At 60.3% G+C, this 40,593-nt stretch carries 34 protein-coding genes, 1 tRNA gene and 1 pseudogene; 16 read left to right on the top strand and 20 right to left on the bottom strand.

All coding sequences use genetic code 11. The features are described from left to right. Window positions 1–262: pseudogene (locus LG30_RS22675) on the top strand (hypothetical protein); the annotation flags it as partial. Between the two features lie 109 nt (window positions 263–371). Here the strand turns inward: LG30_RS22675 and LG30_RS21925 are convergent. The 11 genes from LG30_RS21925 to LG30_RS0106440 form a co-directional block, all read right to left on the bottom strand. After that, window positions 372–881 carry a hypothetical protein gene (locus tag LG30_RS21925; RefSeq protein ID WP_152599079.1) on the bottom strand — a complete coding sequence of 170 codons (510 nt, stop codon included), beginning with the start codon at window positions 879–881 and terminating at the stop codon, window positions 372–374. Window positions 882–1,046: 165 nt separating this feature from the next. Further along, complete coding sequence (locus tag LG30_RS0106480) at window positions 1,047–1,595, bottom strand: hypothetical protein (RefSeq protein WP_152599077.1); 549 nt, start codon at window positions 1,593–1,595, stop codon at window positions 1,047–1,049. 181 nt (window positions 1,596–1,776) lie between these two features. Further along, window positions 1,777–2,079, bottom strand: coding sequence for a ribonuclease E inhibitor RraB (locus LG30_RS21375; RefSeq protein WP_161785819.1), 303 nt, complete (start codon window positions 2,077–2,079; stop codon window positions 1,777–1,779). A gap of 94 nt (window positions 2,080–2,173) precedes the next feature. Then, window positions 2,174–2,773: an HNH endonuclease gene (locus LG30_RS0106475; protein ID WP_033129905.1), complete on the bottom strand. Its 600-nt coding sequence runs from the start codon at window positions 2,771–2,773 to the stop codon at window positions 2,174–2,176. Between the two features lie 44 nt (window positions 2,774–2,817). Continuing rightward, on the bottom strand, window positions 2,818–3,156 hold the full coding sequence (locus LG30_RS0106470; protein ID WP_033129904.1) for a hypothetical protein: 339 nt from the start codon (window positions 3,154–3,156) through the stop codon (window positions 2,818–2,820). Window positions 3,157–4,416: 1,260 nt separating this feature from the next. Then, on the bottom strand, window positions 4,417–5,223 hold the full coding sequence (gene trpA / locus LG30_RS0106465) for a tryptophan synthase subunit alpha (protein ID WP_033129903.1): 807 nt from the start codon (window positions 5,221–5,223) through the stop codon (window positions 4,417–4,419). Next, window positions 5,220–6,413: a tryptophan synthase subunit beta gene (trpB, locus tag LG30_RS0106460; RefSeq protein WP_033129902.1), complete on the bottom strand. Its 1,194-nt coding sequence runs from the start codon at window positions 6,411–6,413 to the stop codon at window positions 5,220–5,222. Before trpB ends, trpA begins: the two co-directional genes overlap by 4 nt. Window positions 6,414–6,489: 76 nt before the next feature. Beyond that, entirely contained in the window at window positions 6,490–7,986 is a 1,497-nt protein-coding gene (trpCF, locus tag LG30_RS0106455) for a bifunctional indole-3-glycerol-phosphate synthase TrpC/phosphoribosylanthranilate isomerase TrpF (protein ID WP_033129901.1), read from the bottom strand. After that, window positions 7,986–8,999 carry an anthranilate phosphoribosyltransferase gene (gene trpD, locus LG30_RS0106450; RefSeq protein ID WP_033129900.1) on the bottom strand — a complete coding sequence of 338 codons (1,014 nt, stop codon included), beginning with the start codon at window positions 8,997–8,999 and terminating at the stop codon, window positions 7,986–7,988. Before trpD ends, trpCF begins: the two co-directional genes overlap by 1 nt. Window positions 9,000–9,008: 9 nt before the next feature. Beyond that, complete coding sequence (locus tag LG30_RS0106445) at window positions 9,009–9,608, bottom strand: aminodeoxychorismate/anthranilate synthase component II (protein ID WP_033129899.1); 600 nt, start codon at window positions 9,606–9,608, stop codon at window positions 9,009–9,011. Next, window positions 9,601–11,268, bottom strand: coding sequence for an anthranilate synthase component 1 (locus LG30_RS0106440; RefSeq protein ID WP_033129898.1), 1,668 nt, complete (start codon window positions 11,266–11,268; stop codon window positions 9,601–9,603). Before LG30_RS0106440 ends, LG30_RS0106445 begins: the two co-directional genes overlap by 8 nt. Window positions 11,269–11,709: 441 nt before the next feature. Between LG30_RS0106440 and rnm the strand changes: the two genes are divergently transcribed. The 6 genes from rnm to tesB all read left to right on the top strand — a co-directional run bounded on the left by rnm (window position 11,710) and on the right by tesB (window position 17,070). After that, a complete protein-coding gene (gene rnm, locus LG30_RS0106435; RefSeq protein ID WP_033129897.1) occupies window positions 11,710–12,591 on the top strand; it encodes an RNase RNM in 882 nt (293 codons plus the stop codon). Window positions 12,592–12,742: 151 nt separating this feature from the next. Next, window positions 12,743–13,363: an L-threonylcarbamoyladenylate synthase gene (locus tag LG30_RS0106430; RefSeq protein WP_033129896.1), complete on the top strand. Its 621-nt coding sequence runs from the start codon at window positions 12,743–12,745 to the stop codon at window positions 13,361–13,363. Beyond that, window positions 13,356–14,240 (top strand): segregation and condensation protein A, encoded by an 885-nt coding sequence (locus tag LG30_RS0106425; protein WP_420796340.1) that lies wholly within the window; start codon window positions 13,356–13,358, stop codon window positions 14,238–14,240. Before LG30_RS0106430 ends, LG30_RS0106425 begins: the two co-directional genes overlap by 8 nt. A 68-nt stretch (window positions 14,241–14,308) precedes the next feature. After that, on the top strand, window positions 14,309–14,878 hold the full coding sequence (scpB, locus tag LG30_RS0106420) for an SMC-Scp complex subunit ScpB (RefSeq protein WP_033129895.1): 570 nt from the start codon (window positions 14,309–14,311) through the stop codon (window positions 14,876–14,878). A gap of 151 nt (window positions 14,879–15,029) precedes the next feature. Continuing rightward, window positions 15,030–15,953: a 23S rRNA pseudouridine(2605) synthase RluB gene (gene rluB / locus LG30_RS0106415; RefSeq protein WP_033129894.1), complete on the top strand. Its 924-nt coding sequence runs from the start codon at window positions 15,030–15,032 to the stop codon at window positions 15,951–15,953. A gap of 253 nt (window positions 15,954–16,206) precedes the next feature. Continuing rightward, on the top strand, window positions 16,207–17,070 hold the full coding sequence (tesB, locus tag LG30_RS0106410) for an acyl-CoA thioesterase II (RefSeq protein WP_033129893.1): 864 nt from the start codon (window positions 16,207–16,209) through the stop codon (window positions 17,068–17,070). A gap of 68 nt (window positions 17,071–17,138) precedes the next feature. Here the strand turns inward: tesB and LG30_RS0106405 are convergent, their stop codons facing one another. From LG30_RS0106405 to LG30_RS0106395, 3 genes are all read right to left on the bottom strand, one after another. Further along, window positions 17,139–18,317: a dicarboxylate/amino acid:cation symporter gene (locus LG30_RS0106405; RefSeq protein ID WP_033129892.1), complete on the bottom strand. Its 1,179-nt coding sequence runs from the start codon at window positions 18,315–18,317 to the stop codon at window positions 17,139–17,141. A 195-nt stretch (window positions 18,318–18,512) separates the two neighbouring features. Beyond that, window positions 18,513–19,091 (bottom strand): class I SAM-dependent methyltransferase, encoded by a 579-nt coding sequence (locus LG30_RS0106400; protein ID WP_081966021.1) that lies wholly within the window; start codon window positions 19,089–19,091, stop codon window positions 18,513–18,515. 160 nt (window positions 19,092–19,251) lie between these two features. Then, a complete protein-coding gene (locus tag LG30_RS0106395) occupies window positions 19,252–19,893 on the bottom strand; it encodes a TetR family transcriptional regulator (RefSeq protein WP_033129891.1) in 642 nt (213 codons plus the stop codon). Between the two features lie 162 nt (window positions 19,894–20,055). Here LG30_RS0106395 and LG30_RS0106390 point away from each other — a divergent pair, with 162 nt between their 5' ends. The 4 genes from LG30_RS0106390 (at window position 20,056) to LG30_RS0106375 (ending at window position 27,156) form a co-directional block, all read left to right on the top strand. Further along, window positions 20,056–21,246: an efflux RND transporter periplasmic adaptor subunit gene (locus tag LG30_RS0106390; protein WP_033129890.1), complete on the top strand. Its 1,191-nt coding sequence runs from the start codon at window positions 20,056–20,058 to the stop codon at window positions 21,244–21,246. An 18-nt stretch (window positions 21,247–21,264) separates the two neighbouring features. Further along, on the top strand, window positions 21,265–24,414 hold the full coding sequence (locus tag LG30_RS0106385) for an efflux RND transporter permease subunit (RefSeq protein WP_033129889.1): 3,150 nt from the start codon (window positions 21,265–21,267) through the stop codon (window positions 24,412–24,414). Further along, window positions 24,407–25,822, top strand: coding sequence for an efflux transporter outer membrane subunit (locus LG30_RS0106380; RefSeq protein ID WP_033129888.1), 1,416 nt, complete (start codon window positions 24,407–24,409; stop codon window positions 25,820–25,822). The genes LG30_RS0106385 and LG30_RS0106380 overlap by 8 nt, the downstream gene beginning before the upstream one ends. Before the next feature lie 338 nt (window positions 25,823–26,160). Next, entirely contained in the window at window positions 26,161–27,156 is a 996-nt protein-coding gene (locus tag LG30_RS0106375; RefSeq protein WP_033129887.1) for a sulfate ABC transporter substrate-binding protein, read from the top strand. Window positions 27,157–27,408: 252 nt separating this feature from the next. Here the strand turns inward: LG30_RS0106375 and LG30_RS0106370 are convergent. Both LG30_RS0106370 and LG30_RS0106365 read right to left on the bottom strand, forming a co-directional pair. Continuing rightward, a tRNA-Thr gene (locus LG30_RS0106370) sits at window positions 27,409–27,484 on the bottom strand. 86 nt (window positions 27,485–27,570) lie between these two features. Next, entirely contained in the window at window positions 27,571–28,311 is a 741-nt protein-coding gene (locus LG30_RS0106365; RefSeq protein WP_033129886.1) for a phosphatase, read from the bottom strand. 477 nt (window positions 28,312–28,788) lie between these two features. On the opposite strand from LG30_RS0106365, the gene psrA reads away from it, so the two are divergent. Further along, window positions 28,789–29,442: a TetR family transcriptional repressor PsrA gene (gene psrA / locus LG30_RS0106360; protein ID WP_033129885.1), complete on the top strand. Its 654-nt coding sequence runs from the start codon at window positions 28,789–28,791 to the stop codon at window positions 29,440–29,442. A 48-nt stretch (window positions 29,443–29,490) separates the two neighbouring features. Further along, window positions 29,491–31,815, top strand: a complete 2,325-nt coding sequence (locus LG30_RS0106355; RefSeq protein WP_033129884.1) for an acyl-CoA dehydrogenase — start codon at window positions 29,491–29,493, stop codon at window positions 31,813–31,815. Window positions 31,816–32,015: 200 nt separating this feature from the next. Here the strand turns inward: LG30_RS0106355 and pyk are convergent, their stop codons facing one another. Together pyk and LG30_RS0106345 are read right to left on the bottom strand one after the other, a co-directional pair. Beyond that, window positions 32,016–33,455 carry a pyruvate kinase gene (gene pyk, locus LG30_RS0106350; protein WP_033129883.1) on the bottom strand — a complete coding sequence of 480 codons (1,440 nt, stop codon included), beginning with the start codon at window positions 33,453–33,455 and terminating at the stop codon, window positions 32,016–32,018. 163 nt (window positions 33,456–33,618) lie between these two features. Continuing rightward, complete coding sequence (locus LG30_RS0106345) at window positions 33,619–34,473, bottom strand: MurR/RpiR family transcriptional regulator (RefSeq protein ID WP_193354252.1); 855 nt, start codon at window positions 34,471–34,473, stop codon at window positions 33,619–33,621. A 348-nt stretch (window positions 34,474–34,821) separates the two neighbouring features. Here LG30_RS0106345 and glk point away from each other — a divergent pair, with 348 nt between their 5' ends. Continuing rightward, entirely contained in the window at window positions 34,822–35,790 is a 969-nt protein-coding gene (gene glk / locus LG30_RS0106340; protein WP_033129881.1) for a glucokinase, read from the top strand. A 543-nt stretch (window positions 35,791–36,333) separates the two neighbouring features. On the opposite strand, the gene LG30_RS0106335 is transcribed toward glk, so the two are convergent. Both LG30_RS0106335 and LG30_RS0106330 read right to left on the bottom strand, forming a co-directional pair. Further along, the gene (locus tag LG30_RS0106335; RefSeq protein ID WP_152599071.1) at window positions 36,334–37,692 is read right to left on the bottom strand and encodes an ATP-binding protein; all 1,359 of its coding nucleotides are present in this window, start codon (window positions 37,690–37,692) and stop codon (window positions 36,334–36,336) included. A gap of 34 nt (window positions 37,693–37,726) precedes the next feature. Then, the gene (locus LG30_RS0106330) at window positions 37,727–38,401 is read right to left on the bottom strand and encodes a response regulator transcription factor (RefSeq protein ID WP_033129908.1); all 675 of its coding nucleotides are present in this window, start codon (window positions 38,399–38,401) and stop codon (window positions 37,727–37,729) included. A gap of 797 nt (window positions 38,402–39,198) precedes the next feature. Between LG30_RS0106330 and rfbB the strand changes: the two genes are divergently transcribed. Both rfbB and LG30_RS0106320 read left to right on the top strand, forming a co-directional pair. Continuing rightward, a complete protein-coding gene (rfbB, locus tag LG30_RS0106325) occupies window positions 39,199–40,284 on the top strand; it encodes a dTDP-glucose 4,6-dehydratase (RefSeq protein WP_033129879.1) in 1,086 nt (361 codons plus the stop codon). Then, a partial coding sequence (locus LG30_RS0106320; RefSeq protein ID WP_033129878.1) for a sugar nucleotide-binding protein occupies window positions 40,284–40,593 on the top strand: 310 nt, incomplete at its 3' end. The genes rfbB and LG30_RS0106320, both read left to right, overlap by 1 nt.

The following is a 40,593-nucleotide window of genomic DNA, read 5'->3' as shown; positions in this document are numbered from 1 at the left end:
ATTTTCGGGGGGATTACCCTTCAAGCTGGAGGCCTACCTCACCGCCCGAGGTGAGGCAGTGATCCTCTCCGAGGTCTACTGGGTCTGGCTGCCAGGGGATGGTATTGATGTTGATGTTGATGGAGTGGCGGGTGTGGGGAAGGGGGCGGTTGGCGTGGGATTGGTAAGGGTGGTTGGATGCATTGTGGCGGAGCAAAAAAATCAAAACTTGGACGCCCATCTCTTGTGTTCTGGCGATGCAACGCCTTGCTCAGAAAAATAGGGGGACTGATTTTTTGTTTCTAACGAATGAAGTGAGGGGCCGCCGGAGCGAAGCGTAGAGAACCACAAGCGCAGTTTGTGGCTGTCCCTCTCGACTCCAGTGTTAGATGTTAGCGACCCCGGTCGTGCATTGAGCCATCATTACTTAACCAAACGCCATCGCTGAGATAAACGTCACCTCCGCTATCATCGATGGCCAGGGCATCGTAGAGATCACGCATTTCATATGTACCTCTTGTCTCGGCGGATTGGTAGCTATCGTATAGTTCGAAGAATCGAGATAGCAGGGCGTCTATTTCTTTCCGGTCTGTGTCGACATTAGTTGAATTTTTCGTGTTTATAACGCAAATGCTTACATACTCTCTATCTTTCCAATCGGATCTAACCTCTGGTTTTGTATCGATTTCAACGCCCAGTCGCCATGCAGCTTGAACCAGACGTGGCCTGTTGTTGCAAACTTTAATTCGACCATTGTCCTCACTTGCTGTTGCCGTCATAAGCTCCCACTGTGGATTTGCACCCAAAATCCGAAGAAAGCTCACTCTGTTGCGTACGACGATGTAGCTCTCTCGGCTGTTCAGTCCGGCCTTGTTTGATGGATGTATCTCGAACGAAGTCATCAGTCCTGTCCTTCAGGGGCATCTAACACCAAGTTCACCGGCAGAATGGAGCCGGCTTGCCGGCGGAGTGATTTGCGGCGGGGCGTACAATTTTGCGCAGCAAAATGCCCCGCTGCAAACTGTCCCTGTTGAACGTCTGGTTAGGCATACACATCCCTGCTTCGCTTACCCCACAAAATGTTCGTCGCTGTCGCCAAGAACTGCATTTACGACAGCCCTTAGGTCCACAAGTCTTCTAGATACGGACCACATTTGCACACCTATAACACCCAACATAATAAGCATTCCTATAGCCGGAACGAATTCGTCACGTAATGCGGAATAAACCGAAAATGCCAAGAAAACATACATGACCAAAAGATAAAGAACTTGACGGAGCTTTTGGTAGATAATATTTGTTTGGTATAACGATAGCAGAATTGGATTCTCGCTTAGCTTGATGACCTTTTCATCAAAGTTGGATCTTCTCAATCTAGCCTCTTCATCTTTCTTCGCTGTACGCTTGATGAAATATTTGTCGGTCCAATCTTTTGCATAACTTGCAAAGAAACTCATCAAAAATGCAATTATTACGCTTGAAACCCAGAATGCCGGAGATTTAATTAGATTGCCTATCTCTTCCATCGCATTGCCTCTGATTAAATGCCTAACGCTAAGCTCAGCCGCAGTTTGTAAGTTGATTTTTTGTGGAATATTTTTGCGTAGCAAAACCACAAAAAGGCGACTTACAAACTGTCGAGCGCACGGAGTGCGTGCTGCAGCGCCTTGTTAAAGTATTGGACTATTGGCGTTCACCAACCGCCGTATTCTGCTTTAAATTCCGAAGCAAGACTCAACATTACGGAATTTCCCTTGTTAATTAAATTTAAGTCTGGGTTTTGTTTCTTTAATTAGGTCAACGTACCAGATACTTTGTATCTTCGCTATTACCTTCGCCAAAATTCTCCGGTCTATAGCCAAGACTTTCCCCTTTTTTCATTAATGCTTCCAGGGACTCTTGCGAGCCACTATAAAAATGATGTTCTAAAGGATGTAACTTGCTTGAATTGGCTCCGTATTTAAGTAGCGCTTGAATCACTTGACGATTCCCTTCAACATTTTGAGGGAAATCAGATGCTAGTGCATTGCTACTAAAACCAAAACTCTTAGAAGAGATAAAATATAATTTTGCATGACGCTCCTTTTGACTTAACGCCAAGCTCAGCGACCGGCCCGCGGGACGCCACGATTGCAACCGCGACGCTCATACCGGGTTCGCTGCAGTGCATGGTTAGGCGACGGTTCTTGGAAATTCAATCGAACCATACTGTCAAATGGCCTTGTTGGATGAAGCCCGGCGGAAGTGCAAATCCGTTAGCGGCAAGCACTGCGTCGAGCATTCCGCGAGGAGTCTGCCGCCAGATAAGATACGCCTGCTCTAATCGCCCTCCGGGAAACGGAGTATGAGGGGCGAAGCCTTGAGTAATCTTGAAGGCTCCAAGGGCGTGATCGCTAAGGAAGTAGAAATCGTCGCGAAGTAGATTGCGCTCTTTGGCATCGGTTAGAAGGCGCCAGAAAAACTCGGTAAGTAACTCGATGTCCTCACCACCTTCGGCGTCCATTGGCAGGTTGAGATTCGGACGGCGGTTGAAAACTTCGTGAGGTTGCTTATGGCACGAGCGGCAAAGGCTGATGCCGTTGCCGGTCTGGAGGTGTGCCTCAGCAAAAAGGCTTTTGCGTATGATGTGATGCGCAGCCACGCTACTGTCGTCGTGGCAAACAACGCAGCGCTCGCCGTCACGGAGGCGAACGAACTGGCTCCAAAGGCTGCGGCAGTATGGGACTGTTCGCCCGCGTGCGATAGCGTCATGGAGGCGTTGAAGTGCTCTCTCAAGCTTTGCTTCAGTCGTCATTTGAAGAGTGCGCACGTGAGTCGCCTAACGCCTGAATTATGCCATTATCTTTGTTCAAGTGTTCCATCAGGATGAAGCCACATACCGTCACTTAAATATGTGGCCTCTCCGTCTTCGTGTGTGATGCCCTGATAGATGGATTGCATTTCTTGCCTGGCCATCTCGTTAGAATAATCTTTATAACTGTGGTAGTTATTTAGGTCATATCCAAGATCTTCCAAGTCGGAATGCAGACTGATACCAAAATATCGCATTAGAGCTTCAATGTCATGAATCCACTTCTTTCCATCTTTAATGAAGTATCGACCTTTGAATGCTTGCGGGTCATGAACCTCTTCGTAGCCAAGGTGCAAGGCAAGTTCAACACTCGTCTGGTAATCCATATCGCGATTCCTGATGCATAACAGTGATTAAATGGAAGCCAATATAAGTCCGATAGCAGAGCCTTCAATATAACTCCGCCACACCCTCACTCACCACCGTGAAAAACGTATTTTAAATCTTTACATTACCAGCCTATCTCTGTAGCTGAACGTGATCGCTTGACTTCCTTGTTTAACGCTTCCATTACCACTGTATAAAGAAATAGTGACGGAGTCGGCGATGGCAAGCGTCGGCCACGCTACCGCCCCTGAGTTACAGCCCCCAGTACACTGCTTTTAACCTGCGAGATAGCAACAATCGCCTCCATGGCGCTCTCCCGAGAGATGGATTGTCGTTTGGCTATCTTAAGGGCTCTGATCGAGGCATGGGAAGGGGTGGTTGATAGAAATCTGAGCTGGTTCAATCAATTAGTGAGCAACTGCCGTTTTAAGTGGGCTGTTGGGTGAGCAGAAGTGCGAAAACTCCCCTCACCCCAGCCCTCTCCCAGGGGGAGAGGGTGCATATCTGCGGTTTAGGCGGAAGCTGAGGTCTGGCACGGTTTTGATCCACCTCCAAGCCGCCGAGTCGAACTCTGTGGGTCAGGAGCGCCGTCAGGGATGACGGCGCAGCCGCAGTTGGTACAGGGATGTACCATCTGCGGCGTTCCGTCCGATCCAGAGAGTGAGGCGAGGGAAACCGCCGTAGGCGGGCGGCTTGGCGGGGGAGAAGACCTTTGGTGACTTTGGGTCTTTCCAAAGTCACTCGCCCAGGCCCGAAGGGCGGGCGAAACCCCGTCGAGGGCGGAGCCCTCGCGTCCCATGGGGCGCAGCCGCATCAAGGGGCTAACGCTGGTTCGGGAATCCGGCGAGAGTCTGTCGTCGTGGAACAGACGATTTCCTGCGGTGCAATGCGCTGCGCTTATTGCACCCTACGGTGTTCCACTGCGTGGCAAAGCCACGCCATCAGGGGCATCCGCAGGATCGGAAGTTCGGATTAACTCCGCCCGGATCGCGAATGTCCGAATAAGCTGCGCTATTCGAACCTACGGATCTTCATCACATCGATAACCTTGGGGGAACCCTGACCCCCTCACCCTGGCCCTCTCCCGGAGGGAGAGGGGACACAGTTAGAGGAAGCAAAAGAGATAAATAGAAAAGGGAGCCCAAGTGGGCTCCCATTATGCTGGCTGGCTGGCTGGCTGGCTGGCTGGCTGGCTGGCTGGCTGGCTGGCTGGCTGGCTGGTGGGTCAAGGTCAACGGCATATGACCCTATACCTGCCCTTACTTATTGGTCGCGGCCTTCATCCCTTCCACAAACTCCTTCAGACGAGTGAGCATATGCTCCGGGTTCTTGTGGTGGGTCTCGATGATCTTCACCACGGCGGAGCCGGAGATGGCACCGGCGGCGCCGGCCTTGATGGCTTCACGTACCTGGGCCGGTTCGCTGATGCCAAAGCCGAGCAGGGCGGGGGGAGCATTGAACTCGCGCAAGGTGTTGATGAGGCCATCCACCGGCATGCCGGCCTTGGTCTCGGCGCCGGTCACGCCGGCGCGGCTCACCAGGTAGGTGTAACCGCTGCCAAGCTCGGCAACTGCCTTGAGAGTCTCGGTGTCACCGTTGGGCGGGGCGATAAAGATGCTGTCGATGCCGAACTTGTCGGCCGCCGCCTTGTAGGGGGCGCACATCTGCACCGGCACGTCGGCGACCAGCACAGAGTCCACCCCTGCCTGCTGGCACTTCTCATAGAAGCCGTCGATATGGCGCACATAGACCAGGTTGGCGTAGACCAGCAGGCCGATGGGGATCTGCGGGTATTTAGCGCGCACCCTGGTGAGCAGCTCGAAGCAGCCATCCGGGGTGGTGTGGCTGGCAAAGGCGCGCAGGGCCGCGCCCTGGATGGTGGGGCCGTCCGCTACCGGATCGGAGAAGGGGATGCCCAATTCGAGCGCATCGGCGCCCCCCTCGACCAGCGCATCTATGATGGCCAGCGACAATTCGGGAGTGGGATCCCCCAGCATCACGAACGGCACGAAGGCGCCCTGATTGGCTGCGTCTAAACGGGAAAAGAGTTGTGCGTAGCGATTCATGACAGGGTTCCTTCTTTTTCGAAGATATCGGCGACGGTGAAGATGTCCTTGTCGCCACGGCCGGAGAGGTTGACGATCAGCACCTGCTCTTTCTCGGGTTCGCTGCGCGCCATCTTGAGGGCATGGGCCAGGGCGTGGGAGGACTCCAGCGCCGGGATTATCCCCTCGGATTTGGCCAGTTCCTGGAACGCATCCAGTGCTTCTTTGTCCGTGATGGAGACATATTCTGCCCGGCCGATGGCGGCCAGGTGGGCATGCTGGGGGCCGACGGAGGGGAAGTCCAGCCCCGCCGAGACGGAGTAGGACTCCTGGATCTGACCCTGGTTGTCCTGCATCAGGTAGGAGTGCATGCCGAAGAAGACCCCCTTGCTGCCGTGACCGAGTGGCGCACCGTGCTCACCGCTCTCGATGCCGTGGCCACCGGGCTCGACCCCGATCAGGCGCACCGATTCATTCTCGATGAAGTCCGCGAAGATGCCGATGGCATTGGAGCCGCCGCCGACGCAGGCGATCACCGCATCGGGCAGCCGTTCTTCTTTTACGAAGCACTGGGCCTTGGCCTCCTCGCCGATCATCTTCTGGAACTCCCGCACTATGGTGGGGAAGGGGTGCGGACCCGCGGCGGTGCCGAGCAGGTAGTGGGCGCTGTCGTAGTTCGCGGCCCAGTCCCGCAGCGCCTCGTTGCAGGCATCCTTCAGGGTGGATGAGCCCGAATGCACCGGTATGACGGTGGCGCCCATCAACTTCATGCGAAACACGTTCGGCTTCTGCCGCTCGCAATCCTTGGCACCCATGTAGACCCGGCACTTGAGGCCGAGCAGGGCGCAGGCCAGGGCCGTGGCGACCCCGTGCTGACCGGCGCCGGTCTCGGCGATGATCTCTTTCTTGCCCATGCGTTTGGCGAGCAGGGCCTGGCCCAGCACCTGGTTGGTCTTGTGGGCGCCGCCGTGCAGCAGGTCTTCCCGCTTCAGATAGAGCCGGGTCTTGGTGCCCTTGGTCAGGTTGCGGGTCAGGGTGAGCGGGGTCGGGCGCCCGGCGTACTCGGTCAAGAGCTCTTCAAACTCGGCGACGAAGGCCGGATCTTCCTTGGCATCGACGAAGGCCTTCTCCAGCTGGAGCAGAGCGGGGATGAGGATCTGGGGCACATACATGCCACCAAATTCACCAAAAAACGGGTTAAGCAGGGTCATGATCTATTCCTTGTTCAGATTCATTAAAAACTTAAATATCAAAAATTCAGCATCAAATTCGGATGCGGCAGGTGCGTCACAGCTTGCGCAGGGCGCCAAAGGCCGCGGCGAGCTTTTGGGGATCCTTCTGGCCCGGGGCCGTCTCCACCCCGGAGTTGAAATCGAGGCCGAGACAACCCACCTGGGCGGCGCGCAGGGCGTTGTCCGGGTTGAGGCCCCCCGCCAGCATCAGGCGAGATTTGTCGAGGCTTGCCAGCATGGCCCAGTCGAACGCCTGGCCGGTGCCGCCGCTCTGGCTGCCGACTTTCGTATCGAGCAGCAGGCGATCCGCCGGATAGTCGAGGGCGGGCAGCGGCTCGCCGCTCGTGACACCGACCGCCTTCCAGATCTCGCAGCCCTCGGGCAGCAGAGTACGCAGCGCCTCGATATAGGCGGCGTCTTCGTCCCCATGCAGCTGCACCGCGGCGAGCCCGAGGGCCTCGACCGTCAGGGCTATGGTCTGGGGCTGGGCATTGCGAAACACCCCCACATAGTTGAGCGGGGCGCCGGCCATCACGGCACGGGCGCCGGGGATGTCCACGTAGCGCGGGCTCTTGGCCACGAAGATAAGGCCGCCAAATACCGCACCTGCCTGATGGGCGGCGGCGGCATCTTCGGCGCGGGTCAGGCCACATACCTTGTTCTGGCCGAGGGTGAGCTTGCGCACCGCGGCCTCCAGATCCGCCTCCTCCATCAGGGAGGAGCCGACCAGGAAGCCCTTGGCGTGTTGGCGCAGGCGGGCGACCTGGCTGCGATCCCGGATGCCGGATTCGCTGATGACCACGCGATCGGCGGGAATGTCGGCGGCCAGCTGGCCGGTGCGGGCGAGATCCACGCTGAGATCCCGCAGGTCTCGGTTATTGATGCCGATCACCGGCGCCCCCAGGGCGATGGCGCGGGTCAGCTCCTCTTCGTTGCTCACCTCGGTCAGCACCCCGAGGCCCAGCTCCTTGGCAACCTTGAACAGGGCGCGGTAGCCCTCGTCGGTGAGCACCGAGAGCATCAGCAGGATGGCGTCCGCCTGATAGTGGCGAGCCAGATAGACCTGATAGGGGTCGATCATGAAGTCCTTGCACAGCACCGGTTGGCTGACCCTGGCCCGCACCCTTGGCAGGAAGGCGAAATCCCCCTGGAAGAACTTCTCGTCGGTCAGCACCGAGATGGCGGTGGCGTATTTGCCATAGACATCGGCGATGGCCTCCAGATCGAAGTCATTGCGGATCAACCCCTTGGAGGGGGAGGCCTTCTTGCACTCCAGAATAAAGCGGGTGCCGCCGGCGCGAAGTTGCCCCTCGAAGTCCCGATCGCTTTGAGTGAGCGCGGCCTGGAAGCTCTCCAGCGGCTGTGCCTGCTTGCGGGCCGCCACCCACGCCTGTTTGGCGGCCACTATCTTGCCGAGTATGGTCTGGTTGATGGAGGCCATGTTCAGGAAGCCATGGGGGGCAATAAGGTCTGACATCTCGTTATCCTTGCGAAGCTGGCTACTGCCTTGTGGGCTCTCTTGTTGGGTGCTGTGCTGAGCGGTGACTGACATCATGCCTCCTGATGGCTCAGGGTGGCGAGTGCCTGGGCGAGCGCGCTGGTCTCACCGCTGGCCAGCTTGGCCAGCACCAGGGCGGCGGCCTGCCTGAAGTCCGGGGCCTTGCCCGCCATCACCAGCAGCGGCGCCACATTGGCGGCGATGGCGGCGTTGTGGGCCGGGCTGCCTTCGCCGGCCAGGATGGCGGCGGTGATGGCGCGATTCTCTTCCGGCTCCCCCCCTTGAATGGCGCTGACCGGGTAGGTCTCGAGGCCAAAGTCGGCCGGGGTGAGCAGGTACTCACGGATCTCACCGTCACGGATCTCGGCCACCTGGGTCGGGCCGTGGATGGCCACCTCGTCCAGCCCGGCGCCGTGTACCACCATACCGGTTTTCAGTCCCAGTGCCAGCAGGGTTTCGGCGATGGGGCGCACCAGCTCGGGGGCATAGACTCCCATCAGTTGGTAGCTGGGGCGGGCGGGGTTGATAAGCGGCCCCAAGACGTTAAACAGCGTCCTGGTTTTCAAGGCCTGGCGCACCGGCATGGCGTGGCGCACCCCGGCGTGATACTGGGGGGCAAACAGGAAGCAGATGCCGAGCTCGTCCAGGCAGCGGCGGGCCAGCTCAGGGCTCATGTCGAGCCTGATGCCCATCTTGTCCAGCAGATCGCTGGAGCCAGACTTGCTCGAGACCGAGCGGTTGCCGTGCTTGGCCACTTTCAGGCCGCAGGCGGCGGCGACCAGCGCCGAGGTGGTGGAGACGTTGATGGTGTTGAGGCCATCACCGCCGGTGCCGACGATGTCGCAGAAGGCGTAGTCAGGGCGCGGGAAGGGACGGGCCTCGGCCAGCAGGGCGTCGGCGGCACCGGCGATCTCCTCCGGGGTCTCCCCCTTGAGCTTGAGGGCGGTGAGCAGGCTGGCGAGCACGATGGGATCCACTTCGCCGCGTACCACCTGACCGAAGGCGTCACGGGCTTCGTCGCGGGAGAGAGACTGCCCCTGATAGAGGGTGTTGAGATGATGATGCATGGGGTCTCCTTACCGCACGTGGCTTTCTGGGCGGGTGATATGGGCGAGCGCCTGGGTGAGCAGGCGGGCCCCTTCGCTGGTCATGATGGATTCCGGATGGAACTGGAAGCCCAGCACCCGCTCGTCCCGTTGCTCGATGGCCATGGGCATGCCCTGGTAGTGGGCAATCACCTGCAGCTCTTCCGGCACATAGGTGGCGACCAGGGAGTGGTAACGGGCCACCGGCAGCGGGCTCGGCAGGCCGGCGAAAGCGCCGTGGCCATGGTGCTCGATGAGGGAGCGCTTGCCGTGGACTATCTCCTCCGCCGCGCCGACGGTGCCGCCATAGGCTTCGCACAGCGCCTGATGACCGAGGCAGATGCCGAGGATGGGCACCCGGCCGCGGGCCAGCTTGATGAGATCGATGAGGCAGCCGGCCTCGTGGGGGGCGCCCGGTCCCGGCGAGAGCACCAGCACCGCATCCCCGTCACAGGCTTCGATCTCCTGCATGATGCGGGTTGCCGGCAGGCTGTTGCGGTAGATGCGCACCGGATAGCCGAGGGTGCGGAACTGATCGACCAGGTTATAAGTGAACGAATCGAAGTTATCGAGCAGGAAGATGTTAGTCATGGCGCGCCGCCTTGGTTTTCTCGGACTGCTGGTGTTCTTGCAGGCTGAGGGCCTGCAGGGAGGTGCCATGGCTGGCGGCGATGGCGGCCAGCACGGCGGCGGCCTTGGCACGGGTTTCGTCCGCTTCCATCTGGGGCTTGGAGTCATAGACCACGCCGGCACCGGCCTGGACATGGGCCACGCCCTCCTTGACGAAGGCGGAGCGGATCACGATGCAGGTGTCCATCTCGCCTACGCCGTTGAGATAGCCGACGGCGCCGCCGTAGCTGCCCCGTCTGCGACCCTCCACGGCGCGAATGAGCTCGCTGGCGCGCAGCTTGGGAGCGCCGGTGAGGGTGCCCATGTTCATGCAGGCCTGATAGGCGTGCAGGGCGTCGAGATCGGATCTCAGGGTGCCGACCACCCGGGAGACCAGGTGCATCACGTGGCTGTAGCGATCCACCTTGAGCAGATCCTTCACGTAGCGGGTGCCCGGCTCGGAGATGCGGGCGATGTCGTTGCGGCCGAGATCCACCAGCATCAGGTGTTCGGCCACCTCCTTCTCGTCCTGGCGCAGCTCCAGCTCGATGCGGCCGTCCAGATCCAGGTTGATGCTGCCATCCGGGTTGAGGCCACGGCGGCGGGTGCCGGCGATGGGGTACATCTCCACCTGGCGGCTGGCGGCTTCAAACTTGACCGCGCTCTCCGGCGAGGCGCCAAACAGGGTGAAGCCCTCATCCTGCACGTAGAACATGTAGGGGCTGGGGTTGGTCTGCTTGAGGCGGCGGTAGGCGGCGATGGGCTCGGGGCAGGGCAGGGAGAAACTGCGTGAGGGCACCACCTGGAAGATGTCGCCCCGGCGGATAAAGCCCTTGAGCTTCTCTACCTCGGCGCAGAACTGCTTGTCGCTCTTGTCGACGCAGAGCGCGCCGGTCAGCGGCTGGGTCGTCTGCGGTCGGGGTTGTGGCTGCTGACAGGCCTGCTTGAAGCTCTCGAGCCGGCTGAGCAGGCGAGCGTAGCGCGCCTCCTGCTGGCTCTCCTCCTGCTCGTCGTCGTTGCCACTGTTACCACCAAACAGGCAGGCCACCAGCTGGGTGCTCTGTTTGATGTGATCTATGGTGATCAGGGTCTCGGCCACATAGAAGCAGTAGTCGGGGCAGTCGTTGCTGCCTTCCGGTACTTCTGGCAGATCCTCGAACGAGGCGATGAGGTCGTAGGCGAAGCTGCCGGCCATGAACAGCGCTTCTTTACCTACTGGGCATTGCAGTTGCTGTTGCAGGGTGCGCAGCACGTCCAGCACGCTGATGCCCTTGAGACGGCTGTCTTCGTCAAGCTCCCGATCGGAGGCCGGGAACTCGAGGTGCAGCTCCCCCTTCACCAGGCTGCGGCGGATCAGGGCCGGCAGCTGCTCGCCGAGCAGGATCTGCAACTGGGCGCCGTTGTCGTTGAGGGCGCGTACCTGCACGGTGCGGCCACGGCACTCGATGCGCAGGCAGGCGTCCACCAGCAGCAGGCTCTGGGTGCCGGCCTTGGAGTCGATCTCTACCGATTCCAGCAACAGGTTGTTGGGGCGGCCCTGGCACAGCTGGCTGTAGAGCGCCAGGGGGTCGGTGACATAGGGGGCATTGAGCCTGAGGGTATCGAACTCGCCCAGGGATAACCGGGTCTTGCTGGCTGTCATAATGCGTTCCCTTGCGTGTGATGGTGATGACCAATGTTCATGACGTTGCATACCTTGAAAGAATGCCTTGAAAATTAAGGTGGTTCAGGCGGTTTCAGTAGGGTCGCCATCGCCAGGTCTGTGTGCTGGTCTGAATTCTCGGTTTCATCACATGTCCATTTGCCGGATAATAAAAAAGCCCGCTGGGGTCAGCGGGCTTTTTCTCTGGGTTCTTAATTTGCTGTCAGATCACAGGTACAGCAACGACCACACGCCCGCATGTTAGGGAATGTGCCACCACCAGTTCTGGTTCAGGGTGATTGTCGTTTGCATGATAGAATCCTGTAACGTTCTGTTTGCAGTTGAAGTGTCTACAGAAAACGATAAAGCCGCGGCCAAGTCAAGTCGCTTTTTTGCCTTCTTTTTTCCAAAGTGGCCTGTTCATGAGAGCGAAATAAGCCGATGAGATTCGATCTTCACTGTCATACCACCGCCTCCGACGGGGTGCTGGCACCCCGTGACCTGGTGCGGCGCGCCGCCGAGAAAGGGGTCGAGGTGTTAGCGGTCACTGACCACGATACCCTCGCCGGGCTTGATGAGATCCGCGCAACGATCAACGCCGAGCAACTGCCGCTGCGGCTGGTGAGCGGGGTCGAGATCTCCACCGGTTGGGAGCATCACGAGATCCATGTAGTGGCGCTGGGAGTGGATGAAAAAAATCCGCAGCTGGTGGCCTTTCTGGCCGCCCAGCTGGCCCGCCGCGAGGCGCGCGCCGAGGAGATAGGGCGCCGTCTGGAGAAGTGCCAGCTGCCTGGCACCTACGAAGAGGCCAAGGCCCTGGCCGGTGACGCCGCCGTGACCCGGGCCCATTTTGCCCGGGTGCTGATGGCGCGCGGGGTGGCCGATACCATGCAGAAGGTATTCAAGAAGTACCTGAGCCGGGGCAACAAGGGCTATGTGCCCGCCGAGTGGCTCGAGATGGCGGTTGCCATCGAGGCCATTCATGGCGCCGGCGGCCTGGCGGTGCTGGCGCACCCCAGCCGTTATGGTCTCACCGCCAAGTGGATCAAGCGGTTGCTGGTGGCCTTCAAGGCCGCCGGGGGGGATGCCATGGAGGTCTCCTTGCCCCAGCAGAGTCCACAGGAGCGGGCCAACCTGGGCCAGTGGGCCAAGGAGCACGATCTTTACATTTCGGTGGGATCGGATTTTCATTTCCCCTCCAACTGGACCGAACTGGGCCGCCATCTCTGGCTGCCCAAAGAGGGCATGCCACTCTGGCTGGGGTATCCCGGCCATTTCGGTCTCACCACCGAGGAGCATGCCAGCCTGCTGGCCAGCCGCTGACGGCGGCGCGGATCCGGCGGGTTCGACCTTCGGCGCGAGCGAGTCTGCGTCAAAGGGGTTAAGGTAGTGTCATGGGCCAAGGGGCCCGTGACCATGCTCTAGTTTGGGAATTACAGGCAGGCCTGCCCTGTCGCTATCGCGAGAACAGTTTATGAGTCAGCATTTTTACGTACATCCGGATAATCCCCAGGTCCGCCTCATCGGCCAGGCGGTTCAGATCCTGCAAAACGGGGGCGTCATCGCCTATCCCACCGACTCCGGCTATGCCCTGGGTTGTCAGATGGGTAACAAGGACGCGCTGGAGCGCATCTGCCGCATCCGCCGCATCGATCCGACCCACGACTTCACCCTGGTGTGCCGGGATCTCTCCGAGATCTCCACCTATGCCAAGGTGGACAACACGGCGTTTCGGCTGGTCAAGAACAACACCCCCGGCGCCTATACCTTCATCTTCAAGGCCACCAAGGAAGTGCCGCGCCGGCTGATGAACGAGAAGAAGAAGACCATCGGCATCCGGGTGCCGGCCAACAATATCGCGCTGGCCCTGCTGGAGGGGCTCGGCGAGCCGCTGCTCTCCACCACCCTGATCCTGCCGGGCTCCGAGATGGCCGAGTTCGACCCGGAAGAGATCTTCGACAAGCTCGGCAAGCAGCTGGATCTGGTGGTCAACGGTGGCTATCTGGGCGAGCAGCCCACCACCGTAGTGGACTTCTCCGACGACGAGCCCGTGCTGCGCCGTCGCGGTGCCGGGGATCCCACGCCGTTTGAGTGATACCGCCGAGCCCGCACCCGAGCTGCTGACGCCGGCACCGGGTGTGAGCGGGGAGGCAAGCCTTCCCCTGCCCATCGCCAAAGTCCTGGGGCAGCCCTATCATGAGCTGCCCCAGGATTTGTTTATTCCGCCCGATGCGCTGGAGGTGTTTCTCGACACCTTCGAGGGGCCGCTCGATCTGCTGCTGTACCTCATCCGGCGCCAGCAGCTGGACATCCTGAACCTGCCGATCCTGCAGATCACCGCCCAGTACATGGAGTACGTGGAGCTGATGCAGGGGCTCAACCTGGAGCTGGCGGCCGAATACCTGCTGATGGCGGCCTGGCTGGCGGAGATAAAATCCCGCCTGCTGCTGCCCAGGGCCCCGGAGCTGGAAGAGGAGGACGAGGGGGAAGATCCCCGCGTCACCCTCATTCGCCGGTTGCAGGAGTACGAGCGTTTCAAGGTCGGCGCCGAGCGGGTGAACGAGTTGCCGAGGGTGGAGCGGGAGATCTATCTCGCCGCCGCCCTGCCGCCGGATTTTGGTGCCCTCAAGCCGCTGGCACCCGATGTTTCACTGGTTGAGCTCGCCCTTTACATGCAAAGTGTGGTAAAACGCGCGACTCATTTCGAACATCACCAGATCCGCCGCGAGCAGATCCCGACCCGGGTGCGGATGGCGGAGATCCTCGCCATGCTCTCCCTCGGGCAGACCCTGCGCCTGGAGCAGGTGCTCAGGGCCGAGGAGGGGCGGATGGGGGTGCTGGTGACCTTTCTGGCCCTGCTGGAGCTGTGCAAGGAGTCCCTGATCTGGATCCTGCAGGCGGAACCCCTTGGCCCTATCCATTTCGCCCTGGCCAGTGCAGAGGAGGAGGGGAAGCGTGAACATGTGCATTGAGTCAGCCTCCTGGTCGCCAGCGCACCAGCGGCCGGTTGCGTTGGCAAACCCGCGTGAGGAGGGCACCCGTGGCGCTGCCCGCTGAACGGCTCAAGACGCTGATCGAGGCCGCGCTCTTCGTCGCCGGGCGCCCGTTGACTGCGAGCGAGCTCAAGGCCAGCGTGCTGGCCGACTATCCGGTCACCGGCCGCTATGTGCAACTGCTGCTGGCCGAGCTGAAACAGGATTACAGCGCGCGGGGGGTGGAGCTCAAGGAGGTCGCCTCCGGCTGGCGCTTCCAGGCGCGCCAGGAGTATGCCGACGAGCTCTCCCGGCTGTGGAGCGAGCGGGCGCCGCGTTATTCCCGCGCCGTGATGGAGACGCTGACCCTGATCGCCTATCGTCAGCCCATCACCCGGGCCGAGATCGAAGCCATCCGCGGGGTGGCGGTGTCGAGCCAGATAGTGAATACCCTGAAGGATCGAGGCTGGGTGCGCAGCATCGGTCACAAGGAGGTGGTGGGTCGCCCCGAGTTGCTCGCCACCACCAGAGATTTTCTGGACTATTTCAATCTGCAGAGTCTGGAGCAGCTCCCCGAGCTGGATCCAGAGCTGCAACAACCCTTGCCCGGTTTGCCGGGCGAGGGCAGCGATGCCTAGTCTGCGCTGCCACTTTCTCAATGAAGGTTGGCAAAGAGTGCGACCGGGTGAAATGATCAATGCGATGGCGGATCGCCCAGACGGGATCCGGCATGGCAATAACCGTTGTCCGTTATGTTAGCGGGCAGCGATCAACAATCAGGTAACCCCGATGAGTGAAAAACTGCAAAAAGTGTTGGCCCGCGCGGGTCAAGGCTCCCGTCGTGAGATGGAGGCCCTGATCACCGCAGGTCGGGTCAGTGTGGATGGCAAGGCCGCTACGCTGGGAGATCGCGTCGAAGCAAACGCCGTGATCCGGGTGGATGGCCACCAGATCAAGACCCGTGCGGCTGAAGAGCAGATCTGCCGCGTGCTGGCGTATCACAAGCCCGAAGGGGAGATGTGTACCCGTCACGATCCGGAAGGTCGTCCTACCGTGTTTGATCGTCTGCCCAAGATGGACGGTGCCCGCTGGATCGCGGTCGGCCGCCTCGACGTCAACACCTCGGGTCTGCTGCTGTTCACCACCGACGGTGAACTGGCCAACCGGCTGATGCACCCGAGCCACGAAGTGGAGCGGGAATACGCGGTGCGGGTGTTCGGCGAGATCACCGAAGCCATGCTGCAACGCCTGCGCAAGGGCGTGCAGCTGGAAGACGGCATCGCCAAGTTCAACAAGATCAAGCCGGCCGGCGGTGAAGGCCTGAACCAGTGGTTCAACGTCACCCTGACCGAGGGTCGCAACCGTGAAGTGCGCCGTCTGTGGGAATCCCAGGAAGTGCAGGTGAGCCGTCTGATGCGGATCCGTTACGGTGACGTGACCCTGGATCGCGGCATCCCCCGCGGTGGCTGGAAAGAGCTCAAGCTGCCGGAGGTGAACTACCTGCGCGGTCTGGTGCACATGAACTACGAGACCGAATCCAAGGTCGACCTGCAGCAGGATGGCAAGACCACCCGCCACAAGCAGGCCGCCCAGATCCGCCGCGCGGTCAAGCGCCACAAGGACATGCAGGGCATGGAGCCGCGCGCGCGCAGCACCACCGCCCGCCGCAAGCCGACCTCCTCGACCCGCAACTCGGGCACCGGCAGCAAGTAATCCGACGCTTCTGGCCTGATGTCATCGGCCCCGACCAGCAAAAGCCCGCACCCTCTGGTGCGGGCTTTTTCGTGATGGGAGGGGGACTTCATGCCAGCCTGTTTTGTTGCCGGGGAATGATCGATGTACATTAATCGTACTAATGAATATTTATATCGATAAAATTTCCTGCTGAACCTGACCAGGGTGAGGGAGAGGTTGCTCTGCCAGGGCTGGCTTGTTAGCCTTTCCCGCACTGATACAGGAGAGACGAATGAGCAAGGTACTGGATGAGCTGCTGGCGTTGCTGGCGCTGGAGAAGATCGAGGAGGGCCTGTTTCGGGGCCAGAGCCAGGATCTCGGATTGCGATCCGTGTTTGGCGGACAGGTGATGGGGCAGGCCTTGTCAGCCGCCAAGCAGACGGTCGCGGGCGATCGTCAGGTGCACAGTTTCCACTCCTACTTCCTGCGCCCAGGGGATGCCAACAAGCCCATCGTCTACGACGTGGAGAACATCCGCGACGGCCAGACCGTCTCCACCCGCCGGGTCAAGGCCATCCAGGGCGGCAAGCCCATCTTCTACCTCAACGCCTCCTTCCAGATAGAGGCCGAGGGGTTCGAGCACCAGGCCGCCATGCCAGAGGGCATCACCCCGCCCGAGCAGCTCAAGAGTGAGCTGGAGCTGGTGCGTCCCTACGAGCAACTGATCCCGCCGGCCTTGCGGGACAAGATCCTGTGTGAGAAGCCGCTCGAGATCCGCCCCGTGACCCTGGTCGACCCGATCCGCCCGGATGTGCACGAGCCCCTGCGTTACACCTGGTTCAAGGCCAACGGCCAGATGCCCGACGATCAGCGGGTACATAAATACCTGCTGGCCTATGCCTCGGACTTCCACTTCCTGTTCGCCGCCCTGCAGCCCCACGGGGTCTCTTACTGGGAGCCGGACATGCAGGTGGCGACCATAGATCACTCCATGTGGTTCCACCGGGACTTCCGGCTCGACGACTGGCTGCTCTACGTGGTGGACAGCCCGAGCGCCAGCGGCGGCCGTGGCCTGGTGCGCGGTCAGTTCTTCACCCGTGACGGCGTGCTGGTGGCCAGCACGGTGCAGGAAGGGGTGATCCGCCGGCGGGGTTGACCTCAGATGCCAGCCATAAAAAAACGGGAGCCACTGGCTCCCGTTTTTGTATGTGCTTGCTTGTCGTATCAGGCTGCATCCTGCTCGGTGCCGAGAGCTGTCTCGCCGCTTTGGGCGAAACGATCGGCCCAGAGCGCGATGACGCCGTCACCCGTGACGTTGCAGGCGGTGCCGAAGCTGTCCTGGGCCAGGTAGAGGGCGATCATCAGGGCGATGGAGGCATCACCGAAGCCGAGCATGGAGGTGAGCAGGCCCAGGGCCGACATCACGGCGCCGCCGGGGGCGCCCGGGGCCGCGATCATCACCACTCCCAGCATCATGATGAAGGGGAAGATCTCGAGCAGGCTGGGAATGGCCAGGTGTTCGGAGAGGAACATGACGGCGGTGGCGCAGGTCACCAGGGTGATGGTGGAGCCGGAGAGGTGGATGGTGGCGCACAGGGGCACGGTGAAGTTGGCGATGGCATCGCTCACGCCGTTGTTCTTGCTGGCCTTGAGGGCAACCGGGATGGTGGCGGCGCTGGACATGGTGCCGATGGCGGTGAAGTAGGCCGGCAGCATGTTCTTGATCAGGGTGGCCGGGGAGCGACCGAGCGCCAGTCCGGTGCCGACGAACAGCACACTCAGCCAGAGCCAGTGCATGACGATGGCCATCACCAGTACCACGCCGAAGGTCTTCAGGGTGGTGAAGACGGTGCCCTCGACCGTCATCTCGACGAAGACGCCGGCGATGTAGAACGGCAGCAGCGGGATGATCACCTTGGCCAGCAGCAGATCGATGATGTCACGACCCTGATCGGCCACGCTGCGCAGATCCCGCGCACCGGTGGCGGAGATGCCGATGCCGAACACGAAGGCGGCGGCCAGGGCCGACATCACCCCGAACAGCGGCGGAATTTCCATTGTGATGTAGGAGGCGAGCTTGGTGCCCTCCTGGCTGGTCATGGTGGCCTCGCTGGTCAGCAGCGGGATGAGCTGGCTGGCGATCAGGAAGGCCAGGGTGCCGGCCACCAGGGTGGAGCCATAGGCGAGGGCAACGGTATTACCCAACAACCGACCCGAGTTCTTCGGCAGGCTGGCGATGCCGCTGGTGATGAAGAACAGGATGATGAGCGGGATGGTGAAGCTGATCAGCTGACCGATGACGGTCTTGGCGGTGAACAGCACGCGTGCGACCCATTCCGGGGCGTAGAGGCCTAACAGGAGACCGGCGAGGATGCCGGCAATCAGTTTCAGGACAAGTTTCATGTGATGTTCCAGGTGTTGTTGTCGGTCTTATTATTTAATCTTGATTATATCGCTGCTTTTTAACACGACAGCCGCATCTTGTCTGCCTGATGCTGGTTAATTTGGAGTTAAATATTGTTAAATGTGATCATGCCGACGTATGTCGCCAGCGGGGAAGGGGAGGGCAAAATTGATGATGAATTATACAGCGTCGATTCAGGGTTGCCGGAGCAGCAGGGCATGCAGCCAGCGGTCATTGACCCCGTCCTCGGCGCACCAGAGCTGCAGCGGCTCAAACGGCAGAGGGGCCACGAGCGCCCTCAGCCCTACCTCGTCGAGCCAGACGCGCAGCGGGTAGTCGCCCTCTGGTGAGCCGGCGCCCCGGGTCTGTGCGCCATCGAGGTGGGGGAAGGAGCAGTAGAGCGGCGCCCCGGGTTTGAGCAGGCTGGCGAGATGGGTCAGCACGGGGGCGAGCTCCTGCTCGTGCAGGCAGGGCAGGGAGGCGCTGGCCCAGATGCCATCGAAGGGCACGATGCTGTGCATCTGGTTGAAGTGACAGACCCGTACCGGCTGGCCGCACAGGCGCGAGGCGGCACTGGCCTGCTCCCGGCTGGCATCGAAGGCGGTCACCACGTATCCCAGCTCACGGAAATAGTGCAGGTCTTCCCCCGCGCCACAGCCGGCTTCCAGCAGATGGGCCCCCGTGCGCAGTTGGGCCAGGAAGGGGGCATGGGCTTCCCCTGTGCGAGCCGGGCGTGGGTGCTGGTTGTCGGGGGAGGGGGCGAAAGCGGGCATGGGGTCATCTCGAAAGCGGGTCGGGTGAGGGCCGCTACTCTAGCAAATTTTGCCGCCCTATTGATCGCCGATCCTGGCCTGTGTCGGGCCTTGATCCCATGGCATGCCGGCTTGATGGCTCTGAAGGGCAGGGCGGGCCAAGGAACTGACCCGCTTCACCTTAGCTGCGCCGCACCGCCGGGCCCTGCGGCTGGGCGATGAGGGCGAACAGGGTGTCCAGCAGGAAGTCGGCATCCCGGATCAGGTTGATGCGCTCCGGGAAGTGCAGCCAGTTGATGATGTAGCCATCCAGGGTGCAGTGCATCAGGGTCGCGCCCCTGCGCAGATCGAGGTCTGCCGGCAACTGGCCGAGGCGCACCGCATTGGCCAGGGTGAGCTCCAGATCCTGGAAGAAGTTGAGGGACTGGGCGCGCATGTGCTCGCGCAGGGCGCTGGCTTCCCCTTCCAGGGACTCCAGATTGAACATGATGGTGAACATCTGCTGGTGGGCGGGTTCGAGGCTTATCTTGCACATCACGTCTTTGAGGAAGACCCGCAGCTTGCCGAGGGGATCCGGCTCCTGTTCATCGACGCAGGCGTCGAGCTGATGGGAGAGGGGGGAGCAGAGTTCCTCCCACAGGGAGATAAACAGCTCTTCCTTGTTCTTGAAATGCCAGTAGATGGCACCCCGGGTCAGCTCGGCGGCGTTGGCAATATCGGTCAGGCTGGTCTTGGCCAGCCCCTGTTGGCAGAACAGAGTCAGGGCCGTGCTCATGATGTGGCAGCGGGTCTGCTGCGCTTCTTCTTTGGTTCGTCTGGCCATCGGATCCATTCCTGTCTAAAAGGGTCAAAAGTTTCTTACATACATTTATGAATGTATGTATATTGCCTCATCTTTACGCTTTTACCAACAGGGACCCCATAAACCCTGTGGTTTTATTGACTTTTTTGTTTGAAACATTTGAAACAGAGGCTTAGAAATCTCATGCATAAACATATTCTCGCACGTTCAGTGGGCCTTGCCCTGCTGGCAAGCGGTCTGCTGTCCGGTTGTGGCGACAAGGGAGAAGCCCAGCAGGCCATGGGGGAGATGCCCCCTGCCGCCGTGGACGTGGTGACCCTCCATACCGCACCGCTACAACTCATGTCCGAACTCACCGGTCGCACCGCCCCCCTGCGCGTCGCCGAGGTGCGTCCCCAGGTCAATGGCATCATCCTCAAGCGTTTGTTCACCGAGGGCTCCGACGTCAAGGCCGGTCAGTTGTTGTACCAGATCGATCCCGCCGTCTATCAGGCCGCCGTCGCCTCGGCCAAGGCGAATCTCGCCAAGGCCGAAGCCAACGAGCGCAGCGCCCGCCTCAAGGCCCAGCGTTATGCCGAGCTGGTGAAGGTCAAGGCCATCAGCCGCCAGGAATATGACGATGCCGACGCCGCCTGGAAGCAGCAGGTCGCCGAGATAGGGGCCGCCAAGGCCGCCTTGCAGAGCGCCAACATCAACCTGGCCTATACCCGCATCACCGCTCCCATCAGTGGCCGCATCGGCAAGTCTGCGGTGACCGAGGGTGCCCTGGTCACCGCCCAGCAGGCCGATAGCCTCACCACCATCTCGCAGCTCGATCCCATGTATGTGGATGTGCGCCAGTCCACCGCCGATCTGCTGCGCCTCAAGCGCCAGGTTGCCGACGGCAAGCTGACCCAGGGTCAGCAGGATGGCGCCAAGGTCAGCTTCCTGCTGGAAGATGGCAGCCAGTACGGCGAGCAGGGCGCGTTGCAGTTCTCCGACGTGACCGTGGACGAGACCACCGGCATGGTGACCCTGCGGGTGATAGTGCCGAACCCGGATCGGCTGCTGCTGCCCGGCATGTTCATGCGCGCGACCCTGCAAGAGGGTGAGCGTCCCGAGGGTCTGCTGGTGCCGCAAACTGCCGTGACCCGTACCCCGAACGGGGGCGCCACCGTCATGGTGGTGACGGCGGACAACAAGGTCGAGCTGCGCAACGTGCAACTCAGCCGCATCGTCGGCGACAGCTGGGTGGTGGAGTCCGGTCTCAATGCCGGCGAGAAGGTGATCGTTGCCGGTCTGCAGAAGGTCAAACCCGGTGCCCAGGTCGCGCCCGCTGAACGCAAGAGCGACAGCGCCGCCAAGAATGCCCAGCAGACCCCGGCCAACAAGTAAGGATGGAGTAGTCGCCTCATGGCACGATTTTTCATAGACAGACCCATTTTCGCCTGGGTGATTGCCCTGGTGATCATGCTGGCCGGGACCATGGCGATCATCGGCTTGCCGGTCGCCCAATACCCGACCATAGCCCCGCCCGCCGTCGGCATCTCCGCCAGCTACCCGGGCGCCTCCGCTAAAACCGTGGAAGACTCGGTGACCCAGATCATCGAGCAGAACATGACGGGGCTGGATCACCTGCTCTACATGTCGGCTCAATCCGATTCTTCCGGCAACGTCAGCGTGACCCTCACGTTCCAGCCGGGCACCGATCCCGACATCGCCCAGGTGCAGGTGCAAAACAAGCTGCAGCAGGCCATGTCGCTGCTGCCCCAGGAAGTACAACAGCAGGGGATCCGGGTTCAGAAGACCTCCAGCAGCTTCCTGATGGTGGCCGCCTTCATCTCCAGCGATGGCAGCATGACCAACGATGACCTCGCCGACTACGTGGTGAGCAACATCAAGGAGCCCCTGAGCCGCCTGGACGGGGTGGGTGACATCACCCTGTTCGGCAGCCAGTACTCCATGCGTATCTGGTTGGATCCGCACAAGCTCAACCGGGTGCAGATGACCCCAGGGGACATTCAGGCCGCCATCAAGGCGCAGAATACCCAGGTGGCGTTCGGCAAGCTGGGGGGCACCCCGGCGGTGAGCGATCAGCAATTTACCGCCACCATCATGGGGCAGACCCGGCTCTCCACCCCGGAGGAGTTCAACAACATCCTGCTGCGGGTGAACCAGGACGGCTCCAAGGTGCTGCTCAAAGACGTGGCTCGGGTCGAGCTCGCCGGTGAAAGCTACGACGCCTCTGCGCTCTACAACGGTCAGGCCACGGCGGCGCTCGCCATCAAGCTGGCGACCGGGGCCAACGCCCTCAACACCGCCGCCGAGGTGCGCACCAAGCTGGGTGAACTCTCCGAGTACTTCCCGGCCAACATGAAGATCGTCTACCCCTACGACACCACGCCCTTCGTGAAGATCTCCATCGAGGAGGTGGTGCAGACCCTGGTGGAGGCCATCTTCCTGGTGTTCTGCGTCATGTATCTGTTCTTGCAGAACTTCCGGGCGACCCTTATCCCGACTATCGCGGTGCCCGTGGTGCTGCTCGGGACCTTCGGCGTCATGGCGGCGTTCGGCTTCTCCATCAACACCCTGACCATGTTCGGCCTGGTGCTGGCCATCGGCCTGCTGGTGGATGACGCCATCGTAGTGGTGGAGAACGTGGAGCGGCTGATGAGCGAGGAGGGACTCTCCCCGCTGGAAGCCACCCGCAAGTCGATGACCCAGATCACCGGCGCCTTGGTGGGGATCGCCCTGGTGCTGTCGGCGGTGTTCGTGCCCATGGCCTTCTTCGGCGGCTCGACCGGTGCCATCTATCGCCAGTTCTCCCTGACCATCGTCTCGGCCATGGTGCTCTCGGTGCTGGTGGCGCTGATCCTGACCCCGGCCCTGTGTGCCACCCTGCTCAAGCCGATGCAACATGGCGAGTTTGGCGCCAAGCGCGGCTTCTTTGGCTGGTTCAACCGCTTCTTCGACGCCAGCGCCAACCGCTACCAGAGCAGCGTGCGCAAGGTGATCAAACAGGGTACCCGCTACAGCGTCATCTATGTCGCCATGCTGGCGGTGCTGGCCATCCTGTTCATGCGACTGCCCACCTCCTTCCTGCCGGAAGAGGATCAGGGGGTCATCATGTCCATGGTGCAGCTGCCGGTCGGGGCGACCAAAGAGCGTACCGAGGTGGTGCTGGCGCAGATGCGCGACTACTTCCTCGAGACCGAGAAGGACAATGTCGATTCCGTGCTGACGGTGGCGGGCTTCAGCTTCGCTGGTAGCGGTCAGAACAGCGGTATGGCCTTCATCAAGCTCAAGGACTGGAGCGAGCGTAAAGGGGAGGAGCGCAGTGCCAATGCCATCATAGGCCGCGCCATGGGCTACCTGTTCAGCATCAAGGAAGCCCAGGTCTTCGCCTTCAACCTGCCTCCGATCCCGGAGCTCGGTACCGCCACCGGTTTTGACTTCTTCTTGCAAGACCGCGGCGGCCTTGGCCACGAGAAGCTGATGCAAGCCCGTAACCAGCTGCTCGGCATGGCGGCGCAGGATCCCAACCTGGTGCGGGTACGCCCGAACGGGATGGAAGACACGCCCCAGCTCGACATCAAGATCGACTACGAGAAGGCGCTGGCCCAGGGCCTCTCCATCACCGACATCAACAACACCCTGTCGGCGGCCTGGGGCTCGTCCTATGTGAACGACTTCGTCGATCGCAGCCGGGTCAAGAAGGTCTATCTGCAGGCGGATGCCCAATTCCGGATGAACCCGGAAGATCTCAAGCTGTGGTATGTGCGCAACAGTGCGGGTCAGATGGTGCCCTTCTCCGCCTTCGCCAGCACCGACTGGAGCTTCGGTTCTCCTCGTCTGGAGCGCTACAACGGCGTCTCCGCCATGGAGATCGTCGGTGAGGCGGCCCCCGGCAAGAGTACAGGTGACGCCATGGCGGCCATCGAGCAGATGGTGAAGCAACTGCCGGAAGGGGTTGGCATCGAGTGGACCGGTCTCTCCTTCCAGGAGCGGCAGGCCGGCTCTCAGGCGCCTGCCTTGTACGCCATCTCGCTGCTGGTGGTCTTCCTCTGTCTGGCGGCGCTCTATGAGAGCTGGAGCATTCCGTTCTCGGTCATGCTGGTGGTGCCGCTCGGGGTACTGGGTGCCATCTTGGCGGCGACCATGCGGGGGCTGGAGAACGACGTCTACTTCCAGGTGGGCCTGCTCACCACCATAGGGCTCTCGGCCAAGAACGCGATCCTGATCGTGGAATTTGCCAAGGAGCTCTATGACAAGGGCATGGGGCTGGGGGAAGCCGTGGTCGAGGCAGCGCGCCTGCGTCTGCGGCCGATCCTGATGACCTCGCTCGCCTTCATCCTCGGTGTGCTGCCGCTGGTGGTAAGCTCGGGCGCCGGCGCCAGCAGCCGTAACGCCATCGGTACCGGCGTGATGGGGGGGATGATCAGTGCGACCGTGCTGGCCATCTTCTTCGTGCCGCTGTTCTTCGTGCTGGTGATGCGTTACTTCACCAAGCACCAGTCCGCCGAAGAGCGCGTGGCTCATGCCAAGGAGATCAAACATGACTAAGACCCTGGTCGCCCTGAGCGTGACCCTGCTGCTGGGGGCCTGCTCCATGGCCCCCGACTACCAGCGTCCGGAGTTGCCGCAAGGCGCCTCCTGGCAGGACAACCTCGCCGCCAAGGGGGATACCGCCCCCTGGCAGCAACAGTTCCTCGATCCGGCCCTGCAGAAGCTGATCGGCACGGCGCTCGACAACAACCGGGATCTGCGGCTCGCGGCCCTCAACGTCGAGGCCTATGAGGCCAGATACCGGATCCAGCGGGCGGCCCAGTTGCCGACCCTGGCCGCCAGCGGCTCTGGCACCCGCCAGCAGGGATCCGACGATCTCAGCGCCACCGGGCAGGGCAGGATCAGCAGCCAATATGGCGCCGACATCGGCATCACCGCCTACGAGCTGGACCTGTTTGGCCGGATCCAGAGCCTGAAAGATCAGGCGCTGGAGAACTATCTGGCGCAAATCGAGACCCAGCGCAGCACCCAGATCGCGCTGGTCGCCTCGGTGGCAAATGCCTACTTCACCCTGCTGGCGGATCAGGAGTTGCTGGCACTGAGCCAGGCGACCCTGGCCACCGAGCAGGAGAGCTACGCCCTGACCCAGCACAAATACCGGCTGGGGGCCGCCTCCGAGATGGAGCTGGCTCAGGGGCGCACCGCGCTCGAAAACGCCAGGGTCAGCCAGGCGCAATACCAGCGTCAGGTGAAACAGGACAGAAATGGCCTGGCCCTGCTGCTCGGCACCGAGGTACCGGTGCTGGAGGGGCAACCCAAGACCCTGGATGAGGTGCAACTGGCGGCCATTCCGGTGGGCGCCCCCTCCAGCCTGTTGCAACAGCGGCCGGATATCCTGGCGGCGGAGCACAGCCTGAAGGCGGCCAATGCCAATATCGGTGCGGCCCGCGCGGCCTTCTTCCCGACCATCTCGCTGACCGCGACGGCGGGCACCGCCAGCAACCAGCTGAGTGGCTTGTTTGACGGCGGCACCGGCACCTGGACCTTCATGCCCCAGATCAACCTGCCTATCTTCGACGGTGGCAAGCGGGTGGCCGATCTGGACGTGGCCGAGGTCGGCACCAAGCAGGCGGTGGCGAGCTACGAGAAGAGCATCCAGACCGCCTTCAAGGAGGTCGCCGATACTCTGGGCGCCCAGGCCGATTATCAGCAACAGCTGCAGGCCCAGCAGGATCTGGTGGATGCGAACCAGACCTACTTCAAGCTGGCGGAGTTCCGCTATGAGCAGGGGGTGGACAGCTACCTGACTCGCCTCGATGCCCAGCGCTCCCTGTTCAGCGCCAGGCAGGGGCTGATCAGCACCCGTCTGGCCCAGCTTAGCAACCAGGTCGCGCTCTACAAGGCGGTCGGTGGCGGCTGGCAGGCCCCCAAGGAAGCCCCATCTGCAGCCGAAGGGCAGGGCTAGTCTCTCTCCTCGTTGACACGGTGACAGCAACAGGGCGAACCATTGGGTTCGCCCTGTTTTTATATGTGATGACACCAACCCATATGGGAGAGTTAGAGATTTACTCGACAAACATGGGATCAGCCAGCACAAGTGCTACCGATGATACGCATCAGCCTCTCCTGTCTTCATCTAGCTGCGAAAACCGGTAGCCTAATCACTGCCACCATCCATCTCATCCACTGAACCCAGCCAGAGTCATGCCACAAATTGCATAAGCTGCGAACTTATTATTCTTTCAAAGAATAATTGGGTGAATCATATAGTTGGTCACTCGACTCTCATTCCAAGGACGTGCAATGAAACGACTACTGCCCGCCACCCTGCTCGCCGCAGGCCTGGCCCTCGCCCCACTGGCCCAGGCTGCCACCCTGCTCAACGCCTCCTACGACGTGATGCGTGACTTCTACAAGGACTACAACGCTGCCTTCCAGAAACACTGGCAGGCAGAAGGCGGTCAGCCGCTGCAGATCAATATGTCCCACGGCGGCTCGAGCAAGCAGGCGCGCGCCGTCATCGAAGGCTTGCCCGCCGACGTTATCACCATGAACATGGCCACCGACATCAACGCCCTCGCCGAACATGGTGGCCTGGTACCGAAAGAGTGGGCGACCCGCCTGCCGGACAACAGCGCGCCCTTCACCTCGGCCACCGTATTCATCGTGCGCAAGGGCAACCCCAAGGGCCTGAAGGACTGGCCCGATCTGCTCAAAGAGGGCGTGCGGGTGATAGTGCCCAACCCCAAGACCTCGGGTAATGGCCGCTATACCTACCTGTCGGCCTGGGGCTATGTACTGGAGAAGGGTGGTGATGAGAAGGCGGCCAAGGAGTTCGTCGGCAAGCTGTTCAAGCAAGTCCCTGTGCTCGACACCGGTGGCCGCGCCGCCACCACTACTTTCATCCAGAACCAGATAGGCGACGTGCTGATCACCTTCGAGAACGAAGCCGAGATGATCGCCCGCGAGTTCGGCCGTGGTAGCTTCGAGGTGGTCTATCCGAGCGTCACCGCCGTGGCCGAGCTTCCGGTGGCGGTGGTCGACAAGGTCGTCGACAAGCAGGGCACCCGCAAGGAGGCCGAGGCCTATCTGAAATATTTGTGGTCTGACGAGGGCCAGCGCATTGCCGCCAACAACTACCTGCGCCCGCGCAACCCGGCGATCCTCGCCGAATTCGCCGACCGCTTCCCGACAGTGACCTTCCTCAACGTGGTGAAGACCTTCGGCGAGTGGCCGGTGATCCAGAGCACTCACTTCAAGGAGGGTGGTGTGTTCGACCAGATCTACGTCGTGCAGTAAGACGCGTCTTGGATGAAAGAATCCCGGCCAGGTGCCGTTATGCAGGGGCGATTCACCCGTGGGAGCCTCACTCCTTGACCGTCATAGGTCCCGGTTGGCTTGTCAGGGATCCCATGGAAGAGCAGGTCATGGCCGGCATGTGAAGGGAGCGGGTTGGTTTCTAGCGGTATTGATCCTGGGCCCCTAACGGGGCCCAAATGACAAAAAGCACAAAGGGTTAGCCTCATGATGAAGCTAACCCTTTGTTTTAATTGGTGCCGGTAATAGGAGTCGAACCTACGACCTTCGCATTACGAATGCGCTGCTCTACCAACTGAGCTATACCGGCCTGTCATTAGATTCCCGAAAATGTCCTGGCAAGTCAATGAGTCTGAATCGATTTTATGTGTCAGCTCATGGAGTTACAGGCGCTCTTCAGAGATCCACAAACTCCGGGATGTGGGCGCGGCCACGGCTCTCGAGAAAGGCGAGCAGGGCGCGAGGGGAACGAGCCAGGATCCGCTCCTCGGGGAAGCCGGCCTCGTTGACCAGTCGCTGGCAGTGTTCAAAATCCCCCAGGCTGAAGGCCACATGAGAGTCGGAACCAAAGGTGAGATAGGCGCCCAGATCGCGCGCCGCCTCGACGATGGCGCGGCAGTTGCCTTCGCTGCCGGGGCGGGAGTGGATGAATGAGGAGTTGTTGAGCTCCAGCGCTACCCGATATTCGGCCGCTGCCTTGACCACCGCCTGGATGTCGATGGGGAAGGCGGGGTTGCCGGGGTGGCTTATCATGTCGACCCGGCCACTCTTGATGGCGTTGATCATGGCCTGGGTGTGGGTGGCCTGATCGCAGGGGGGAAACACCGGCTCATGGAAACCGGCCATGATCATGTCGAGCCGCGACTCGTAGCGCTCGGGGAAGTCGATCTCGCCGTCGATGTTCTTGATGTTGGCTTCGATGCCGCGCAGGATGCCGACCCCGTCGACTACCCTGGGCAGCACATGCAGGTTGACGAAATGCCAGAAATGGGGGGCATCGGCCATGTCGGGGCCGTGATCCGTGGTGGCGAACAGCTTGATCCCTTTCGCCTTGGCGATGGGCAGGTAGTCATGAATGGTGCTGTAGGCGTGGGTGCTGGCGACGGTGTGCGTGTGGGTATCGACCTGGTACTTCATCTTATCTCCCCTCTGGCATGAGGCGTCAGCATAGCAAGATTGGCGGGGTCGGGCCATGTGGTGACCTGCCATACTTTGTCACAAATTACGGCGAGACTGACAAAGTCTGACCATCTTTACCTGTCAGGATAGGGCCATCGATGCAAGCCTGAACACCCATCGATGAGCCGGATCAGGATGGTTTGGCTCTCTTTTCCCCACCGTCGCCCCTGCGACGGTTTTTTTTGCCCGATTTTTAACCGAAAGGCCGCCATCGTGCCTTGCCGGATAAAAAAAGGCCCAACGAGCATGGCGCAGGTTGGGCGAGACTTAATGTTTAATTGCAGTGGCATAGATATAGAGTCCCGTTGGTCAGCTAAGTTCCCGCCCTGTTCTTCCTTTTTTGATTAAAACATTTCGCCAACACTCGTTCACATTCTCTTGACATGAGTGTGCATGAAACGTACTTTTTAAACATTCGTTTAAGTGAGGTGTCCAGTGAGTAAAATCGATACCAAAAACCGTATTCTCGATGCCGCCGAGGTGTTGTTCGCCGAACGGGGGTTCGCCGATACCTCCCTGCGTCTGATCACCAGCGAAGCCGACGTCAACCTGGCGTCGGTCAACTACCACTTCGGCTCCAAGAAGGAGCTGATCCAGGCGGTGCTCGATCGCTATCTGAGCCTGTTCATGCCGGAGCTGGATGCGCGCTTGCATACCCTGATGGCGCAGGAGCAGCTGACCCTGCTGCAGGTGTTCGAGAGCTTTGTCGAGCCCCTGATGAAGCTGGTGGCGGTGCGTGCCAATGGCCCCGCCATCTTCATGCAACTGCTGGGCCGTGGCTACATCGACAGCCAGGGTCACCTGCGTCGCTTCATCACCACCCACTATGGCGCGACCCTGCAGCGGATCACCCAGGCGATTTCCAAGGCCAATCCGGCGCTGTCGCCGGCGGATCTCTTCTGGCGCCTGCACTTCACCCTGGGCACGGTCGTGTTCACCATGGCCTCCGCCGATGCCCTGCGGGACATCGCCCAGGCCGATTTTGGCCAGCAGCTCGATGTGGAAGGGCTGGTGCGCAACGTTATTCCTTACCTGGCGTCCGGTGTCGGGGCGCCCGTGGAGTCGACCAGGCTCTCCCTGGCCGTGTAACCGCTAACAATAAATCAACGGAAACAGTGAAATAGAAGGAACTTGAGTATGATCACATTGCTTATCCTGCTGGTGCTGGCGATAGCCGTTGTGCTCGGCGTGCCCGCCATCCGTAAAAAGGTGGTGACCCGTCCCGTGTTTGGCGTCTTCAAGAAGATACTGCCGCCCCTGTCGGCCACCGAGCGGGAGGCCATGGAAGCCGGCTCCGTCTGGTGGGATGGCGAGCTGTTCCGCGGTAACCCCGACTGGAAGAAGCTGCACGGCTACGGCAAGGCCGAGTTGAGCGCCGAGGAGCAGGCCTTCATCGACCATCAGGTCGAGACCCTGCTCGCCATGGTGGACGACTTCAAGATCGTCAACGAGACCAAGGAGCTGCCAGAGCAGGTTTGGGACTATCTGAAGAAGGAAGGCTTCTTCGCCCTGATCATCCCAAAATCCTACGGTGGCCGTGAGTTCTCCGCCATCGCCAACTCCACCATCGTCACCCGCATCGCCACCAAGAGCCTGAGCGTGGCGGTCACCGTCATGGTGCCCAACTCCCTCGGCCCGGGCGAGCTGCTGATGCACTACGGTACCCAGGCCCAGAAGGATTTCTGGCTGCCGGGGCTGGCCAATGGCAAAGAGGTGCCCTGTTTCGCCCTGACCGGCCCGGAAGCGGGCTCGGATGCGGGCGCCATCCCGGACAAGGGAATCGTCTGCAAGGGGCTGTACAAGGGTGAGGAAGTGCTCGGCATCCGCCTGAACTGGAACAAGCGTTACATCACCCTGGCGCCGCGCGCCACCGTGCTGGGGCTGGCGTTCAAGCTGTATGACCCGGAGAAGCTGCTGGGTGGCAAGGAAGAGCTCGGCATCACCTGTGCCCTGATCCCGACCAGCCACCCGGGTGTGCGGGTCGGCGATCGCCACTATCCCATGGGGCTGGCGTTCCTGAACGGCCCGACCTTCGGCAAGGACGTGTTCATTCCGCTGGACTGGATCATCGGCGGCCCGGAATACGCCGGTCGTGGCTGGCGCATGCTGGTCGAATGTCTCTCCGCCGGCCGCGGCATCTCCCTGCCTGCGCTCGGTACCGCCTGTGGTCACATGGCCAGCCGCACCGTGAGCGCCTACTCCTATGTGCGCAAGCAGTTCGGCATGTCCATCGGCAAGTTCGAGGGAGTGCAGGAGGCGCTGGCCCGCATCGGCGGCCTGACCTATCAGCTGGAAGGGGCTCGTCGCATGACCGCAGGCTCGCTGGACTTGGGCCAGGCGCCGGCCATCGTCACCGCCATCTCCAAGTACCACATGACCGAAATGGCGCGCCAGATCATGGATGACTCCATGGACATCCACGCCGGTCGCGCCATCCAGCTGGGGCCGAAGAACTATACCGGCTACGCCTACATGGGCATTCCGGTGGCCATCACGGTGGAGGGGGCCAACATCCTGACCCGCAACCTGATGATCTTCGGCCAGGGGGCGACCCGTTGCCATCCCTACGTGTTTGCCGAGCTGGAAGCGGCGGCCGACACCGACGTGGAGCGCGGCCTCGAGAAGTTCGACGGCCTGCTGATGAAGCACGTGGCGTTCGGTGCCGGCAACTTCTTCGGCGCCCTGTTCCAGGGGCTGACCCTGGGCCAGTTCAACGGCGCCCCGGTGGGGGGCGAGACCGCCCGCTACTACAAGCAGCTGTCCCGCATGAGTAAAGGGCTGGCGCTCTGCGCCGACGTCTCCATGCTGATGCTGGGGGGCGATCTCAAGCGCAAGGAGATGATCTCCGCCCGCCTGGGTGACGTGCTGAGCCACCTCTATCTGGCCTCTTCCACCCTCAAGCACTACGAGGATCAGGGCCGCATGGTCTCGGATCTGCCGTTCGTGCAGTATGCGGTGGAGCGCAACCTCTATCTGATCGGCAAGGCGTTCGAGGGCTTCTTCCAGAACTTCCCGAACAAGGTGGTGGGGGCCGTGCTCAAGCGGGTGGTGTTCCCGTTCGGCGTCGGTTACCAGATGCCGGCCGACGATCGTTGCCACGCCATCTGCTCGGCCATGATGAAGCCGGGCGAGTTCCGCGACCGTCTGACCGCGCTCTGCTACGTGGGCAAGGAGGAGTCGGATCCGGTCGGCCAGATGGAGCGTGCCTTCCTGGCCATGGTATCGGTACAACCCATCGAGAAGAAGCTGGTGCAGGCCCAGAAAGAGGGCAGGTTGCCACGAAAGATGGCGCTGCCGGAGCTGGTGGCTGCCGCCCTGTCCCAGTCCATCCTGAGCCAGGAGGAGGCCGACAAGCTGCTGGCCGCCGACGCCCTGCGTTATGAGGCCATCCAGGTCGACAACTTCGCCCCGGGCGAGCTGGAAGGACTGTCCCAACCCGCCCCGGTGGTGCACGCCGCTTAAGCCTGGAATAAAGGGCTCTGAAATAAGAGCACTGACATGAATCGAAAACCGGCCCCTGTGGCCGGTTTTTTTATTGGTATACAAGAAGAGGAGGGTAAGGCTGATGGCGTTGGGCGGCGAGGGGAGTGGAATGACAGTACCGACATTAGCCATAAAAAACGGCTCCGTGGGAGCCGCTTTTGCTGATGTGAAGCGAGTTATTACTCGACCATCATCACCTTGCAGGTATTGGTACTGCCCACGGTTTCCATCTTGTCGCCGTGAGTCAGCAGCACCATGTCGCCGCTTTGGACCAGGCCCTTGGCCTTGAGTGCATCCAGCGCCTCGCGGCACACCTCGTAGACCGGCTTGCTCTCGTCGCCGTCAAACAGCACCGGCGTGACGCCACGGTAGAGGTTGGTCCAGGCCAGGGTCTTGTTGTGGGGAGACATGGCGAAGATCGGCAGGCCGGAGCTGATGCGGGACATCAGCAGCGGGGTGGTGCCGGACTCGGTCAGTGCCACGATCGCCTTGACCCCTTCCAGGTGGTTGGCGGCATACATGGTGGACATGGCCACGGCCTCTTCCACCGAGGTGAAGGTGTAGCTCATGCGGTGGTTGGAGACGTTCAGGCTCGGGTGCTTCTCGGCGCCCACGCAGACGCTGGCCATGGAGGTCACCGTCTCGATGGGGAACTGACCGGCGGCGGTCTCGGCTGAGAGCATCACCGCATCGGTGCCGTCCAGCACGGCGTTGGCCACGTCCATGACCTCGGCACGGGTCGGCAGCGGGGCATTGATCATGGACTCCATCATCTGGGTCGCGGTGATCACCACCCGGTTCAGGCGACGGGAGTGACGGATCAGCTTCTTCTGCACGCCCACCAGTTCGGGATCACCGATCTCGACGCCCAGATCGCCACGGGCCACCATGACGGCGTCGGAGCCGAGGATGATGTCTTCCATCGCCTCGTCGGTGGCGACGGTTTCGGCGCGCTCGACCTTGGCCACTATCTTGGCGTTGGAGCCGGCCTCGCGGGCCAGTTCGCGGGCGTAACGCAGGTCGTCGCCGTTACGGGGGAAGGAGACAGCCAGGTAATCCACGTTCATGCGGGCCGCAGTCTTGATGTCTTCCTTATCCTTCTCGGTCAGGGCCGGGGCGGAGAGACCGCCGCCTTTCTTGTTGATGCCCTTGTTGTTGGAGAGGGGGCCAGCCACGGTCACCGCGGTGTGAATGCGGGTGCCTTCGACCTGTTCGACTCTCAGCTGTACCCGGCCGTCATCCAGCAACAGGATGTCGCCGGGGACCACGTCATTGGGCAGGCTCTTGTAGTCGATGCCGACCTGCTCCTGGCAGCCTTCACCCTTGCCAAGGGCGGCGTCGAGCACGAACTTGTCACCGATGGCCAGGTAGATCTTGCCATCCTTGAAGGTGGAGACACGGATCTTGGGGCCTTGCAGATCGCCCATGATGGCGACGTGGCGGCCGAGCTTGGCGGCGATTTCACGCACCTGGTTGGCGCGCAGGATATGATCTTCAGGAGTGCCGTGAGAGAAGTTCATCCGCACCATGTCGGCACCGGCGCGGATGATCCCCTCGAGGATGCCGTCGCGATCGGTGGCTGGACCCAGTGTGGTTACAATCTTTGTACGTCTTGGCATGAAAGACTCCGGTATGAAGTTGATATGACTTGAAATTCTGCCCCGTCAAGCGTGTGGGATTGGCGCCCGCTTGCAGGCCATCTGGGTGGCCTTTTGTTATTAAATTACAATACTACACCAAGCCAAGTGGCATAGACAGTCGGGGGGGTTGGCCCCCGGCTGGTCAGGAATTGTGCGGGGTATCGAAGCGGGATTCACGCAAACCTTCTTTGACTTTCTTCAGGTTTTCGCGAAATTTCATGCCACGGCGCAGGGTAAAACCGGTCGCCAGCACATCCACCAGGGCTAGCTGGGCGATGCGGGAGGCCATCGGCATATAGACGTCGGTGTCTTCCGGCACATCCATGGAGAGTACCAGGTTGCACTCGCGTGCCAGCGGGGAATCCTTGGCGGTCATGCCGATCACGGTGGCATCGTTTTCACGGGCGAGCGCGGCGATCTCGACCAGCGCCTTGGTGCGGCCGGTGTGGGAGATCAGCACCACCACATCCCCTTCGCTGCTGTTGATGCAGCTCATGCGCATCATGACGATGTCGTCGAAGCTCACCACCGGAATGTTGAAGCGGAAGAACTTGTTCTGGGCATCGCGGGCCACGGCCGAGGAGGCGCCCAGGCCAAAGAAGCTGATCTTCTTGGACTGGGTCAGGATGTCGACGCAGCGATTGATGGCGGAGATGTCCAGGCTGTTTTTGGCGGCATCAAGACAGGCCATGGTGGATTCGAAGATCTTGGCGGTGTAGGTGTCGGGACCGTCTTCAGCTTCCACGTGGCGATTCACATAGGGCGTACCGTTGGCCAGGCTCTGGGCCAGGTGCAGTTTGAAGTCGGGGAAGCCCTTGGTATCGAGGCGGCGGCAGAAGCGATTGACGGTCGGTTCACTGACGTCGGCCATCTTGGCGAGGGTGGCAATACTGGAGTGAATGGCGGTCTGGGGGGACGCCAGTATTACTTCAGCCACTTTACGCTCTGATTTACTGAAACTTTCCAAATTGTTCGTAATTTTATCGAGGGTATTCATCATTACCACCAGGCATTTTTGTAATTTAACTTCAGTGTCTGTGCACTAAATTCACAGCTCAAGCAGGTTTCCAATCAACTTGATGACTATACAAGACAAGCGCTTATCGGAACTAATCTCGGCCCCATAAAGTATGACTCATGTCTAATTATTTCGTATTTTTGGTTACAAACTTCCATTTGCCCTCTGAAAACGCTTACAAATGTTGCAAAGCAACAACACTGTGAGCGGGCGCACAGTTGCACCCATCAAACGCGCGGCCGGGTCTTGGGCTCGGGTAGAATCTTTGCCAAATAACAATGTCGGGACGGTAAGGGCCGCCCCGAGTCGGTAACGAAGGAGTTTGTTATGCAGCATACCCATGCGCTGGTCGGCGACGTCGGCGGCACCAATGCTCGGCTGGCCCTCTGTGAGTTGGCAAGCGGCACCATTTCCCAGGCAAAGACCTATTCCGGGCTGGCACACCCCAGCCTGGAAGCCGTGGTGCGCCTCTATCTGGAAGAGCATAAAACTGAGGTGAGCGAGGCCTGTATCGCCATCGCTTGCCCGATCAACGGCGACTGGGTCGCCATGACCAATCACAGCTGGGAATTCTCGATTCGTGAGATGCAGACCAACCTGGGCCTGGCCCGGCTGCAAGTCATCAACGACTTCACAGCCGTCTCCATGGCGGTGCCCGTGCTGGGTGAGGCCGACCGCATCCAGCTGGGCGGCACCGCCCCGGTGGCAGGCAAACCCATCGCCATCTACGGGGCCGGTACCGGCCTGGGGGTCGCTCACCTGGTACAGGCTGGAGATCTGTGGCTGAGCTTGCCGGGCGAGGGTGGCCACGTGGACTTTGCCGCCAACAGTGAGGAAGAGGATGCGGTGCTGCAGGTGATGCGCTCCGAGTTGGGCCATGTCTCGGCAGAGCGGCTGCTCTCGGGGCCGGGTCTGGTCAACATCTACCGTGGCCTGGTGAAGTCCGATGGCCGTGAACCCGAGGCCTTTGCCCCCAAAGACATCACCGAGCGGGCGTTGGCGGGGTCCTGCCTCGATTGTCGTCGCACCCTGAGCCTGTTCTGCGTGCTCATGGGCCGCTTTGCCGGCAATCTGGCGCTCAACCTGGGCACCTTCGGTGGCGTTTATATCGCCGGTGGCATAGTGCCGCGCTTCCAGGAGTTCTTCCTCGGTTCGGGCTTTCGGGTCGCCTTCGAGGACAAGGGACGCTTCAAGCCCTATCTGAAAGATATCCCCGCGTTCCTCATCACTCACGAGGGACCTGGCCTGCTCGGCGCCGGTGCTTACTTGCGTCAATCCCTCGGGATCCTGCTCTGAAAAACGAGCAGGGAAACGATTTTATCGTGGTTCAGTCCCGATTCAGTGACCATGGCGTAGAGTGAACTCACGTACTCAAGAGGGCAGGGCTTCATAAGGAATTGGAACCGGTCTTCATCCGCTGGGTGCGATTGTCACCTGACAAGCCTGAACTGTTTCACCGGCCCTCGCGGCCGGTTTTTTTATCTCTTTCTGCCAGCTGACTCTTCTCCAGACATAGCTTTCCATGCCGATGTTCCCCGTTGATGTAGGGAGAGGTTGTTCCCCCAAGCGTTGCTATTAGGCCGTCGATAATTGCCATCTTGCGAGCCTGCCTACGAATACAGCTCCTGCACCAATAAACAGTGCAGAAAGTGACTGATGAAGGGATAGAGAGGCATTGGCAGCGAGCGAATGCGGTTTGCCCCGTTATCTTGGAATGGCGGAGAGGATGGAAAGAAACGGGTGGGGCTTGAGAAGGCTTGCCAGAGCTGCATGCTCTCAGAGGTATTCAGCGATGGCTCAATGGTACCCGCCCGGGCCAGTCAGGCGGGTACCCATGGATCAGGGGAGGGTCATCTGGAATCGGGCTCCACCGAGTGGGGACTCATCCACCCGAATGTCGCCGCCATAGCTGTGTACGATTTCGGTCACCACCGCGAGGCCTATGCCCTGACCGGGGGAACTGTCAGCCCGGACTCCGCGCTGGAAGATCTGTTCTGACTTGCCGGGCGCGATGCCGGGACCGTCGTCTTCCACCACGATGAGCAGACCGCTGCCCTGACGATGCACACGCACCTGGATTTCGCTGATGGCAAACTTGCAGGCATTGTCGAGCAGGTTACCCATCAGCTCCATCAGATCACCCTGCTCGCCATGAAAGAAAACATCGTCATCGAATTGGAAGCCGGTTTGCAGCTTCTTGTGACGATAGACCTTGGCGAGGCTCGCCAGCAGTTTCTCGATGAGCGGTACCGGCTCTGTGCCCTTGCTGGCGAGGCGCTTGCGGCCGGTGACGGCGCGGCGCAACTGGTACTGGATGATCTGATCCATGGTGGTGATCTGTTCATTGATGTTGTCATGGATGTCATGACCGAGCTTGAGCTCCTGCGCCGTGATCTGAATGAGTGCCAGCCGGGTTTTCAGACTGTGGGCCAGATCGTTCAGCGCGTGCTGGTAGCGCTGGGTCTGCTGGCGCTCGTTCTCCAGCAACTGGTTGACCGATTCTGTCAATGGCGTCAGCTCCCGCTCGTAGTCACTGGAGAGTGCCTCGCGTTTGCCGGCCCGGATGTCGTCTATCTGTCGTGCCATGGTACGCAAGGAGGAGAGGCTCCAGAAGCTGGTCAGCAGCAGCAAGGCGCCGAGCAGGCAATAGGAGAGCAGCGCCTGGCGAATGCACTGGTAGAGATATTCCCGGGACTGTAGCTGGTAGCCCTTGGCCGAGTCGACCATCACCACGTAGTAAGTGGTGGGACCGTCGCCGTGATTGCGCAGGAAACGCAGGCTGTAGATGAAGTAGCTCTCACCATTTTTGATGGTATGCAACTTGAAGAAGTAGTCCTGATCCAGGCCACCAAGATACTTCATCATATCTCGACAGATGGTTCCCTTGATGGTGATCACCTCTGGCATATGCAGGCTGGACCAGCTTAGCTCTCCGTCGGACCGACAGATCAGGGTATCGAGATTGGGGTCGATGGCGTCCGGGGTGATGTTGCTGAGATCGGTGATGGCATGGGGGTCCGGCTGCTTGGAGGAGAACAGTTTGGAGAGGTTCTCCTGCATACGAGCACTGGCCTTCTGGGCCTGCTCCTCGGTGTGACCTAGGTAGAGGATATAGACGGAAAAGGCCATGATGATCGCGATGACCAGCATGGCACTCAGCATCAGCTTGAGATGGAGAGAGTTGCGGATCAGATGCATGGGGCTCTGCATAGTTGTTGTCACAGCGGCTGATTTAGCTGCATGAAAGATTGAAGATATAACCCTGGCGGCGAATGGTGGAGATGGGCGATACCAATCCTTCCGGATCCAGTTTCTTGCGCAGTCGGCTCACCATGACTTCGATGGTATTCGGATCCCCTTCACCATCACCGTAGAGCTGGTCCAGCAGTTGCTGCTTGGAGACCACCTGACGGGCATTGCGCATCAGGTACTCCAGGATGAGATACTCGAAACTGGTGAGCACAGTAACTTCGCCAGCGATAGTCAGCTCCTTGCGGGACAGATCGAGCTCGTAGTCACCCGCCTTTACCTTGGGTGAAATAAAGCCGGCACTGCGACGCACCAAGGCGTTGAGGCGAGCAAGCAGCTCGTCTTTCTGGAACGGTTTGACCAGGTAATCATCGGCACCAGCCTCCAGGCCTTCCACCTTGTCCTGCCAGTTGCCACGAGCGGTCAGCACTATGATGGGGAAGGGGATCTGCTGCTCTCTTAGTTGGCTGATGAGCTGCAGGCCGTCCATGTCCGGCAGGCCGAGATCGATGATGGCCACATCGATGGGGTAGTCGCGAGCATAATGCAACGCTACCAAGGCACTGTCCGTGCTATGGACCTGATTCTGGGCCTCGGTCAACAGCGTGGTGAGATGATGATTGAGCAGCTTGTCGTCTTCGACCAAAAGGATTTTCATAAGATGCATGATGATGAGGGTCCAGGCTGTCAATTAGAGGGTGTATGGAGAGGAGAGTCAACGGGGATCCTACACAGAGCCCCCTGTATCGAGACTGAATCGCATATTCCTTTATTTCCTGAGAGTTTTCTTAATGCAAGTGCGATGGCCGATGTGTGTCCATTTGACGGATGTTCTAGGAGTCAATCCAGTGTCGTTGGCCTCTGATCCGTCCTCTTACGGAGAGCTTTGCGACTATTATGATCGCACCGAAAGGGCTGAACACTTGTTTCGGGACTTATGACTACAAGCGACCATTGCGCGGAGAGCATACTTGAGCGCATAAAACCCTTATCTATAACCATATAAAATGAAAAGGTTTTCTTTATACTCTGCTAAGTTTATCCAGGAATGGTTGGGAACCACCTCACACCGACGGGGTCGTTTGGAGCTCAACCTTAGGTGAGCGCTCTCTGATGTTTTAACTATTCATACTCGGGGGAAGCGAGATAGAATCAGGCGCGAATCGGGTATAGGGCTTTAAATGCCCAAGATGTGAACAATGCATGCTCTCGGGATGCTCAGATGTGCAACGTGATTTGGCACCATTGTGACACATCAATCAATACAAGAAGCTGGAGGATATGATGACCAACAGCGCGCACAATCAGGTTAAAAGCAGCATATTGGGAGCTGTAACTCAGGGGCGGTAGCCAACGCTACTGCCGAGATAAATAGGTTATCTTTCTTCCTCTATCATTTGTCTGCCTCCATTGCACCTTATTTAACTTAATTATTCTGTAAAGGCTCTCATCCATATGAAAATCCTCGTGACCGGTGGTGCCGGCTTTATTGGCTCTGCCGTTGTTCGCCATATCATCCGTGACACCCAAGACTCCGCCATCAATCTCGACAAGCTGACTTATGCGGGCAACCTGGAGTCCTTGGCAGAAGTATCGAGCAGCGAGCGCTATGCCTTCGAGCAGGTAGATATCTGCAACCGCGCCGAGCTGGATCGCATCTTTGCCGCCCACCAACCCGATGCCGTGATGCATCTGGCCGCAGAGAGCCACGTCGATCGTTCCATCACCGGACCTGCCGATTTCATCGAAACCAATATCGTCGGCACCTACATGCTACTGGAAGCCGCCCGTGCATATTGGAACGGCCTGGACGAGACACGCAAGGCGGCCTTCCGCTTCCACCATATCTCTACCGATGAGGTATATGGCGACCTGCCCCATCCGGATGAGGTGAATGCCGGCGAGGCGCTGCCGCTCTTTACCGAAACCACCCCCTATGCCCCCAGCAGCCCCTACTCTGCGTCCAAGGCCTCCAGCGACCATCTGGTGCGCGCCTGGCGCCGTACCTACGGCTTGCCGACCGTGGTCACCAACTGCTCCAACAACTACGGCCCCTATCACTTCCCCGAGAAGCTGATCCCGCTGGTGATCCTGAATGCGCTGGATGGCAAGCCGCTGCCGGTGTATGGCAAGGGCGACCAGATCCGTGACTGGCTCTATGTGGAAGATCATGCGCGGGCTCTCTATGCCGTGGTCACCACGGGTGTGATGGGTGAGACCTACAACATCGGTGGCCACAACGAGAAGCAGAATCTGGAGGTGGTGCACACCATCTGCGATCTGCTCGATGAGATGGTGCCCAAGGCGGGCTCTTATCGCGATCAAATCACCTATGTCACGGACCGCCCAGGTCATGACCGTCGTTACGCCATCGATGCCAGCAAGATGAGTCGTGAGCTTGATTGGCAGCCGCAAGAGACCTTCGAGTCCGGCATTCGCAAGACGGTGCAGTGGTACCTGGAAAACACGCAGTGGGTCGGCAACGTCAAAAGCGGGGCCTATCAATCCTGGATCGAGCAAAACTACGGGGAGCGTGCCTGATGCATATCCTGCTGTTTGGTAAAAATGGCCAGGTGGGCTGGGAGCTGCAGCGTGCATTGGCGCCACTGGGGCGCATTACCGCCGTTGACTTTGACTCCACCGACTACTGCGGTGATTTCAGCAATCCGGCCGGGGTGGCCGAGACGGTGCGTCTGGTCAAGCCGGATGTGATTGTCAATGCCGCCGCCCATACTGCTGTCGACAAGGCAGAGAGCGAGCGGGAATTTGCCGAACTGCTCAACGCCACCAGCGTGGCTGCGATTGCCAAAGAAGCCGAGGCATTGGGGGCTTGGCTGGTACACTACTCCA

The organism is Aeromonas aquatica (assembly GCF_000764655.1).
Classification (GTDB): domain Bacteria; phylum Pseudomonadota; class Gammaproteobacteria; order Enterobacterales; family Aeromonadaceae; genus Aeromonas; species Aeromonas aquatica.
Note: the sequence above shows the minus strand (reverse complement) of the source record. Positions and strands in the feature narration are given on the sequence as shown.

What these genes read in the sequence shown, in the direction of transcription:
- LG30_RS0106385 (WP_033129889.1), top strand. Translation starts at nt 21,265, where the DNA reads ATGGCACGATTTTTCATAGACAGACCCATTTTCGCCTGGGTGATTGCC.
- LG30_RS0106440 (WP_033129898.1), bottom strand. Translation starts at nt 11,268, where the DNA reads ATGACAGCCAGCAAGACCCGGTTATCCCTGGGCGAGTTCGATACCCTC.
- LG30_RS0106375 (WP_033129887.1), top strand. Translation starts at nt 26,161, where the DNA reads ATGAAACGACTACTGCCCGCCACCCTGCTCGCCGCAGGCCTGGCCCTC.
- LG30_RS0106345 (WP_193354252.1), bottom strand. Translation starts at nt 34,473, where the DNA reads ATGAATACCCTCGATAAAATTACGAACAATTTGGAAAGTTTCAGTAAA.
- LG30_RS0106405 (WP_033129892.1), bottom strand. Translation starts at nt 18,317, where the DNA reads ATGAAACTTGTCCTGAAACTGATTGCCGGCATCCTCGCCGGTCTCCTG.
- LG30_RS0106355 (WP_033129884.1), top strand. Translation starts at nt 29,491, where the DNA reads ATGATCACATTGCTTATCCTGCTGGTGCTGGCGATAGCCGTTGTGCTC.
- LG30_RS0106445 (WP_033129899.1), bottom strand. Translation starts at nt 9,608, where the DNA reads ATGACTAACATCTTCCTGCTCGATAACTTCGATTCGTTCACTTATAAC.
- tesB (WP_033129893.1), top strand. Translation starts at nt 16,207, where the DNA reads ATGAGCAAGGTACTGGATGAGCTGCTGGCGTTGCTGGCGCTGGAGAAG.
- pyk (WP_033129883.1), bottom strand. Translation starts at nt 33,455, where the DNA reads ATGCCAAGACGTACAAAGATTGTAACCACACTGGGTCCAGCCACCGAT.
- LG30_RS0106475 (WP_033129905.1), bottom strand. Translation starts at nt 2,773, where the DNA reads ATGACGACTGAAGCAAAGCTTGAGAGAGCACTTCAACGCCTCCATGAC.
- rfbB (WP_033129879.1), top strand. Translation starts at nt 39,199, where the DNA reads ATGAAAATCCTCGTGACCGGTGGTGCCGGCTTTATTGGCTCTGCCGTT.
- glk (WP_033129881.1), top strand. Translation starts at nt 34,822, where the DNA reads ATGCAGCATACCCATGCGCTGGTCGGCGACGTCGGCGGCACCAATGCT.
- LG30_RS0106330 (WP_033129908.1), bottom strand. Translation starts at nt 38,401, where the DNA reads ATGAAAATCCTTTTGGTCGAAGACGACAAGCTGCTCAATCATCATCTC.
- rluB (WP_033129894.1), top strand. Translation starts at nt 15,030, where the DNA reads ATGAGTGAAAAACTGCAAAAAGTGTTGGCCCGCGCGGGTCAAGGCTCC.
- LG30_RS0106335 (WP_152599071.1), bottom strand. Translation starts at nt 37,692, where the DNA reads ATGCATCTGATCCGCAACTCTCTCCATCTCAAGCTGATGCTGAGTGCC.
- trpCF (WP_033129901.1), bottom strand. Translation starts at nt 7,986, where the DNA reads ATGTCAGTCACCGCTCAGCACAGCACCCAACAAGAGAGCCCACAAGGC.
- LG30_RS0106365 (WP_033129886.1), bottom strand. Translation starts at nt 28,311, where the DNA reads ATGAAGTACCAGGTCGATACCCACACGCACACCGTCGCCAGCACCCAC.
- LG30_RS0106470 (WP_033129904.1), bottom strand. Translation starts at nt 3,156, where the DNA reads ATGGATTACCAGACGAGTGTTGAACTTGCCTTGCACCTTGGCTACGAA.
- LG30_RS0106430 (WP_033129896.1), top strand. Translation starts at nt 12,743, where the DNA reads ATGAGTCAGCATTTTTACGTACATCCGGATAATCCCCAGGTCCGCCTC.
- LG30_RS0106380 (WP_033129888.1), top strand. Translation starts at nt 24,407, where the DNA reads ATGACTAAGACCCTGGTCGCCCTGAGCGTGACCCTGCTGCTGGGGGCC.
- LG30_RS0106390 (WP_033129890.1), top strand. Translation starts at nt 20,056, where the DNA reads ATGCATAAACATATTCTCGCACGTTCAGTGGGCCTTGCCCTGCTGGCA.
- LG30_RS21925 (WP_152599079.1), bottom strand. Translation starts at nt 881, where the DNA reads ATGACTTCGTTCGAGATACATCCATCAAACAAGGCCGGACTGAACAGC.
- LG30_RS0106400 (WP_081966021.1), bottom strand. Translation starts at nt 19,091, where the DNA reads ATGCCCGCTTTCGCCCCCTCCCCCGACAACCAGCACCCACGCCCGGCT.
- LG30_RS0106395 (WP_033129891.1), bottom strand. Translation starts at nt 19,893, where the DNA reads ATGGCCAGACGAACCAAAGAAGAAGCGCAGCAGACCCGCTGCCACATC.
- trpB (WP_033129902.1), bottom strand. Translation starts at nt 6,413, where the DNA reads ATGACCCTGCTTAACCCGTTTTTTGGTGAATTTGGTGGCATGTATGTG.
- trpA (WP_033129903.1), bottom strand. Translation starts at nt 5,223, where the DNA reads ATGAATCGCTACGCACAACTCTTTTCCCGTTTAGACGCAGCCAATCAG.
- trpD (WP_033129900.1), bottom strand. Translation starts at nt 8,999, where the DNA reads ATGCATCATCATCTCAACACCCTCTATCAGGGGCAGTCTCTCTCCCGC.
- rnm (WP_033129897.1), top strand. Translation starts at nt 11,710, where the DNA reads ATGAGATTCGATCTTCACTGTCATACCACCGCCTCCGACGGGGTGCTG.